Source organism: Streptomyces sp. NPDC003456 (assembly GCF_042878735.1).
In the GTDB taxonomy this organism is placed as follows: Bacteria; Actinomycetota; Actinomycetes; order Streptomycetales; family Streptomycetaceae; genus Streptomyces.
Genome location: NZ_JBIAOK010000004.1, coordinates 280880 through 337671, shown reverse-complemented (window position 1 = coordinate 337671; position 56792 = coordinate 280880). Strand labels below are relative to the sequence as shown.

49 protein-coding genes and 1 pseudogene (2 of these 50 running past the window's edge) are annotated in these 56792 nt (G+C 72.1%); 27 read left to right on the top strand and 23 right to left on the bottom strand.

Going from position 1 to position 56792, the window contains the following annotated elements:
* The 4 genes from ACFYWG_RS17705 to ACFYWG_RS17690 all read right to left on the bottom strand — a co-directional run.
* Positions 1-310: the 5' end (the start) of a glycosyltransferase gene (locus ACFYWG_RS17705; RefSeq protein ID WP_376328935.1), read on the bottom strand. Its footprint begins 884 nt before the window's first position; 310 of the gene's 1194 nt are visible here — the first part of the coding sequence; the start codon lies at positions 308-310; its stop codon lies beyond the left edge, outside the window.
* Positions 307-1956: an ArnT family glycosyltransferase gene (locus ACFYWG_RS17700; RefSeq protein ID WP_389202095.1), complete on the bottom strand. Its 1650-nt coding sequence runs from the start codon at positions 1954-1956 to the stop codon at positions 307-309. Before ACFYWG_RS17700 ends, ACFYWG_RS17705 begins: the two co-directional genes overlap by 4 nt.
* Positions 1953-3236 carry a glycosyltransferase gene (locus tag ACFYWG_RS17695; RefSeq protein WP_376328930.1) on the bottom strand — a complete coding sequence of 428 codons (1284 nt, stop codon included), beginning with the start codon at positions 3234-3236 and terminating at the stop codon, positions 1953-1955. The genes ACFYWG_RS17700 and ACFYWG_RS17695 overlap by 4 nt, the downstream gene beginning before the upstream one ends.
* Before the next feature lie 146 nt (positions 3237-3382).
* Positions 3383-5413, bottom strand: coding sequence for a thioredoxin domain-containing protein (locus ACFYWG_RS17690; RefSeq protein WP_389202093.1), 2031 nt, complete (start codon positions 5411-5413; stop codon positions 3383-3385).
* Between the two features lie 228 nt (positions 5414-5641).
* On the opposite strand from ACFYWG_RS17690, the gene ACFYWG_RS17685 reads away from it, so the two are divergent.
* The 6 genes from ACFYWG_RS17685 to ACFYWG_RS17660 all read left to right on the top strand — a co-directional run bounded on the left by ACFYWG_RS17685 (position 5642) and on the right by ACFYWG_RS17660 (position 14899).
* Entirely contained in the window at positions 5642-6208 is a 567-nt protein-coding gene (locus ACFYWG_RS17685) for a Uma2 family endonuclease (RefSeq protein WP_389202091.1), read from the top strand.
* Positions 6209-6667: 459 nt separating this feature from the next.
* Positions 6668-7390: an NUDIX domain-containing protein gene (locus ACFYWG_RS17680; RefSeq protein ID WP_389202089.1), complete on the top strand. Its 723-nt coding sequence runs from the start codon at positions 6668-6670 to the stop codon at positions 7388-7390.
* Positions 7391-8566 (top strand): purine phosphorylase, encoded by a 1176-nt coding sequence (locus tag ACFYWG_RS17675; RefSeq protein WP_389202087.1) that lies wholly within the window; start codon positions 7391-7393, stop codon positions 8564-8566.
* Positions 8563-10605 carry a hypothetical protein gene (locus ACFYWG_RS17670; RefSeq protein WP_389202085.1) on the top strand — a complete coding sequence of 681 codons (2043 nt, stop codon included), beginning with the start codon at positions 8563-8565 and terminating at the stop codon, positions 10603-10605. Before ACFYWG_RS17675 ends, ACFYWG_RS17670 begins: the two co-directional genes overlap by 4 nt.
* Positions 10606-10631: 26 nt before the next feature.
* Positions 10632-11165: a hypothetical protein gene (locus ACFYWG_RS17665; protein ID WP_389202083.1), complete on the top strand. Its 534-nt coding sequence runs from the start codon at positions 10632-10634 to the stop codon at positions 11163-11165.
* Between the two features lie 536 nt (positions 11166-11701).
* Positions 11702-14899, top strand: coding sequence for a tetratricopeptide repeat protein (locus ACFYWG_RS17660; RefSeq protein WP_389202081.1), 3198 nt, complete (start codon positions 11702-11704; stop codon positions 14897-14899).
* Between the two features lie 202 nt (positions 14900-15101).
* Here ACFYWG_RS17660 and ACFYWG_RS17655 read toward each other — a convergent pair whose 3' ends face one another.
* Positions 15102-15392 carry a hypothetical protein gene (locus tag ACFYWG_RS17655; protein WP_376328913.1) on the bottom strand — a complete coding sequence of 97 codons (291 nt, stop codon included), beginning with the start codon at positions 15390-15392 and terminating at the stop codon, positions 15102-15104.
* Positions 15385-16266 (bottom strand): mycothiol conjugate amidase Mca, encoded by an 882-nt coding sequence (gene mca, locus ACFYWG_RS17650; protein WP_376328910.1) that lies wholly within the window; start codon positions 16264-16266, stop codon positions 15385-15387. The genes ACFYWG_RS17655 and mca overlap by 8 nt, the downstream gene beginning before the upstream one ends.
* A 148-nt stretch (positions 16267-16414) precedes the next feature.
* Between mca and ACFYWG_RS17645 the strand changes: the two genes are divergently transcribed.
* Positions 16415-16813: a DUF4307 domain-containing protein gene (locus ACFYWG_RS17645; RefSeq protein WP_376328908.1), complete on the top strand. Its 399-nt coding sequence runs from the start codon at positions 16415-16417 to the stop codon at positions 16811-16813.
* A gap of 178 nt (positions 16814-16991) precedes the next feature.
* Positions 16992-17489: a transcription elongation factor GreA gene (gene greA, locus ACFYWG_RS17640; RefSeq protein ID WP_383506063.1), complete on the top strand. Its 498-nt coding sequence runs from the start codon at positions 16992-16994 to the stop codon at positions 17487-17489.
* A 58-nt stretch (positions 17490-17547) separates the two neighbouring features.
* On the opposite strand, the gene ACFYWG_RS17635 is transcribed toward greA, so the two are convergent.
* The 3 genes from ACFYWG_RS17635 to ilvA all read right to left on the bottom strand — a co-directional run bounded on the left by ACFYWG_RS17635 (position 17548) and on the right by ilvA (position 20780).
* The gene (locus ACFYWG_RS17635; protein WP_376328903.1) at positions 17548-18405 is read right to left on the bottom strand and encodes an ABC transporter permease; all 858 of its coding nucleotides are present in this window, start codon (positions 18403-18405) and stop codon (positions 17548-17550) included.
* The gene (locus ACFYWG_RS17630) at positions 18402-19385 is read right to left on the bottom strand and encodes an ATP-binding cassette domain-containing protein (RefSeq protein ID WP_376328901.1); all 984 of its coding nucleotides are present in this window, start codon (positions 19383-19385) and stop codon (positions 18402-18404) included. The genes ACFYWG_RS17635 and ACFYWG_RS17630 overlap by 4 nt, the downstream gene beginning before the upstream one ends.
* A 165-nt stretch (positions 19386-19550) precedes the next feature.
* Positions 19551-20780: a threonine ammonia-lyase gene (ilvA, locus tag ACFYWG_RS17625; RefSeq protein WP_389202076.1), complete on the bottom strand. Its 1230-nt coding sequence runs from the start codon at positions 20778-20780 to the stop codon at positions 19551-19553.
* Positions 20781-20944: 164 nt separating this feature from the next.
* Here ilvA and ACFYWG_RS17620 point away from each other — a divergent pair, with 164 nt between their 5' ends.
* From ACFYWG_RS17620 to ACFYWG_RS17610, 3 genes are all read left to right on the top strand, one after another.
* Positions 20945-21451: a MarR family winged helix-turn-helix transcriptional regulator gene (locus tag ACFYWG_RS17620; protein ID WP_376328896.1), complete on the top strand. Its 507-nt coding sequence runs from the start codon at positions 20945-20947 to the stop codon at positions 21449-21451.
* Positions 21452-21652: 201 nt separating this feature from the next.
* Positions 21653-22153, top strand: a complete 501-nt coding sequence (locus tag ACFYWG_RS17615) for a sigma factor-like helix-turn-helix DNA-binding protein (protein WP_383506057.1) — start codon at positions 21653-21655, stop codon at positions 22151-22153.
* Positions 22154-22190: 37 nt separating this feature from the next.
* Positions 22191-22439: a hypothetical protein gene (locus ACFYWG_RS17610; protein ID WP_383506054.1), complete on the top strand. Its 249-nt coding sequence runs from the start codon at positions 22191-22193 to the stop codon at positions 22437-22439.
* Between the two features lie 95 nt (positions 22440-22534).
* On the opposite strand, the gene ACFYWG_RS17605 is transcribed toward ACFYWG_RS17610, so the two are convergent.
* On the bottom strand, positions 22535-23689 hold the full coding sequence (locus ACFYWG_RS17605) for a cystathionine gamma-synthase (RefSeq protein WP_376328889.1): 1155 nt from the start codon (positions 23687-23689) through the stop codon (positions 22535-22537).
* 173 nt (positions 23690-23862) lie between these two features.
* Here ACFYWG_RS17605 and ACFYWG_RS17600 point away from each other — a divergent pair, with 173 nt between their 5' ends.
* The 5 genes from ACFYWG_RS17600 (at position 23863) to ACFYWG_RS17580 (ending at position 29149) form a co-directional block, all read left to right on the top strand.
* Entirely contained in the window at positions 23863-24981 is a 1119-nt protein-coding gene (locus ACFYWG_RS17600) for a hypothetical protein (RefSeq protein WP_389202072.1), read from the top strand.
* 122 nt (positions 24982-25103) lie between these two features.
* Entirely contained in the window at positions 25104-25772 is a 669-nt protein-coding gene (msrA, locus tag ACFYWG_RS17595; protein WP_389202070.1) for a peptide-methionine (S)-S-oxide reductase MsrA, read from the top strand.
* A 129-nt stretch (positions 25773-25901) separates the two neighbouring features.
* Positions 25902-27020, top strand: a complete 1119-nt coding sequence (locus ACFYWG_RS17590) for an AI-2E family transporter (protein WP_383506076.1) — start codon at positions 25902-25904, stop codon at positions 27018-27020.
* A 60-nt stretch (positions 27021-27080) separates the two neighbouring features.
* Positions 27081-28271, top strand: a complete 1191-nt coding sequence (locus tag ACFYWG_RS17585) for an MFS transporter (protein ID WP_389202068.1) — start codon at positions 27081-27083, stop codon at positions 28269-28271.
* 188 nt (positions 28272-28459) lie between these two features.
* Positions 28460-29149: a DUF4389 domain-containing protein gene (locus tag ACFYWG_RS17580; RefSeq protein WP_383506041.1), complete on the top strand. Its 690-nt coding sequence runs from the start codon at positions 28460-28462 to the stop codon at positions 29147-29149.
* Positions 29150-29204: 55 nt separating this feature from the next.
* Here the strand turns inward: ACFYWG_RS17580 and ACFYWG_RS17575 are convergent, their stop codons facing one another.
* Positions 29205-29588 (bottom strand): VOC family protein, encoded by a 384-nt coding sequence (locus ACFYWG_RS17575; RefSeq protein ID WP_376328876.1) that lies wholly within the window; start codon positions 29586-29588, stop codon positions 29205-29207.
* Between the two features lie 212 nt (positions 29589-29800).
* A complete protein-coding gene (locus ACFYWG_RS17570; RefSeq protein WP_389202065.1) occupies positions 29801-30841 on the bottom strand; it encodes an NAD(P)-dependent alcohol dehydrogenase in 1041 nt (346 codons plus the stop codon).
* Positions 30842-31021: 180 nt separating this feature from the next.
* On the opposite strand from ACFYWG_RS17570, the gene ACFYWG_RS17565 reads away from it, so the two are divergent.
* On the top strand, positions 31022-31936 hold the full coding sequence (locus ACFYWG_RS17565; protein WP_376328871.1) for a helix-turn-helix domain-containing protein: 915 nt from the start codon (positions 31022-31024) through the stop codon (positions 31934-31936).
* A 77-nt stretch (positions 31937-32013) separates the two neighbouring features.
* Here the strand turns inward: ACFYWG_RS17565 and ACFYWG_RS17560 are convergent, their stop codons facing one another.
* The 3 genes from ACFYWG_RS17560 to ACFYWG_RS17550 form a co-directional block, all read right to left on the bottom strand.
* Positions 32014-35268 (bottom strand): S8 family serine peptidase, encoded by a 3255-nt coding sequence (locus tag ACFYWG_RS17560; protein WP_389202755.1) that lies wholly within the window; start codon positions 35266-35268, stop codon positions 32014-32016.
* Between the two features lie 408 nt (positions 35269-35676).
* Positions 35677-36927: an Ig-like domain-containing protein gene (locus ACFYWG_RS17555; protein ID WP_383506033.1), complete on the bottom strand. Its 1251-nt coding sequence runs from the start codon at positions 36925-36927 to the stop codon at positions 35677-35679.
* 275 nt (positions 36928-37202) lie between these two features.
* On the bottom strand, positions 37203-37535 hold the full coding sequence (locus ACFYWG_RS17550) for a hypothetical protein (protein ID WP_389202062.1): 333 nt from the start codon (positions 37533-37535) through the stop codon (positions 37203-37205).
* 109 nt (positions 37536-37644) lie between these two features.
* On the opposite strand from ACFYWG_RS17550, the gene ACFYWG_RS17545 reads away from it, so the two are divergent.
* Positions 37645-37959: an LPXTG cell wall anchor domain-containing protein gene (locus ACFYWG_RS17545; RefSeq protein WP_389202060.1), complete on the top strand. Its 315-nt coding sequence runs from the start codon at positions 37645-37647 to the stop codon at positions 37957-37959.
* A 105-nt stretch (positions 37960-38064) separates the two neighbouring features.
* On the opposite strand, the gene hutH is transcribed toward ACFYWG_RS17545, so the two are convergent.
* The 3 genes from hutH to ACFYWG_RS17530 form a co-directional block, all read right to left on the bottom strand.
* Complete coding sequence (gene hutH / locus ACFYWG_RS17540) at positions 38065-39603, bottom strand: histidine ammonia-lyase (protein ID WP_389202753.1); 1539 nt, start codon at positions 39601-39603, stop codon at positions 38065-38067.
* A gap of 103 nt (positions 39604-39706) precedes the next feature.
* Positions 39707-40858, bottom strand: coding sequence for a diguanylate cyclase domain-containing protein (locus tag ACFYWG_RS17535; protein WP_383506024.1), 1152 nt, complete (start codon positions 40856-40858; stop codon positions 39707-39709).
* A 410-nt stretch (positions 40859-41268) separates the two neighbouring features.
* A complete protein-coding gene (locus ACFYWG_RS17530; protein ID WP_376328858.1) occupies positions 41269-42069 on the bottom strand; it encodes an enoyl-CoA hydratase/isomerase family protein in 801 nt (266 codons plus the stop codon).
* 404 nt (positions 42070-42473) lie between these two features.
* On the opposite strand from ACFYWG_RS17530, the gene ACFYWG_RS17525 reads away from it, so the two are divergent.
* Positions 42474-43181, top strand: a complete 708-nt coding sequence (locus ACFYWG_RS17525; RefSeq protein ID WP_389202057.1) for a hypothetical protein — start codon at positions 42474-42476, stop codon at positions 43179-43181.
* Positions 43182-43193: 12 nt separating this feature from the next.
* Here ACFYWG_RS17525 and ACFYWG_RS17520 read toward each other — a convergent pair whose 3' ends face one another.
* Positions 43194-44300: an adenylate/guanylate cyclase domain-containing protein gene (locus tag ACFYWG_RS17520; RefSeq protein ID WP_376328855.1), complete on the bottom strand. Its 1107-nt coding sequence runs from the start codon at positions 44298-44300 to the stop codon at positions 43194-43196.
* Positions 44301-44528: 228 nt separating this feature from the next.
* Entirely contained in the window at positions 44529-45395 is an 867-nt protein-coding gene (locus ACFYWG_RS17515; RefSeq protein WP_383506018.1) for a biotin--[acetyl-CoA-carboxylase] ligase, read from the bottom strand.
* A 110-nt stretch (positions 45396-45505) separates the two neighbouring features.
* Here ACFYWG_RS17515 and ACFYWG_RS17510 point away from each other — a divergent pair, with 110 nt between their 5' ends.
* The 4 genes from ACFYWG_RS17510 (at position 45506) to ACFYWG_RS17495 (ending at position 48233) form a co-directional block, all read left to right on the top strand.
* Positions 45506-47107 carry an acyl-CoA carboxylase subunit beta gene (locus ACFYWG_RS17510; protein WP_376328850.1) on the top strand — a complete coding sequence of 534 codons (1602 nt, stop codon included), beginning with the start codon at positions 45506-45508 and terminating at the stop codon, positions 47105-47107.
* 17 nt (positions 47108-47124) lie between these two features.
* A complete protein-coding gene (locus ACFYWG_RS17505; protein WP_376328848.1) occupies positions 47125-47334 on the top strand; it encodes an acyl-CoA carboxylase epsilon subunit in 210 nt (69 codons plus the stop codon).
* A gap of 118 nt (positions 47335-47452) precedes the next feature.
* A complete protein-coding gene (mmpB, locus tag ACFYWG_RS17500) occupies positions 47453-47581 on the top strand; it encodes a morphogenic membrane protein MmpB (protein WP_376328845.1) in 129 nt (42 codons plus the stop codon).
* Positions 47582-47612: 31 nt separating this feature from the next.
* On the top strand, positions 47613-48233 hold the full coding sequence (locus ACFYWG_RS17495; protein WP_383506015.1) for a Maf family protein: 621 nt from the start codon (positions 47613-47615) through the stop codon (positions 48231-48233).
* On the opposite strand, the gene ACFYWG_RS17490 is transcribed toward ACFYWG_RS17495, so the two are convergent.
* Positions 48202-48678: a hypothetical protein gene (locus ACFYWG_RS17490; protein ID WP_384323126.1), complete on the bottom strand. Its 477-nt coding sequence runs from the start codon at positions 48676-48678 to the stop codon at positions 48202-48204. The genes ACFYWG_RS17495 and ACFYWG_RS17490 overlap by 32 nt on opposite strands.
* 336 nt (positions 48679-49014) lie before the next feature.
* Between ACFYWG_RS17490 and ACFYWG_RS17485 the strand changes: the two genes are divergently transcribed.
* Complete coding sequence (locus tag ACFYWG_RS17485; protein ID WP_389202053.1) at positions 49015-50787, top strand: acetyl/propionyl/methylcrotonyl-CoA carboxylase subunit alpha; 1773 nt, start codon at positions 49015-49017, stop codon at positions 50785-50787.
* 694 nt (positions 50788-51481) lie between these two features.
* Here ACFYWG_RS17485 and ACFYWG_RS17480 read toward each other — a convergent pair.
* Positions 51482-52459, bottom strand: a complete 978-nt coding sequence (locus ACFYWG_RS17480; protein WP_376328835.1) for a DeoR/GlpR family DNA-binding transcription regulator — start codon at positions 52457-52459, stop codon at positions 51482-51484.
* 167 nt (positions 52460-52626) lie between these two features.
* Positions 52627-54078 (bottom strand): annotated as a pseudogene (locus tag ACFYWG_RS17475) (NAD(P)H-quinone dehydrogenase); the annotation flags it as partial.
* Between the two features lie 92 nt (positions 54079-54170).
* On the opposite strand from ACFYWG_RS17475, the gene ACFYWG_RS17470 reads away from it, so the two are divergent.
* The 3 genes from ACFYWG_RS17470 to ACFYWG_RS17460 form a co-directional block, all read left to right on the top strand.
* Positions 54171-54608: a gamma-glutamylcyclotransferase gene (locus ACFYWG_RS17470; RefSeq protein WP_333932521.1), complete on the top strand. Its 438-nt coding sequence runs from the start codon at positions 54171-54173 to the stop codon at positions 54606-54608.
* 105 nt (positions 54609-54713) lie between these two features.
* Positions 54714-55538, top strand: a complete 825-nt coding sequence (locus ACFYWG_RS17465; RefSeq protein WP_383506810.1) for a purine-nucleoside phosphorylase — start codon at positions 54714-54716, stop codon at positions 55536-55538.
* Between the two features lie 318 nt (positions 55539-55856).
* Positions 55857-56792: the 5' portion of a phospho-sugar mutase gene (locus ACFYWG_RS17460; protein ID WP_389202050.1), read on the top strand. Its footprint extends 696 nt past the window's final position; the window shows 936 of its 1632 coding nt (coding positions 1-936); the start codon lies at positions 55857-55859; its stop codon lies off the right edge, out of view.

Sequence of the window (56792 nt, the reverse complement as noted above, 5' to 3'; positions counted from 1 at the left end):
TGGCCGCCTTCAGCCCTTCGACGACCGCGCCCCCGAGCCCGCCGGCCGGCTCCTCGCGGTGCAGCACCGTCACCGGGAACGGGCAGTCCTGCGCCGCCTGTTCGATGACCGCGGGCGTGTCGTCGGTGGAGTCGTCGACGAACACCACCTCGCAGGGCAGCCGGGCCGGCACCGACTCGGTGATCAGGCGCAGCAACTGCCGGACGTTCGCCGACTCGTTGAAGGTCGGTACGACGATGGTGACCGCGCCCGGTTCCGGGACCTCGGCCGTCTCGACGACCTCGCGCGGGGCGGTGTACTCCTGGCTCATCGGGCGCCTCCGGCGGACGTGTGGATGCGGCGGATCTCGATGCGGTCCTCGCCGGTGCCGAAGGTGGCGACCGGTTCCGAGTGCTCCATGGCGGCCTTGACGTTGGGCAGGTCGGCCGCGTCCCGCCGCACGGTCGGCGAGGCGACGACGTAGTCCAGGTCCTTCCAGCCGCGCGGCATCGTCTTCGTCACCGCGGGGTCGAGGTCGGCCTTGTAGAACCAGATGACGCCGAGCCCGGGCCGGTAGCCCTGGTGCACCAGGTCCAGCCAGAGGGCGTCGTCGACCAGGACGCGGGTGCGTTCCGGGTTCTCGACCTCCGTGGCGAGCCACGCGGAGGCGGCCTTGTAGGGGGCGTTGGCGTCGGTGGTGACGGCCGTGTGCGCGCCGTCGTACCAGCGGGGCACGACGTAGGCACCGGCGGCCAGGGCGAGGACGGCGGCGAGCGCGTACCGGCCCACGCTGACGGAGCGTTTCTCCGCCTCGGAGCGGCGGCGCCTGAGCACCGCGTGGGCGACGGAGGCGGTGCCGCCGGCCAGCACCAGGGCGAGGAACGGCAGGGCCTGGATGACGTACATCGCGGGCAGGTAGCCGTTGGGGCGCAGGGCGAGCGCGGCGAAGATCGCGACGGCCAGGGCCGGTCCGGCCAGGGCGCGGGCGGTGACCGACCAGCGCCAGGTGACCAGGAGCAGCAGGGCGCCCGCGAGACCGCCGAGGGGCAGGATCTTGTCGTAGTACAGCCACGACTGGAGCACGCCCCAGGAGCCGGAGCCCTGGTCGAGGATGAACCCCGAACCGGGTCTGGTCATCTGGTACTTGACGCCGTCCCAGAGGGAGACGTGCCCGGCGCCCGGCAGCAGCTCGCCCTTGAGCAGGGCGAACAGCGGGTAGGAGAAGCCGATCAGGGCGCAGGCCGTCACCGCGCCGGTGAGCGCGAACTTCCGGGTGTCGCGGTGGCTGTGCCGCCACATGGTGAGGAACAGGGCCGGCAGGACGACGAGCATCGTCTCCTTGGTGAGGACGGCCGTGGCCGCCGCGATGCCCGCGCCGAAGTGGTGCCACAGGTGGCGGCTCGGGGAGGCGGCCAGGGTGAACGCCAGCAGCGTCCACATCACCGCCAGGTTGTCCAGGAAGATCTCCCGCTGGAGCACCACCGACAGCGGTGACAGGCCGAACAGCGCCATCCCCAGCCCGGCCGCCCAGCGGGGCAGGGCCAGCCGGCGGCCCAGCACGTAGACCAGGACCGCGCTGATGCCGCTGATCACCAGCATCACGGCGCGCATGGTGCCCACCGTCATCGACTCGGGGCTGATCAGCGCGGGGATCCAGGTCAGCACGGCGATCTGGATCCAGCCCAGCGGCGGGTGGTCGTACCAGTAGGTGTAGTGGGCCAGGCCGTTGCCCTGCTGCACCGACCAGGCCTGGGCGAGGTAGGTGCCCTCGTCGTCGCTGAGGGCGGGGTAGTCGGCGATGTTCCAGCCCTGCACGACGAGGATCGCCAGGAGCAGGACACCGCACAGGAGCAGGTCGGGCCGTGAGGAGCGCAGCCGGCTCGGCGGTTGGGGACGGCGGTGCATGGTGGTGCCGGGCACGGGCCGGCGCTGCGCGGGGACCTTCGCAGTGGCCGCCGCGGGAAGGGTGGAGGTCACGCGGGAACGTCCTCTCGGGTGGCGTCCTGCCGGGTCACGGCCGTCTCGTCGAGGTGCGCCCCGACATGGCTGGTCAGCTCCCAGTCGTTGCGGCCGCGCTGCTCGCGCCAGACCGCGCGCAGGGCCGCACCGGCGAGGAGGACCTGGTAGAAGGGGCCGCCCAGGACCAGCTTCAGGTAGTGCACGAACCGCACGCGCAGCCCGTACTGCTTGCCGAAGTCGTGCAGGCCGACGATCTCGAAGACGAAGGTCACCAGGGCGGTGACGGCCGGCAGGAAGGTGATGAAGGCGATGCCGACGGGCACGTCGAGGAAGAGCGCGATCGCCACGTTGAGCGGGATGATCAGGCCCGTGAAGGCCTGCATGAACGGCGTCATCAGGGTGTAGCGGGCCAGCAGGCGCTGCCCGAGGGTGGGCAGCTGCTTCCAGTCCTTCTTCCGGTAGACCTGGAGGAAGCCCTGGTTCCAGCGGGTGCGCTGCTTCAGCAGCGACATCAGCGAGCCCGGGGTCTCCTCGCGGGTCACCATGTCGGAGTCGTAGGCGACGACGACCTTCTTGCCGACGCTGGACAGGCGCACCCCCAGGTCGCAGTCCTCGGCGAGGCAGTCCGGGTCCCAGCCGTCCGCCTGCCGCAGCACGTCGGTGCGGACGAAGACGGTGTTGCCGCCAAGCGGAATGAAACCTTTCTGCGCGTGCAGATGAAGCCGCGAGCGGAACCAGAAGAAGTACTCCAGGCAGTTGCGCAGGCTGTACCAGCTGGAGTGGAAGTTGATCAGCTGCACCCCGCCCTGCACCACGTCGGCGCCCGTGGTGCGGAAGGCGTGGTCGACGTGCGCGAGGAGCTCGGGATGGACCTGGTCCTCCGCGTCGAAGACGCCGACGACGTCACCGCGGCAGTGCGGCAGCGCCGTGTTCATGGCCTTCGGCTTGTTCTTCTTCTCGTGGGTGTCGACGACGACTCGGACCCGTGGGTCACGCGCCGCGGCCCGCTCGGCCACCGCGGTGGTCTCCGGGTCGTCGTGCCCGACGATCACGATGATCTCGAAGTCGGTGTGGCTCGACTCCAGCAGCCGCTGGATCGTGTGGTCCAGCACGGCCTGTTCGTGCCGCGCGGGCAGCAGCAGCGAGAACGAGACGTGCTCGTCCCCGTCCGGACTGCTGAACCGCGTCGAGGCGAGCACTTCCGGCGTACGCCAGGCGTGCATCTGCCACCACAGGGTGAAGGCCGCCATCCAGAACAGAGCCAGAGACACGGCAGCGATGAAGACAGACGTCAGCAAGCAGATCCCCCCAGATCCCAGAGCCCCCGTCGTGACGGTGTGCCGATGCGGCCCTCTCCCGTCACGTCACCGTGCAGAGATTAGGGGGGAACTGTGAAGCCCGGGGGCTGTTCCGATAAAGAGCGTGTTTCCGTTGATTCCCGACTTCAGTCGCTCAGCACCGCACGCAACCGTTCAACGTCCGTTGTCGGTGCGTCACATGTGAAGTTACGGCAGACATAGGCGGATGGTTCACCCCCGACCAGCGGACGGTCTCTGAGCAGCGGGAACTCCTCACTGCCCGGGACGCCCACGGCCACGACCGCCCCCGGCGCCGTCCCCAGGAGCGCCGTGCGGTGCAGGGCCCTGGTGCCCGCGTCGGCCGGTGACGGCCCCACGACCGCCACCTCGCGCGGGCCGTCCAGCACGGCCTCCGCCACGGCCAGCCCCCAGCCGGTGAACCGGGGCACCCGCGGACCCAGCGCCTTGACCACACCCAGCGCCTTCTCCGCGGCCGTGCGGTGCGGCACGGAACCCGTGTGCGCGGCATAGCTCAGCAGCGCACCCGCCGCCGCGCTCCAGCCGGACGGCGTGGCGTTGTCCGTCGGGTCCTGCGGCCGGCGGATCAGCCGCTCGGCGTCGGCGGCGGTGTCGAACAGCGCACCCGACTCGGGGTCCGCGAAACGGGCCAGCACATGGTCGAGCAGGAACCCGGCGAACTCCAGCCACACCCCCTCCCCGGTGACCGACGCCAGCGCCAGGAACCCCTCGGCCACGTCCGCGTAGTCCTCCAGGACACCGGCGTTGGCCCCCGCGTGACCGTCCTTGCTGGTACGCGTCAGACGCGCCTGCTCGTCCAGGTGCAGCCGCACCAGGAGATCGGCGGCGGCCAGCGCGGCCTCGACGAGGTCCGGCCGGTCGAAGTAGGCGCCCGTCTCGGCCAGCGCGGCGATCGCGAGGCCGTTCCACGCGGCGACGACCTTGTCGTCCCGGCCGGGCGCCGGACGCTCCGCCCGCGCCGCCAGCAGCCGCTCCCGGATCGAGGTGATCCGCTCCGCGTCGAACAGGCCGTCGTCCAACGGCAGTTGCAGCACGGACTGACCGTGCTCGAAGGTGCCCTCCTCGGTCACGCCGAAGTACCGGACGGCGACCTCGGCGTCCTGCTCCCCTAGCACCTCGCGCAACTGCCCCGGCGTCCACACGTAGTACGCGCCCTCGACGTGCCGGCCGGTGCCGTCGTCGCTGTCGGCGTCCAGCGCGGACGCGAACCCGCCCTCGTTCGTCCGCAGTTCGCGCACCATGAAGTCGGCCGTCTCCAGCGCGACCCGCCGGGCCAGCTCCGAGCCGGTGGCCCGCCACAGGTGCGCGTAGACCCGGCACAGCAGGGCGTTGTCGTACAGCATCTTCTCGAAGTGCGGCACGACCCAGTCGCGGTCGACCGAGTACCGGGCGAAACCGCCGCCGAGCTGGTCGTAGATGCCGCCGCGGGCCATGCGCTCGCAGGTGTCGGCCGCCATCTGCAGGGCGCCCTCGGCCCCGGTGCGGGCGTGGTGGCGCAGCAGGAACTCCAGCACCATCGACGGCGGGAACTTCGGCGCCCCGCCGAACCCGCCGCGCTGCGGGTCGTACTCCCGGGTCAGCGCGAGCAGCGCCTGCGCCAGCTCCTGCTCCCCCGGCGTCTGCGCGTCCCCGTAGGAGATCTCCCGCCCGGCCAGGTCCCGCACGATCTTCCCGGCCACCTCGGTGACCTCCTCGCGCCGCTCCTGCCACGCCTGGCTCACCCCTTGCAGCACCTGCCGGAACGAGGGCATGCCCTGCCGGGGCTCGGGCGGGAAGTACGTACCGAAGTAGAAGGGCTCGGCCTCGGGCGTCAGGAACACGGTCATGGGCCACCCACCGTGCCCGGTGGCGGCCTGCACGGCCTCCATGTAGACGGCATCCACATCGGGCCGCTCTTCGCGGTCGACCTTCACGCTCACGTAGTGGGCGTTGAGGTACTCGGCGGTCTGCCCGTCCTCGAACGACTCGCGCGCCATTACATGGCACCAGTGGCACGCGGAGTATCCGACTGACAACAGCACGGGCACATCGCGCCGTCTCGCTTCCTCGAACGCCTCCGGCCCCCAAGGCCACCAGTCGACCGGATTATCGGCATGCTGAAGCAGATAAGGCGAGGTCACACCAGCCAACCGGTTCATACGACCCAGCCTCTCACGCCGACACGGTCCTGCCAGTTCGACCCGGAAGCCTTCGCCCTACTTGGCCGATTTGCACTCATGCGCCATCACGTGGTGACTGCGGAGCGCCCCTTTTGCACCCCAGGCCGCCGGACGCTGGAGGTTCTGCGCCGACCCGAAGCCGGTGCCCGACTGGAAGCGGTTAGTACGCTGAGTCGAGCAGCACCGCATCCTCGAAGGAGGTACTTCATGACCGCCGAGATGGTGGCGCCCGCGTGGATGCACACGCAGATCAGTGCGGAACAGTACGACTCCTGGTCCGAGGAGCAGTGCGCCGGCATCGAGATCGTGGACGGGATGATTGTCATGGCCCCGAGCGCCTCCAAACGGCACAACCGGCTGGCTCGACTCTTGGCCAATGCCCTGGACGCCGCCGCGGGCCCGGACTGGAACGCCGACACGGACTTCGACGTCCGCCTGCAGGACGTTCCACTCACCAACCGCCGACCGGACGTCACCGTCTACCGGGCGGAGACCATCGACCTCACGCCCACCCGCCCCGAGCACGTACTCCTGGTCGTCGAAGTCGTGTCGCCCGGTTCGGAGACCACCGACCGGATCGTGAAGGTGGACCAGTACGCCAAAGCCGGCATCCCCTTCTACTGGCGCATCGAGCAGTCCGCCACCGGCGTTCCGATCGTCTACACCTACGTCCTCGACCCAGCCACCAGGGCCTACCGGGACGGCGAGGTGTTCACCGGCACCGTGAAGGCCACCGCGCCCTTCCCTGTCACGGTCGACCTCGGGACCCTGTGAGCAACGAGGAATCGCCCGCGCCCGCGGCGCCTCCGACGTCCTGCGGGCTGAGACATGTCCGCAACTGGGGAGCTCTGGGCATCGACCCCAACCGGCCCGGACCCGTCGTAGACGGTCCGGTGGGAAACTGACAGCTTCAACCAGGTGCCGACCTGTGCGTTCTCGCCGGGGCCCTCGTTGAGCTTGCAGTCGACCAGGTTGTCGATCACGGCCTTCGCCTGGCTGTAGTACTCGCCGTTGGTCCCGTTCCCCCGGGACGTCGCGGAGTATGACTGACGCGAGCACCGAAACCCGCCCGAGCCCGCCACGCTCGGCCGGGCCGGGGTCCCACTGCCCCGGAACCGCCGGCTGGACCGCCGGCCATTCAGCCACGCCGGGACCCTTGGGGGCGAGTGGTGCGTCGATCGCACCGCCCCGACTTCTTGTGTAAGTGACAGTATCTGAAGTACCTTGCAAAGCATGCCAGATGACGCATGGTCACCACCTCCCGTCCTGCTGACAGTCGATCTCGTGATCCTGACGCTGCGGGAGAGTCGTCTGCACGTGCTCTTGGTGGAACGGGGCGAGGAACCCTTCCAGGGCGCCCTCGCGCTGCCGGGAGGATTTCTGAACCACGATGCCGAGGAGATCCTCGACGCCGCCCACCGCGAGCTGAGCGAGGAAACGGCACTGACCTCCGGCTGGGTGCACCTTGAGCAACTGGCCGTGTACGGAAGTCCGGGCCGCGACCCGCGGGGACGAGTCGTCTCCGTAGCTCACCTGGCGATCGCACCGGGGCTGCCCGATCCCGTCGCGGGGACGGATGCCACCGAGGCCGCGTGGATTCCCGCGGACGCCGTCCTGTCCGGTGAGACCGCTCTCGCGTTCGACCACCGTCGCATCGTCGCAGACGGGATCGAACGCGCGCGCGCCAAGATCGAGTTCTCGGCGCTGGCCACCGCTTTCTGCGGGGAGAGCTTCACCATCGCGGAGCTGCAGCAGGTGTACGAGGCCGTCTGGGGCACTCCGCTCGACACCCGCAACTTCTACCGGAAGGTCCAGGCCGCGAAGGGATTCATCGTTCCCACCGGCGCAGACCGCAAGGCCACAGGGGGGAGGCCCGCGCGGCTGTACCGGGCCGGGCCGAACACCGTGCTGTTCCCACCGCTGATCCGACCCCACACGACAGGGGAAGAGGAGTAGATGTCGAAAGACCTGGTGGTGATTCTCACCGCCCTCAATCTTGAGTATCAGTCCGTGCGCGAGAGGCTGGTGGATCTCCGATTACATCTCCACAAGAGTGGTACCCGGTTCGAAGTGGGCGTCGTGAAGGGCACGTCGTGCCGTGTCGCGCTCGGGCTGACGAGCAAGGGAAACCAGTCCTCCGCGGTGATCGCGGAACGCGCGATCCAGGAGTTCTCGCCCGGGGCCATGCTGTTCGTCGGGGTCGCCGGCGCTCTGTGGGATGCCACAAGGCTGGGTGACGTGGTGGTGGCGTCGCATGTGTACGCCTACCACGGCGGCACCAGCGAGGACGATGGGCTCAAAGCTCGCCCTCGGGTGTGGGAAGCGCCGCACGGTATCAGCCAGCTCGCCTCGCACGTGGCCCGTCTGGACGATTGGGCGGATCCCCCGCCTGGTCACGAGGACCGACCGCAGGTGCGTTTCGGGGCTGTCGCCGCCGGCGAGATCGTCCAGAACTCGAGGATCTCGGCCGAGGCGAAGTGGATCCGGCAGCACTACAACGATGCGCTCGCCATCGAGATGGAGGCCGCCGGTGTGGCCCAGGCCGGCCATCTCAGCGGAGCTCCCGTGGCCATCGTCCGGGGAATAAGCGACCGTGCGGACGGCACGAAGAACAGTTCGGACGACCGCAGCTGGCAGCCTCGGGCCGCGGCGAACGCGGCGGCTTTCGCCCTCCGCCTGGCAGTCGAACTGGTGGACGAGCAGGGGGAGTCCGCCATGCAGTCCGCGATGGCCCGGGACGACAGGGACCGTTCGGTCGAGCGATTGGAGCGGGGGGTCGTCAACACCGCTCACAACAGCACCGTCGGCATCATGGCCAGTACGGTCACGGGCAGCAATGTCCACATGGGCACGGCCCCGAAGGCATCCGGTCCGACGGACCTGGTCACGGAACTGAACGGGTTCCGCGACCAGCTGAGGTGGCACCGCGCCGAGGGCGTGCTCGACGAGGACAGTTACCAGGCGGCTCTGACCGATCTGGAATCCTCCCTCCGGTCGGCCGGAGAGCGTGCCCCTGAGTCGTCGAAGCAAACCGTCCTTGCGCTCAAGAGGCTGCGTGGACTGGTCGCGGAATGCCCCGCGCTGGTAGCTGCGTTGGCACCCCTGGTCGCTGCGGCCGGTGGCCTGGCATGAGCCGCGACGACAGTGCCACGTACAGCTCGGATTCGTACAACTCGGCTGCGTACTCCACCGTCGGGATTCAGGCCGAGACCGTCCACGACTCCCACGTCTACATCGTCCACCCGGACGCCTCGCCGCAGGAGAAGTACCGGGTCGGCGTGCGACTCCTGGAGGACGGCGTCCCCAGTCGCGCCCGGGAAATGATCACTGATGCGATCGCCCACGGCCACGACGGCACGGAGGTGCGCTTCCATTGGGTGCTGGCCATGCTCAGCGCACGTACCCACCACGACCTGAGCGACGAAGAGGTTCAGCGGTTGCGTTACACCGCCGGGCGCGTGCGGGACTACGCCGAGGACGAGTGGACGGAAGCCCTACGCGTCACCTTCGACCTGTTGGCGGCGCTCAGCACCGCCGGCAGCGAGACCGGACGCGTGCTGAAGCAGTTGCAGGACCTGCCGCACCGCCAGCACGACGCAATCCTCCGCCACCTCGACCTCATGCTCACCGGAGGCGTTAAGGACTACGTGTGGGCGGAAACCCTTGAACGGGCTAAGGCAGAACGCTTCGCCAACGACCGGGGCCAGCGGGTCTGGGCCTATTTCGCACCCACCCCCATCGGGGCACGGGCCGTTCCACCCCGCCCGAGCACCGCTGCCGCCGCCAAGGCGGCCCTCCCCCTCCGCGCGATCCTGTTCGTCGTCAGCAGTGCGCTCCTCTGGGTCCTGGCACTGCTCACGGATCCTGCCCAGGCGATCGTCGAGTTGACGGTGGCACTCGGCGCGGGCCTGACCGCGGCCCGCTTCGGCGTCCGGTGGTGGGGCCGGTGGCCCGGGCCGGGCCTCGCGGCCGGGGCGCGCGCCCCCCACCCACGCGAACCTGCCTCCGGCTCAGCCCCCGGCCCGGGCTCCGGACCCGACTCCGACCCGGACTCCGCCGAGGGTAGGTTCACCAAGCGCGTCCGCCATTCGTTCGATCACTACTTCAGCAGGCGCAGGCCCCACGGGTTCACCTCGGACGCCTGGCTCGCCCACACGGATCAGATCCGCAGCGACCTCGCCGCCGAGATCGCGGATCTCTACCGGGAGAGCCGGATCGGTGTGGAGCGGGTCGAATGGCTGATCCGGTACCTCGCCGAGGATGCCCGAAATCGCTACAACAGCGGCACCCTGTTCGATCAGCACCACCAGGAACGGACTCCGGGCAGGACGAAGGCCCTGACCGTTGCAGCCCTCGCCGTTCTCGGCACGGCGGCTCTGGCCGCGTTCGCCACGGCGGTCACCGATGCCGCCCAGCAGCAGGTTCTGTGGGCGTTCCTGGCCGTGCTCGGTGCGGCCTGGTCCGGGCACGCAGCCGCTTCCCGTTGGCTGGAGGTCCGGCGTGAGGAGTACCGACTGGACCGGGAGAATCGGGAGTACCGGGAACAACTGGCCGCACGGCAGAGCGCCTACCAGCGCTGGCAGTCCTTCCTGGACGACAAGCGGCCCAGCGAACAGGAGATGGAGACTTGGCTCGCCTGCGACAAGACGTCGTTCGTCGACGAGGCGCTTCAACACCACCGGCTCACCTGGCGTGACCTGATCACCCACACCATCCTGGTGGCCCCGGCTCCCTCCTACAAACGGGGCCGGGTCCGCGGCGGCCCATGGCGGTACTCGCACTACGTCTTCCGACTGTTCCTGTTCACCCAGGACGGCATCCGCGAGGTCAGCTCCGAGTTCGACTTCTCCGACGCGACGCGCAGGAACGAGCAGCGGAACAACTACCGGTTCGACGCCCTGACCTCCGTGCAGGTGACGGAGAACGCCGACGTCGGCTACGACCTGGAGCTTCTCCTCTCCAACGGACCAGCCAGGAAGATCCGCGTCAAGGACGCCGAAGCCCGTCAGCTGGCGCCGACGGAGAATCCCCAGGAAATCTCCGAGATCAGCCTCAGCGCGGCCGGCTCTACCCACACCTTCCGCCTCCTGGAGGGGATAGCGGCGGACGGGAAGAGCTGGATCGAACGGCACGGCCCCGACAACCTGGCACCCTTTCAGGTCGCCGGCTGATCCTGAACTCGAGCCGAGGAGCACCTGTGACCCGCACGGACGACGTCACCGAGAGCAAGGTTCTGCTTGCCGAGTACGACCGTCTCAAGGAGGAACAGAAGACCCGCATAGGGTTTCGCGACAACCTGCTCTACTTCACGCTCGCCGCAGCCACCGCGGTCGTGGCGATCACCGCCCAGAGCGGACAGTCCCGGCTGCTGCTATTCGTTCCAGCGATCTGTCTGATCCTGGGCTGGACCTACCTGGCCAACGACGAGAAGATCTCGGCGATCGGCGACTATGTCCGCGACCGGCTGGGACCCCGCCTGGGGGAGCTCGCCTCGGCCGACGGCGCGGTGTTCGGCTGGGAGGTCTACCACCGCGACGTCGCGGGCCACACCGTGCGCAAGCGACTTCAGAGCGCAGTGGACCTGTTCACGTACCTGGTCCTGCCCATGGTCTGCACGACCGCGTTCTGGTGCTCTCCCGTCGTTCAACCCCTGCTCCTGGTCGCGTCTCTCGGACAGACGCTCGCCCTGGCCGTGCTGGGCTTGCAGTTCCTGCGCCGTACGGAGCGGTAGCACCACAGGCCTCGACAGGCGTACGGCACCCCCGGCCGCGGGGCGCGAGTCGAACTCCGCCGTAGAGTCAGCAGGCGTACGACTCGGGCTCGCGGACCAGCCGAGCAGTAAGTCCTGGCAAGCGACAACAGCGTCGGGATAGGAAACGAAGCGTTCCCGGGGGATGCCGAGGCTGCCTCGGATCGACCAAGAGGACGTCTGTGGGAAACGGGGCACCCGTCTCCATCTAGCCGCTCACCGGATGTGTCCATACCGGCCACTCCTTGGAAACGCCCCAGGTCAAAACCACCTGGTTGTTCACCTGCACTGGCACCAGTGGCAGCTGCTGCACCCGACGCTGAGCAGGTAGGGGGACGTCTCGTGCGCCAGTCGGTTCGGCATGGTGTCCATCCTGCCGCAGTACCCCGCGTGCCACCCGGCAGGCGTCCCGGGCGCGGCCGGTGTGCGGGGGCCCGGATCACCGTGCCCTCTCCCCAGGGCGGGCGGGGCACAGCACACTTGGCGGGAACGCCGTTGCCACCGGAGGGGGACGTGACATGCGGGACGGTCATCGGGGGGAGGCCGAGCGGTTGTTGGCGCGGGCCGTGGAGGAGGAAGTGCGGCGGTCCGGCGGGCGTACCGACGGCGGCGTGCTGCTCGCCCGGGCGCGCGCGGCGCTCGACGAGATGGCGCGCAGCGCGTCCGAGGAGTACGAGGCGTACACGCGCGCCCTGGACGAGGCCGCGGCCGGTCAGCTGACCTTCGGGCAGCGCTATGCCCGGGAGGGCGCGGGGACGCCGCTGCTGGTGGCGGGGGTGGCGGCGGTCGCGGCGGTCGTCGCGGACCTGGCGCTGGGCACCGGCCCGGGCACGGCCCTGGGCGCGGGCGCGACGGTGGCGGTGGTGGGCGCGGCGGCGACCGTCGCGAAGGTGGCCGGCTCGCACGTGCCGGCCGCGCACCACCGGGCCGGAGCGCTCGGCCAGCCCGGTGGCCCGGAGCAGCTGCGGCTGCAGTGGCTGACGGCGCTGGAGGTGCGGGGCATCCGGCCGTTCCTGGACCAGCAGCGGATGCTCGCCGCGTCGACCGGGCCGAAGAAGGCGGGGCCGCGGCTGCGGGGGGCGGACAAGAGCGCGGCGGCCCGGGGGCGCAACGTGCTGGCGCAGTCGTTCGCGCAGCTGCCGCGCGTGGTGGAGCCGTTCGCGGGGCGGCGGCGGGAGCTGGCGCAGATCCGGCAGTGGGTGCAGGCGGCCCGGGCGAGCACGGAGACCCGGGCGAGCGTGGTCGTGCTGCACGGTGCGCCCGGCAGCGGCCGGACGGCCCTCGCGGTGGCCGCCGCGCACGAGCTGAAGGACCATTTCCGCGGCGCCTGCGTCGTCGACCTGCGTGCGCAGGGCCCGGGCGGGGCGCCGCTGTCCACGCGTGACGCGCTGCTGCACCTGCTGAACCGGCTGGGGGCGCCGCGCGAGCAGTTGCTGTTCCGGGAGCGTTCCTCCCCCGACCAGCAGGTCAGGCGGCTGGCCGAGCTGTACCACCAGCATCTGACGGGCGTGCCGGTGACGATCGTCCTGGACGACGCCTCGGACGCCGGGCAGATCCGCGCCCTGGTCCCGGAGCGGTCCGACAGCCTGGTGCTGGTGACCGCGCGGGAGCCGCTGGAGGCAGCGGACCTGCCGGCGCGGGTGCACCGGCTGGCGGTGGAGCCGCTGGACGCCGCCGGTGCGCAGGAACTGCTGGGCGCGGCGGCGGAGGACCGGTCCGGGCCGTACGACGCGGAGTCGGCGGACCGGGTGCGGGAGTTGTGCGGCGGGCTCCCGCTGGCGCTGCGGATCGCGGGCTCGGGGCTCGGTCCGCGTTCCCCGCGGGCGCTGGCCGCGGACCTGGAGGCGTACGGGCCGGTGGAGCCGGTGGAGCGGGCCCTGTGGCTGCGCTACACCGACCAGCCGGAGACGGTGCGCCGGCTGCTGCGCCGGCTGGCCCTGGCGGGCCGGGCGTCGCTGGGTGCCGCGGCGGCGGCCGCGCTGCTGGCCACGGACGAGGCGGAGGCGACCCGTCATCTGCGGGCCCTGTCCCGCGCGGGTCTGATCGACCCGGTGCGCGGGGACCGCTACCGGCTGCACGACCTGGTCCGTTCCTTCGCCCGGGCGCGGCTGATGGACGAGGAGGATCCGGCCGAGCGCGCGGCGGCGCAGGAGCGGCTGATCGTGAACTACGCGGAGCTGGCCGACTCGGTGCTGCGCATGGTCGACGGCAACGTGTCGACGCGTACCAACCGTTTCAGCCCGTACGGTTTCACCTCCCTCGACGAGGCGCTGCGCTGGCTGGACGACGAGTCGAGCTTCATCACGGCGGCGCTGCGGCACACCGAGGGCGTGGACCGGGGGGCGGTGCTGAACCTGCTGGGGGCGCTGTGCGACTACTGCCTGCTGCGGGGCGACCTGTACCGGCTGGGCGAGATCAGCGAGCTGGCGCAGGCGGTGGACGAGGGGCTGCTGGTCCGCTCGGTGCAGTGGCGCACGGGCATCGCGGCCCGGCAGCTGGGCGAGCTGGACAAGGCCCGTACGACGCTCGCCTCGGTGGTCGACCTGTACCGGGAGGCGCAGCACGACGCGGGGGCGGCCCGGGCGCTGTGTTCCCTGGGTATCACGCTGCACCACCAGGGGAATCTGACGGAGGCGTCGCAGAAGCTGCGTGAGGCGCTGGCCCTGCAGTCCTCGGCCGAGCTGGCGACGGACCGGGCGTGGACGATGCACGCGCTCGCGGCGGTGGAGCGGGACCGGGCGCGGCTGGGTGAGGCGCTGGAGCTGCTGACGGAGTCGCTGGTGCTGCACCGCAGGGGCGAGTCGGTGCACGGCCAGGCGTGGGCGCACTTCCAGCTGGGTCAGCTGGGTCTGCGCATGGGGGACGTGGCGCGGGCGGAGGCGGAGCTGCGGGCGGCGCTGGAGCTGTACGGCCGGACCCGTGACGCGCGGGGTGAGGCGTGGGCGCTGACGCAGCTGGCCCGGGTGCTGCTGGTCTCGGGTGAGGCGGCGCGGGCGGTGGAGGAGCTGCGGGGCGCGGCGGCGCGGCACCGGGACAACGAGGACGCGCGCGGTGAGGCGTGGACCTTGTACTACCTGGGTCAGGCGCTGGAGGAGACGGGCGATCTGGACCGGGCGGTGCGGGAGCTGGAGCGCTCGCGGACGATGTTCTCCCGGATGCGGGACGTGTACGGGCTGGCCTGTGCCCGGCACCACTCGGCGCGGGTCACGCGCGACCAGCGGGCGGCGCAGACGGGTTCGCTGCGCAATTCCGGCTTCGCCCGGCAGCTGCTGGTGGACGCCCGCGCGGACTTCCAGCGCATCGGGGTGGCGCACGGGGAGGCGTGGACGTGTCTGGAGCTGGCGGTGGTGGACGCGGGCAACGGGCGTACGCAGCAGGCGCTGGCGCTGTGCGACGAGGCGGTGGGGCTGTTCGCGTCGTACGGGGACCGGCGGGGTGAGGACTGGGCGCGCTTCCTGCGCTGCACGCTGCTGCCGTACGGGGCGCCGGGCGGTGTGGAGGTCGGCACGGCGGTGGCCCAGGAGGAGCTGTCGCGGCTGTCGCGCGCGGACCACCCGCTGCGCGACGACAAGCTCGACGACTGCGCCGGGGCGTGGGCCCTGCTGCTGGAGCGCGGCGTGAGCCTGGAGGCGGGCTGGCAGGCGTGGGGCCTCGGGATGACGCCGGGCAGGCACGCGCGCGAGGTGATGGGGGTGGCGGTGGAGTCCCGGGCGTGAGACCCGCGCGGGGGGCGTGCCGGAGGCTGCGTCGGCCTTCGGGCGGCTGCTCGCGCGGACGGGCAGGGCCGCGGCCGGCCCGGGCCGCGAGGCGCGGGCCGGGGCGGACGCGCGCGGTTCCGGGATGCCTGCCGCACCCGTCGGCGGTGGTGAGGCCGCCGGCGGGTGCGGTGGCCGGCCGGGTCCGCCCGGCCGGCCACGGTCAGGCCTGCTTCTCGCCCCGGCCCGAGGGCCCCGCGTCGGCGGTGCCGGCGGACCGGGCCGCCGGGGACGGGTCCGCGTCGGCGGGCTCCCTGGGGTCCGGGACCTCGGTGAACTCGACCTTGTTCATGTGCCGGCTCATGGACTTCATCAGGGCCCACACGGCCAGGGCCATCGCCGCGAAGACGATGAAGCCGAGGACGCCGGGGGTGACCTTGTCCTCGTCGATCTCCTTGGCGATGGTGACGAGGTGCGTCATTGCCAGGCTTGCGCTTGCGCTCATGTCAGGCATTGTCGCGGATGCCCGCAAAGAGGTCGTCCTCGGGGAGGGAGGTATCGACGAGGGACTTCGCCAGCTCGTACTCCTCGGTCGGCCAGACGTCCTTCTGGATCTCCATCGGGACCTTGAACCAGCCGCCGTCGGGGTCGATCTGCGTGGCGTGCGCGATCAGGGCCTTGTCGCGGATCTCGAAGAACTCGGCGCACGGGATGTGGGTGGTCAGCGTGCGCTGCTTCATCCCGAACTCCTCCCAGCGCTTGAGCCAGTCCCCGTAGGGCGACTCCAGGCCGCGGTCGAGCATGGCCTGATGCAGGGCCTCGGTGCGGGGGCGGTTGAAGCCCTGGTTGTAGTAGAGCTTCTGCGGCTGGTAGGCGGGGCCGTACTCGGCCTCCGGGTACTTCTCGGTGTCCGCGGCGCTCTCGAAGGCCACCATCGAGATCTTGTGGGTCATGATGTGGTCGGGGTGCGGGTAGCCGCCGTTCTCGTCGTAGGTGGTGATCACCTGGGGACGGAAGGCGCGGATCTTGCGCACGAGCTCGCCGGCCGCGTGGTCGACGTCCTCCAGGGCGAAGCAGCCCTCCGGCAGCGGCGGCAGCGGGTCGCCCTCGGGCAGGCCCGAGTCGACGAAGCCGAGCCACTCCTGCTGGACGCCGAGGATCTCGCGGGCCTCGTCCATCTCCTTCTTGCGTACCTCGTGGATGTGCTCCTCGATGTACGCGTCACCCTGGAGCTTGGGGTTGAGGATGGAGCCGCGCTCCCCGCCCGTGCAGGTCACGACCAGCACGTCCACCCCCTCGGACACGTACTTCGCCATGGTCGCCGCGCCCTTGCTCGACTCGTCGTCGGGGTGGGCGTGGACGGCCATCAGTCGCAACTGGTCAGTCAAGACTCAATCCTCAGTCATGTCGGCGCCCGGTGTGCGTCGGCGCAATCGGCGGCTTCTATAGTGACCGAATCGGGGGGCGAATAATTCCGGGGCCGGGTCCCGGGGCCCCTTTCGGGACACGCGTCCCGGCCCTGTCTGGAGGACGATCATGACCACGGCGAGCACACGGCCGCCCGAGGGCCGTTACGGCCGCACCTCGGACGAGCGCGCCGACCGCACGCTCAAGGTCGTCGGCGCCGTGCTCGCGGTGGCGCTGCTGGGCCTCGTCGGCTGGTTCGGCTACCACTACGTCGGCAAGAACGAGATCAGCGCCGAGGTCATCAGCTTCGAGCAGGGCGAGGATTCCGTCCGGGTGCACCTGGAGGTCCACAAGGACGCGGGCACCGACGGCTACTGCACGGTCCGCTCGCAGGCCGAGAACGGGGCCGAGGTGGGCCGGGCCGACTTCCGCTTCTCGGGAGACGCGACCCGCATCGACAAGGTCGTCACGCTCCGTACGACCTCGCCGGGGACGACGGCCGAGCTGCTGGGCTGCCATACCGGCTGACAGCGGCCCGGGGCGCCCGCAATCCGTCGGGGCTGACCTGCGCCGACGTGATTCTCGTCGCTTATGTCCTCCCCCTGAAGCCCCTGAATTGTTAGGCTCGTGGTTTCGCCCTTCCGTGAAGGAACATGCTTCTGGGTAGGGCGATGCTTTGTATTCCCAGTACCTACGAGGAGCACCTGTGACCCAGACCAGCGAGAACGTCACCTGGCTGACCCAGGAGGCGTACAACAAGCTCAAGGCTGAGCTTGAGTACCTTACTGGTCCCGCGCGGGCGGAGATCTCCGCGAAGATCGCCGCGGCGCGCGAGGAGGGCGACCTGCGGGAGAACGGCGGGTACCACGCGGCCAAGGAGGAGCAGGGCAAGCAGGAGCTCCGTGTGCGCCAGCTCACCCAGCTCCTCGAGAGTGCGAAGGTCGGTGAGGCTCCCGCCGCCGACGGCGTGGTGGCCCCCGGCATGGTCGTCACGATCGCCTTCGACGGTGACGAGGACGACACGCTGACGTTCCTGCTCGCCTCGCGCGAGTACGCCAGCTCCGACATCGAGACCTACTCGCCGCAGTCCCCGCTGGGCACCGGCGTGATCGGCCACAAGGTCGGCGAGGACGCGGAGTACGAGCTGCCGAACGGCAAGAAGGCCTCGGTGAAGATCCTCAAGGCCGAGCCGTACGAGGGCTGACCCTCCCCCTTCCGGTTCATCGTCCTGCCCCCGGCACCCCGCGGCGCCGGGGGCTTCGTCATGCGGTCGCCGAGCGGTACTTGCGCACCGCCAGGGTGCGGAACACCGCGATGATGACGACCGAGTAGATCAGCGAGGCCCACACGGGGTGCTGCATGGGCCAGGCGTCCGAGGTGGACTGGCCCGGGTTGGCGAACAGCACACGGCAGGCCTGCACCGTGGCGCTGAACGGGTTCCACTCGGCGATGTGGCGCAGCCACGGGGTCATGTTGCTGGTGTCGACGAACGCGTTGGAGATGAAGGTGACCGGGAAGAGCCAGATCAGGCCGCTGGAGGTGGCCGCCTCCGGGGTCCGCACCGACATGCCGATCAGCGCGCCGATCCAGGTGAACGCGTAGCCCAGCAGGAGCAGCAGGCCGAAGGCCGCGAGGACCTTGGCCGCGTTGGTGCTGCCGTCGGATCCGACGCGCCAGCCGACCAGCAGGGCGACCGCGGCGAGGACGACGAGGGTCAGGGCCGTCTGCACCGAGTCGGCGAGGGTGCGTCCGGTGAGGACCGCGCCGCGTGCCATGGGCAGGGAGCGGAAGCGGTCGATGAGGCCCTTGTGCATGTCGTCGGCGATGCCGGCGCCGGAGCTGGCGGTGGCGAACGTGACGGTCTGGGCGAAGATGCCGGCCATCAGGAAGTTCTTGTAGTCGGTGGCGCTGGTGCTGTTGCCGATCTGCATGGAGCCGCCGAAGACGTAGGTGAAGAGCACCACGAACATGATCGGCTGGATCAGGCCGTAGATGATCATCTCGGGGATGCGGCTCATGCGGATCAGGTTCCGCTGGGCGACGACCATCGAGTCGCGGATCGACTGGCTGATCGGGTTCGCGGCCGGCGCGACCCGCACGGTGTCGGTGACGGCGCTCACTTGGCGGCCTCCTTGTCGCTGTCCTCGTCCTCGTCCTTCGCCTCGGCGACGTGTCCCGTCAGGGACAGGAAGACGTCGTCGAGGGTGGGCCTGCGCAGGCCGATGTCGTCGATCTCGATGCCGCGGGTGTCCAGCTCGCGGATGACCTCGGCCAGGAGCTTGGCGCCGCCGGTGACCGGCGTGGTGAGCTTGCGCATGTGCTCCTCGACCGTGGTGTCGCCCTTGCCGAAGCCGGCGAGGACCTCGGCCGCAGTGCCGATGTGCTCGCGCTCGTGCACCACGAGTTCGACGCGCTCCCCGCCGGTACGGGCCTTGAGCTGGTCGGAGGTGCCCTGGGCGATGACCTTGCCGTGGTCGACGACCGCGATGTCGTGCGCCAGGTGGTCGGCCTCCTCCAGGTATTGCGTGGTCAGCAGCAGGGTGGTGCCCCCGGAGACCAGTTGCTTGATGACCTCCCACAGCTGCTGGCGGTTGCGCGGGTCGAGGCCGGTCGTCGGCTCGTCCATGAACATCACGGGCGGTGAGACGACGAGGGCGGCGGCGAGGTCGAGGCGGCGGCGCATGCCGCCCGAGTAGGTCTTGGTGGGGCGGTCGGCGGCGTCGGTGAGGTGGAACTGCTCCAGCAGCTCGGCCGCGCGCTGCTTCGCCGCTGCGGCCTTCATCTGGTAGAGCCGGCCGACCATCTGAAGGTTCTCCCGGCCGGTCAGGTACTCGTCGACCGCCGCGAACTGGCCGGACAGGCCGATGGAGCGGCGCACGGCGTCGGGCTGCTTCAGCACGTCGATACCGGCGACGACCGCTCGTCCGCTGTCGGGCCGCAGCAGGGTCGTCAGGCAGCGGACGGTGGTCGTCTTGCCCGCGCCGTTCGGCCCGAGCAGGCCGAGGACGGTGCCCTCGGGCACATCGAGGTCGACGCCGTCCAAGGCCCTTACGTCACCGAAGGTCTTGACCAGACCTTCGGCATAGATGGCGCCTGGCATATGAGTCTCCACGTCTTCGGGGAATCCCGGACGGACGTCCGGTGAGGTTGCTCACGGACACACCATAACGCGATGTATCGCGTCTTACAATGAGTTCGCGCGCGTCGCACTCCGTGATCACGGGTCGACCCCCGCCCACCGGAACACCGGCAGGCCCGTGGTGCCTCAGACCATGACCGTGTAGCCCGCCTCGCGCAGCGACCGGCCCACCTCGGCGCAGTGCGCCGGCCCCTTCGTCTCCAGGTGCAGCTCCACCTCCGCCTCCGTGAGCCCGAGCCGCGGATCGGTCCGGACGTGGCTCACGTCGAGGACGTTAGCGTCGACCACCGACAACACGCCCAGCAATTGCGCGAGGGCGCCGGGCCGGTCCGTCAGCCGCAGCCGTACCGCCAGGTAGCGGCCCTGCGCGGCCATGCCGTGCCGCAGCACCCGCTCCATCAGCACCGGGTCGACGTTGCCGCCCGACAGCACCGCCACGACCGGGCCCGTGAAGGAGGCCGGGGCGCTCAGCAGGGCGGCGACCGGGCTCGCCCCGGCCGGCTCCACCACCAGCTTCGCCCGCTCCAGGCACAGCAGCAGCGCGGCGGACAGCTCGTCCTCGCTGACCGTGCGGACCTCGTCGACCAGCTCGCCGATGATGCCGAACGGCACGTCACCGGGCCGTCCCACCTTGATGCCGTCGGCCATCGTGGCCGGGTTCTCCACCGTCACCGGCCGTCCCGCCGCCAGCGACGGCGGATAGGCGGCAGCGCCCTCCGCCTGCACCCCCACGATCCGCACGTCCGGCCGCAGGGCCTTCGCCGCCACCGCGATCCCCGCGGCCAGCCCGCCGCCGCCGATCCCGACCACGATCGTCGCGGCCTCGGGGCACTGCTCCAGGATCTCCAGCCCCACCGTGCCCTGCCCCGCGATGACGTCCGGGTGGTCGAAGGGGTGGATGAACACCGCGCCCGTCCGCGCCGCGTACTCCTGCGCGGCGGCCAGCGTCTCGTCGACCACCTGCCCGTGCAGCCGCACCTCGGCCCCGTACTCCCGCGTCGCGCTGACCTTCGGCAGCGGGGCGCCCTGCGGCATGAACACAGTCGCGTGCACGCCGAGCAGCGACGACGCGAGCGCCACCCCCTGCGCGTGGTTGCCGGCGCTCGCCGCCACCACACCGGCGGCGCGCTCCTCGGGCAGCAGGCCGGCGATCCTGACATAGGCACCGCGCAGCTTGAACGACCCCGTCCGCTGGAGGTTCTCGCACTTCAGGTGGACCGGCGCGCCCACCATCCGGGACAGGTGCCTGCTGCCCTCCAGCGCGGTCGCCCGTGCCACGCCCGCGAGCATCTTCTGGGCGCCGCGCACGTCGTCGAGGGTGACGGTGCGCAAGGAGTCAGCCGTGGTGTAGCTCATGACACCCAGCATCGCAGTTCACGGGCGGGAACGACCGTTGTGACCAACCTCCGAGACCCGCTTTGCGCAGCGCCGGTACGGCCCGCCCCCCGGCCGCGTACCCTGTCCCCCAATCTGCCAGCCCTCCACGAAGTGAGCCCCCGGCCATGCCCACAACACCTGGAATGTCGATGGACATGACGACCGTCGGTGACAGCGGTCTCCTCGACACGCTGCAGCACGAGGTGGCGCTGTTCGCCCGCCGCGCCGAACAGACCCGGCTCGGCGGGGTGGGGCAGGTGCGCAACTCCATGGACCGCGCCGCGTACCTGCTGCTCAACCGTCTGGACAAGGAAGGTCCCATGGGCGTCAAGGCGCTCGCCGCGAGCATGGGGATCGATTCGTCGACGGTCACCCGCCAGGTGGCTCCGCTCGTCGACACCGGCCTCGTCAAGCGCACCTCCCACCCCGAGGACGGGCGCGCGGTGGTGCTGCAGCTCTCCCCGCGCGGGCAGGCCCGCCTGGAGGAAGTGCGCTCCTCCCGGCGCCAGTTGATGGCGGAGCTGACCCAGGACTGGCAGCCGGAGGAGCGCGAGGCGTTCTGCTCCCTCCTGACCCGCTTCAACAGCGCCCTGTCCTCCCGGATGGCGGCCCAGGGGATGCCCGGCCCGGAGGCCCAGCCGGAGTCCTGACCACCGCACGGACGGACCGCACACGCGCGGGGCACTCGGAGGCGGACGCCGACACCGTCGTCCGGGCGGCGCGCGTGAGGGTCGTTTCCGGTGCTGCGCGGCTCTTGACCGCGCAGGCGTCGCCGGTCTCATATGAGACCGGGTCCCTGCCCGCTGCGGCCGGGACCGCATCCCCGGGGTCGCCGTCGGGCGGGAGGCGCGGTGCGAGAGCGGCACGCTGTCCAGGCAGCCCGCCGGGCCCGTGAGTTCGAGGCGTTCGTCGCGGGCGCGGCCGGGCGGCTGCTGCACGCCGCCACCCTGCTCACCGCGGAGCCCCCGGACGACAACCCCCGGGCGCGGCGGCTGCTGACACGGGCGCTGGCGCACACGTACGCGTGCTGGGACCGGCTGCGCGGCGACGACCCGTACGACCGCACCCGCCAGTACCTGGCCACGCGCTTCGCCCGCGGCGCGTGGCACCACCACGCCGTTCCGGGGCTGCGGGCACGGGCCTGCGGGCCGCTGGCGTCCCTCGGTCCGCAGGAGCGGCTGGTGCTGGTGCTCCGGCTGCACGAGGGCGTCGCCGAGGAGCAGGTGGCGGCCCTGCTCGGCCTGTCCACGGAGCGCGTACGGGCGATCTGCCACCGTGCGAAGTCGGCCCTGCTGCACGGGCCGCGGAATCAGGCCCCGGCCGTCACGGCGGCGAAGGCGGTGCCGTCATGACCGGCACGGCCCGTGCGGTGCGCCCCCGGAGCCCGGCATGAGGGGCAACGACCGCGAGGCCGCCCTGCGGCGGCTGCTGGAGCAGGGGCAGCGCACGGTGCCGCCCGGGATCCACGAGGAGGCGGTGCGCCGGGGCGGCCGGATGCTGCGGCGCAGGGCGCTGGCCCGCCGTCTGCTGTGGCTGCTGCTCGTCGCGGCCGCGACGGCCTTCGCGGTGTGGGCGCTGACCGTCCAGCCGTGGGTGGAGCCGCCCTCGGAGACGACCCCGCCCCTCACCGGCTGGTGACCCGGCGGGAACCGCCCTCGGAGTCGGCCCCGCCCCTCAACGGCTGGTGACCCGGCCGGAGCGGCTCCGGACCGAGCCGCCCGGCCTTGACGGCCCTAGCCGAGCGCCTGCTGAAGGTCCTCCAGCAGGTCGTCGGCGTTCTCGATGCCGACCGACAGCCGCACCAGGTCACCGGGGACCTCCAGCAGCGAGCCGGCCACGGACGCGTGAGTCATCCGGCCCGGGTGCTCGATCAGCGACTCCACGCCGCCCAGGGACTCGCCCAGCGTGAAGACCTTGGCGCGGTTGCAGACCTCGACGGCCGCCTCCTCGCCGCCCTCGACGCGGAAGGAGATCATGCCGCCGAAGGACTTCATCTGCTTCGCGGCGACCTCGTGGCCGGGGTGCTCCGGCAGGCCCGGGTACAGCACGCTCGTCACACGCGCGTGCCGCGAGAGCATGTCGGCGACCTTGGCGGCGTTCTCGCTGTGCCGGTCCATGCGCACGGCGAGCGTCTTGGTGCCGCGCAGCACCAGCCAGGAGTCGAAGGGGCCGGCGACCGCGCCCATGGCGTTCTGGTGGAAGGCCAGCTCCTCGCCGAGGCCGGCGTCGGCGGTGACCAGCGCGCCGCCGACGACGTCGGAGTGGCCGCCCATGTACTTGGTCAGGGAGTGCACGACGACGTCCGCGCCCAGCGACAGCGGCTGCTGGAGGTAGGGCGTGGCGAAGGTGTTGTCGACGACGAGGCGGGCGCCCCCGTCCCGGGCGACCTGGGCGACGGCGGCGATGTCGGTGATCCCGAGGAGCGGGTTGGAGGGCGTCTCCACCCACACGACCTTGGTCTTCGGGGTGAGGGCGGCGCGCACGGCGGCCGGGTCGCTGGTGTCGGCCACCGACCACTCGACGCCCCACCGGGCGACGACCTTGGCGAACAGCCGGAACGTGCCGCCGTAGGCGTCGTTGGGGATGACCACGTGGTCGCCGGGGGCGAGCAGCGTGCGCAGCAGGCAGTCCTCGGCCGCCAGCCCCGACGCGAACGCCAGACCGCGCCGGCCGCCCTCCAGGGCGGCGAGGTTCTCCTCCAGCGCGGTCCTGGTCGGATTGGCGCTGCGGCTGTACTCGTAGCCGCCGCGCAGGCCGCCGACACCGTCCTGCTTGTAGGTGGAGACCTGGTAGATCGGCGGGACGACCGCGCCCGTCAGGGGGTCGGCGGTGTTGCCCGCGTGGATCGCGAGCGTCTCGAAGTGCTGACTGATGTGCCTGTCGCTCATGGGCCCGAGGGTAGTGCGCCGGGACGCGGAGTGCCGTGGGACGGGGCGGCGCGGGCGCCGCGGCGGCGTTTTCGAGGGTTTTCCCCCGGGGCCGCGTGAGGCCGGACCGGGGTTTTCCACAGGTTCGGGGAGCAGGTTGGCCAATTGTCGGCACGGTCTGGTTCGCTTGTTGCATGGAGATTCTCTGGGTCCTGATCGCGCTGGTCATGCTGGGCTTCGTGCTGCTTCCCTTCCTCCGGCGCAGGCGCGGTGCGGTCGGGCTGGTCTCGCCCGACCACCCGGACGCCGCGGACCCGGCGAACTACGGCTTCGTCCGCGAGGAGGAGCTCGACATCCGCATGCCCGGCCCCGACCAGGACCTGCTGGACGTCCTGGACGTGGTGCAGCGCACGCAGGACCACCGCGCGGCCCGGCAGCTCCTGGCGGGCACGGAGACCGAGGGCGAGCGCCGCTGGCAGCGCGTGCAGGCCTTCGCCGGCGCGGCCTCGCTGGAGCTCGCCCGCCGGCCCGGCGGGGTGGGCGACTCGCCGGGCGGCCAGTGGCTGCGGGTGTGGCGGGCCGAGGCGCCCAAGGACGCGGGGGGCGCCGCGGTGCACGCCGAGTTCCTGGTCCAGCAGGCGTGGCGGACGGCGACGCCCGGGACGGACGAGTTCCGGATCATCATGGAGGAGGCCCGAGCGGCGTGCGGCGAGGCCGCGCTGCTGGCCCCCGGCGACCCCGTCCCCTACATCGTCGAGCTGTCGGTGGCCCGTGGACTGGGCTATTCGCAGAAGGACTTCGAGCAGGTGTGGCTGAAGATCCTGGACCGCGCCCCGGTCCACATGGGGGCGCATCTGGCCGCGCTGCACTACTGGTGCGAGAAGTGGCACGGCTCCCGGCAGGAGGCGTACGCGTTCGCGGAGGCCGCCGCGGCCCGCGCCCCGCGGGGCTCGCTGCTCGCGGCCATGCCGCTGTTCGCGGTCTTCGAGCACCTTCCCGAGGTGACCCTGGTCAGCAGCTTCTGGCAGAGCGAGGTGGTCACCAAGGCGATGCACGGCGCGCTGCACGCGGTCCACTCGGCCCGCCCGGACGACCCGATGCTGGCGCACGTGCGGCACATGCTGGTGTTCTTCCTGGTCCGCAGCGAGCGCTGGTCGGAGGCGATGAGCCAGCTGGTGCAGGTGGACGGCCATGTGGGCGCCCTGCCGTGGACGCTGTCCGCCGACCCGGCGGCGGAGTTCGCGGTCTACCGGGCGCTCGCGGTGGCGGGCTACGAGGCGAACGGGGGCAGCCCGGCGAGCCTGCCGCACTGAGCCCGACCGCTCGCCGGCGGGCCGGCCCGTTCCCGCCGCCCGGACTCCGACCGGCCGCCCCACCCCGGAATGCCGTACGGCCGGGGCGGGTTGAAGGGGGCGTCCACCCAAGAGGAGCCCGCATGTTCCTGTACAGCCGCACGCCCCGGCTGCCGACGCCCGAGCAGGCGCTGAAGGGCCGACCGGAGCCGGTGTTCACGGTGCCCGGCCGCCACACCGTCCTCGGCAACCCGCTGCTCGGCCCCTACCCCGAGGGCCTGAAGACCGCCGACTTCGCACTGGGCTGCTTCTGGGGTGCCGAGCGCGTGTTCTGGCGGCTGCCCGCCGGAATCTGGACGACTCTGGTCGGCTACCAGGGCGGCTTCACCGAGAACCCCATCTACGAGGAGGTCTGCTCGGGCCTGACCGGCCACACGGAGGTCGTCCGGGTGGTGTACGACCCCCGGCACATCTCCTACGAGCGCCTGCTGAAGACGTTCTGGGAGTCGCACGACCCCACGCAGGGCTTCCGCCAGGGCAACGACGTGGGTACGCAGTACCGTTCGGCCGTCTACACCCACTCCCCCGAGCAGCAGGCCGCGGCCAGGTCCTCCCGCGAGGCCTACCAGAAGGTCCTCACGGCGTCGGGCCACGGCGCGATCACCACCGAGATCCTCCCGGCGGCCGACCGCCCCTTCCACCCGGCCGAGCCGTACCACCAGCAGTACCTGGACAAGAACCCGGCGGGGTACTGCGGCATCGGCGGGACGGGGGTCTCCTGCCCCGTCGGTGTGGCGCGGGCCGAGGGCTGAGGGCGGGCCCTTCGCCCGAGGGCCGTCGGCAGGAGCCCGGCGGCTGGGACCGGCCCGCGGGAAACCGGAGGTGACACGGGGGTCCGGTCCCCGGCGGGCACCCAATAGGGTGCCTGCGTGACTGCGCCCCTGAGTTCCGACAAGTCCCGTGCCGCGCTGCGGATAAGCGCGCGGGTGTCCGCCGAGTTCCTGCTGGTGTTCGCCGCGACGGCGGTGGCCCTGTGGCTGCTGGGCCGCATGTGGTCGATCGTCTGGCCGCTCGTGGTCGGGCTGCTGATGACCACGCTGACCTGGCCCGCCGCCCGGTACCTGCGCCGGCGCGGCTGGGCGCCCGCGCTGGCCGCGTCCGTGGTGACCGTGCTGTTCCTGCTGCTGGCCGCGGGCGTCGTGGCGCTGATCGCCGTACCGGTGGCCTCGCAGTCCGGGGAGCTGACCGACGGGGTCGTGGAGGGCATCCAGCGGTTGCGGGAGTGGGCGGCCGGGCCGCCGCTGAACATCGGTGACGCGCAGATCAACAAGGCGTTCGACAGTGCCGTCGCACGGGCCCAGGAGGGCCTGGGCAGCATGGTCGGCGCGGTCGTCACGGGTGTGAGCACCGTGGTCAACGGCGTCGTCACGGCCGTCCTCGCGCTGTTCCTGATGTTCTTCTTCCTCAAGGACGGACCGCGGTTCCTGCCCTGGCTCGGCCGTCAGCTGCCCGGGCGGCTCGCCACCGACGTGCCCACCGTCTTCGACCGCGGCTGGGCGACCCTCGGCGCGTTCGTGCGCTCCCAGGCCGCCGTCGGCCTGATCGACGCCGTGCTGATCGGTCTGGGCCTGTGGATCCTGGACGTGCCGCTGGTGCTGCCCCTGGCGGTGCTGACCTTCGTGTCGGCGTTCGTGCCGATCATCGGTGCCTTCTTCGCGGGGTTCGTCGCGGTCCTCATCGCGCTCGTGTCCAACGGCCTCATGGACGCGCTGATCGTGCTGGCCATCATCGTCGTGGTGCAGCAGCTGGAGGGCAACGTCTTCCAGCCCATGATCCAGAGCCGGGGCCTCGGCCTGCACGCGGCCGTGGTGCTGCTGGCGGTCACCCTGGGCGGCAGCCTCGCCGGCATCGTCGGCAGTCTGCTCGCCGTGCCCGTCGTGGCGCTGATCGCGGTGGTGTGGAACTACGTCCGCGAGCAGCTGGCCGACCCCGCGGCCGGGCCCGACACGGGCGGCACCGGCACGGACGGCATCGACCCGGCCGACCCCGTCACCCCCTGACGGCCACCGGCCGCCCCGCCGTGCCCGGGTGACGGGGCCGCGCGGGGATACCGTCGGCCCATGAACGGTGATCGTCCGGGATGGCTGCGGTGTCTGCTCGCCGGCGCGGTGTTCGCCGTGTGCATGGCCGGGACCACGCTGCCCACCCCGCTCTACCCCCTCTACCAGGCGAAGCTCGACTTCTCCGAGCTCACCGTCACGGTGGTCTACGCGGTGTACGCCTTCGCCGTCATCGGTGTGCTGCTGCTCGCCGGCAACGCCTCCGACGCCGTGGGCCGCCGGCTGGTGCTGCTGGGCGGCCTGGGGTTCTCGGCGGCGAGCGCCGTGTGCTTCCTGTGCGCGACGGGGCTGGGCTGGCTGTACGCGGGGCGGCTGCTGTCGGGGCTGTCGGCGGGCCTGTTCACGGGCGCCGCCACCGCGTACGTGATGGAGCTGGCGCCCCGCGGCGGGGCCTCCCGGGCCACCTTCGTGGCGACGGCCGCCAACATGGGCGGACTCGGCTGCGGTCCGCTGCTGGCCGGACTGCTCGCCCAGTACGCCCCCTGGCCGCTCTATCTGCCGTTCGTCGTGCACCTCGCCCTGGTCGCGGCGTCGGCCGCCGTCCTGCTGCGGCTGCCGGAGACCGTACGGGAGCTGCGGCCGCTGCGGACCGTCCGGCCGCAGCGGCCCGCGCTGCCCGCCCAGGTGCGGGCGGTGTTCGGCCCGGCGGCGACCGCGTCGTTCGTGGGGTTCGCGCTGTTCGGGGTGTTCACGGCCGTCAGCCCGGCGTTCCTCGCCCAGTCCCTGGACCTGCACGACCACGCGGTGAGCGGGCTGGTCGTTGCCCTGGCCTTCTTCTCCTCCACCGCCGGGCAGCTGGCGGTCGGGCGCATCGGGGTCGGCCGGTCGCTGCCGCTGGGCTGCGCCCTGCTGCTCGCTGGACTGCTGCTGCTCGCGGGCGCCCTGCACGGGAACCTGCTGGTCCTGGTGGTACTGAGCGCGCTCGTCGGCGGTGCCGGGCAGGGGCTGGCGTTCCGCGGGGCGCTGTCCTCGGTGGCCGCGGCGTCACCGGCGGACCGGCGGGCGGCGGTGATCTCGACCCTGTTCGTGGTCGCGTACGCGGGGATCTCGGTGCCCGTGATCGGCGTCGGGCTGCTGACGGAACCGCTCGGCCTGGAGGGCGCCGGGCTGGTGTTCATCGCGTGCATGGGCGTGCTGGTCACCACGGCCGCCCTCTACCTGCTGCGCCGCCCGGTCCGCACCGCGGCGTGACCACGGGCCGACCAGGCCCGACGGTGACCGGTGCCGCCCGCGCGGCACGCACCGGCGACGGCCGCCCGCCCGCATGGACCCACCGCCGCCCGGTGCCCGCCCACACGGACGGACGCGGCGAAGTCGCGGGCAGGTGTCCGCGGTGTGAGCCTGGACGCGCCTCGGGGGTCCGCGAAAGGAGTCGCCCCATGGTGCCCGTCCCCCCGTCGCCCGTGCGGGTCGAGGCCGACGTCGACCCCCGGCTCTCCCGCTGGCTGTGGCTGGTCAAGTGGCTCCTGGCCGTGCCGCACTACATCGTGCTGTTCTTCCTCTCCCTGGCCTTCTTCGTCGTGACCGTGATCGCGTTCTTCGCCATCCTGTTCACGGCGCGGTACCCCAGGCCCCTGTTCGACTTCAACGTCGGCGTGATGCGCTGGAGCTGGCGGGTCGGCTACTACGCCCACACCGCGCTCGGCACCGACCGCTACCCGCCGTTCACCCTCGCCGACGTGCCCGACTACCCGGCCCGTCTCGACGTGGCCTACCCGGAGCGGCTGTCGCGCGGGCTGGTCCTGGTGAAGTGGTGGCTGCTGGCGATCCCGCAGTACGTGGTGGTCGGGATCTTCGTCGGGGGCGGCTGGGGGTGGGACGGCGGCGAGGGCTGGCGCGGCGCCGGGCTGATCCCCTTCCTCTCGCTGGTCGCCGTGGTCGTCCTGCTGTTCACCGCCCGCTACCCCCGGCCGCTCTTCGACTTCCTGCTCGGGCTGGCCCGCTGGGTGGCGCGGGTGACGGCGTACGCCGCGCTGATGACCGACCGGTACCCGCCGTTCCGGCTGGACCAGGGCGGACGGGAGCCCGCTGCGGCGGGCCCGGCCGCGGACCCGCTCGGCAGGTACTGACACGCGGCAGCCGGGCGTGCCGCCCGGGGCACGTCCGGGCGGGAGGGGTGCCGGATCAGCCGCCGCTGCCGTAGGGCCGGGTGATGATCTCCAGGCGGTGGCCGTCGGGGTCGTCGAAGTAGGTGCCGCGGCCGCCGTCGTGGTGGTTGATCTCGCCGGGGCGGCTGTGGAACGGATCCGCCCAGTACGTCACCCCGGCCTCCCGGATGCGGCCGAAGATCTCGTCGAACTCGTCCTCCGAGACGAGGAAGGCGTAGTGCTGCGGCGTGATGGCCCCGGGGCTGTCCATGAAGTCGAGGGTGACGCCGTTGGGGATCTCGACCGGGAGGAACGGGCCGTAGGGCGGGCTGACCTCCAGCCCGAGGATGCCGGCGAGGAACCGGGCCGATGCGCGCTTGTCGTGCGAGGCGACGATGGTGTGGTTCAGCTGCACGGTCATGGCGGGCCTCCCCTGGCGGAGCGGTGAACCCGAGGTGCACTCCCCCCTGTGTACCCGGCTGCGGGTGCGCGCGCATCAGGAGACGCCCGAGGGCCCCGGCTCGTGGCCGGGGCCCTCGTCGCAGGGGGCCGGGCTCGTGGCCGGGGCCCTCGGGGGGGGGGCAGGGGCCGGGGCGTGGCCCGGCCCCCGGGTCGTACGGCGACCGCGCGGTCTCAGATGGTGGCCGTGTCGATCACGAAGCGGTACCGCACGTCACTGGCCAGCACCCGCTCGTAGGCCTCGTTGATCTGGTCGCCGCGGATCAGCTCGATCTCGGCGCCCAGGCCGTGCTCGGCGCAGAAGTCGAGCATCTCCTGGGTCTCCGCGATGCCGCCGATCATGGAGCCGGCGAGGGACTTGCCGCCGCCGATCACCGAGAACAGGTTGAGGGAGATGGGCTCCTCGGGGGCGCCCACGTTGGCCAGGGTGCCCTCGGTCTTCAGCAGCGACAGGTACGCGCCGAAGTCCAGCGGGGCCGAGACGGTGGAGACGATCAGGTCGAAGGTGCCGGCCAGCTCCTCGAAGGTCTTCGGGTCGCTGGTGGCGTGGTAGTGGTCCGCGCCCAGCTTCAGGCCGTCCTCGCGCTTGCGCAGCGACTGCGACAGCACGGTCACCTCGGCGCCGAGCGCGTGCGCGATCTTCACGCCCATGTGGCCGAGACCGCCGAGTCCCACGACGGCGACCTTCTTGCCGGGGCCGGCGCCGAAGCGCTTGAGCGGCGAGTAGAGGGTGATGCCGGCGCACAGCAGCGGCGCGGCGACGTCCAGGGACAGGCCGTCGGGGATGCGGACGATGAAGTCCTGGTCGACGACGACCTTCTGCGAGTAGCCGCCGTAGGTGGGCTCGCCGTCCTTGCCGATGCCGTTGTAGGTGGGGATGTTGCCCTTGACGCAGTACTGCTCGCGGCCGGCCTTGCAGTTCTCGCACTCGCGGCAGGAGTCGACCATGCAGCCGACGCCCACGCGGTCGCCGACGGCGAACTTCGTCACGCCGGGGCCGACCTCGGAGACGACACCCGCGATCTCGTGGCCGGGGACCATCGGGAAGATGCCCTCGCCCCAGCCCTCGTTGGCCTGGTGGATGTCGGAGTGGCAGATGCCGGCGAACTTGATGTCGATCAGGACGTCGTGCTCGCCGACCTGGCGGCGTTCGATGGTGGTGCGCTCCAGCGGGGCCTTGGGGGCGGGAGCGGCGTACGCAGCGACGGTGGTCATGCCGGGGGTTCTCCTAGCGACGGGGTGTGCCCGGCTGCCTTCTGGATCTTCTTCCCGGGCACGACCACCAGCCTGCGCGATCGGCGAGCCGCTACCCAGACCACGCTTTTGCGTACGTACGCCGTGCGTACCACTGGCGGGGTCAGGCTCGTGTGCGTACGACCAGGAATACTGGACGGCATGGACGTACAGCCCGAAACCACCCCGAGCAGCGGCGGCGGTCTGGACCGGCGGGCCGAGCTGAGCGAGTTCCTGCGCACGCGGCGGGCTCGGCTGAAGCCCGAGGACGTGGGACTGCCCGACTTCGGGCGGCGCCGGGTGCCCGGGCTGCGCCGGGAGGAGCTGGCGCAGCTGGCCGGGGTGTCCGTGGCCTACTACACGCGGCTGGAGCAGGGCAACGGGCACAACGTGTCGGCGGAGGTGCTGGACGCCATCGCGCGGGCCCTGCGGCTGAGCACCGCCGAGCACGCGCACCTGACGCATCTGGCGAAGCCGAAGCAGCACAAGAAGAAGCCGGCGGCCCGCAGCCAGCAGGTGCGGCCGGCGCTGCGGCACCTGCTGGACGCGATCGACAGCGTGCCGGCGTACGTGGTGGGGCGCCGCTCGCACGTGCTGGCCTGGAACCGGATGGCCGCGGCCCTCTTCGGGGACTGGGCGGAGCTGCCGGCGCAGGAGCGGAACTGGGCGCGGATGGTGTTCCTGCGGCCGGAGTACCGCGAGCTGTTCGTGGAGTGGGAGCAGAAGGCGGCCGACATCGTCGGCTACCTGCGCATGGACGCGGGCTGCCACCCGGACGACCCGCAGCTGTCGGCGCTGGTCGGTGAGCTGTCGGTGAAGAGCGAGGAGTTCCGCCGGCTCTGGGCCGCCCACGACGTCAAGGAGAAGAGCCACGGAGTCAAGCGCATGCGCCACCCCCTGGTCGGAGACCTGACGCTCTCCTTCGAGACGTTCCGCCTGGTCGACGACGCGGAGCAGTCCCTGATCACCTACCACGCGGACCCGGACACGCCCTCGGCCGAGGCCCTGCGCCTCCTGGCCAGCTGGGGCACGGACGCCACCCGCGCGGGCACGAGCGCATCGGCTCCCACGGACTGAACCGCGCGGGCCGAACGCGGCGGCCCGCCGGAGGGTGAAGCCTCCGGCGGGCCGTTTCGTGCGGTGGTGCCTGCGGGCTACTTGCCGTAGTACGCGTTGTAGATCGAGATCGTCGACTTGTTGCCCTTCTTGTCGGCGATCTTGGCGTGGAAGGAGACGGCCTTGCCCTTCGCCGGGTTCTTGACGCTGACCTTGCCGTCCTTGACGGTCAGCTTCTTCCAGGTCTGGCCGTAGTCGTAGGAGACGTACACCGACAGCGACTTGAGGTTGGCGCCCTTGGCCGCACCCTCGACGGTGACCGGGACCTTGACGGTCCGGTCGGCCGCGACCTTGTTGTCCAAGCCGGTGGCGGCGTGGAAGACGGCCGTGGAGGCGGGCAGTTGCTTCAGGCCGGTGGTCTTCTTGGAACGGAACGTCCAGCTCGCGTCGATGCGGGTGGAGGCCGCGGCGACCTTGACGCTGCGGATGACCGACGTCGACAGCTTGTACTCGGCGTCGGCGGACGGGACCTTGAACGGCTTGTCACCGAACAGCGGGTCGTCGTTGCTGCCGATCTTGGCGCCGTTGCGGTACAGGGTGGTGGCGGACGACGTGAAGCGGGAGTAGCCCACGTTGCCCTTGCCGTCGGCGAACAGCGGCAGGGAGCCGAAGATCTTGTTGCCCTCGCGGAAGACGCCGAAGTCGGTGCTCAGGCGCGGTCCGAAGACGGCCGTGTTGACGGTCGTGGAGTAGCTCCTGCCGGCCGTGTACTTCCGCTCGCCCATCGAGTAGGCGGCCTCGGTGATCGGGAAGCCGTCCTCGTCCACCCCGCCGTACTGGGCGAACTCGAGCTGCCAGCGCACCCCGCCCTGCGCGGACAGGTGCAGCGTCCGGGTGCCCTGCAGGGTCTGCGACAGGCCGACGGAGGTGGCGGTGGTGCTCCACGGCATCCAGCCGATGGCCTCGACCGCACCCTTCGTGGCGTTCGTGGGGCCGCCGAGCCCGACCTTCAGCGTGGCCAGCTCGCTCGCCTTGTAGTGCTTGGTGAAGCCGGTGGCGAGCTGCTTGACCGGGCCGCCGGCGATGGTGTTGTACTCCTCCTTGCCGCCCTTGCTCCAGTGGCCGTCCCACTGCTGGGTCAGGGAGCCGTCGGTGATCTGCGGGCCGACGTGGGCGGTGCGGATGTCGGAGAAGGAGTCCAGCCACCAGCCGAAGCCGTAGTCGCTGCTGCCCTGGGTGACCGTGAAGTCGGCCGAGGCGAACTCCGGCTTGGTGCCCGTGGCCGGGACGGTGATGTCCACCGGCCGGGCCTTGCGGGCGTCCAGGGTGACGGCGGTGTTCTTGGCGACCTTCAGCTTGGGCTGGGCGAGCCAGTCGGCGCCCTTGAAGGTCTCCGGGTCGTCACCGACGTAGACGCTGCTGTTGAGGACGTAGGTGCCCTTGGGAAGGCGCGCGGTGACCGTGCCGTCCGCCTCGTACGGCGAGGCCCCCTTGCCCTTGGCCAGGCCCGCGATGCCGTACAGGTCGGCGCTGTAGTTCTTCGCCGGCTTGCCGTCGCGGTCCAGGACCTTCAGCGTGACGTCGTACGACTCCACCTCCCGCTGCACGGCCGCGGCCGTGCGCACGGTCTGGCCGCCGCCCGTGGCCGTCACGTACGCGGAGTAGGCGCCGTCGAGCGTGCCGCCCAGCTTGGTGTCGACGGTGAAGGGCACCGACGCCTTGCCGCCCGCGGGGACCGTCACCGAGGTGGCACCGAGCTTGAAGAAGCCGGACGGGGCGGCCTGGCCCTTGGGGCCGGTGCCGGTCGACGCCAGCTTCAGCGTGACGTCCTCGGTGCCGAGGTTGCGGTACGTCAGCTCCTTGGTGACCGGCTTGTCGTCGGTGTGCGGCCACTGCTGGACGCCGAAGCTCACGGACACCGGCTCGGCGACCACGGACTGCTTGATGGCCTTGTCGACCTGGATGCGGCCCGAACCCTGCTGGAACGGCGTGTACGTGCCGCCCTTGGTGGAAGCGGTGAGCGCGCCCTTGAGCTCGGCGTACTTCCACTGCGGGTGCTGCTGCTTGAGGATCGCCGCCGCGCCCGCGACGTGCGGGGTCGCCATCGACGTGCCGGAGATGCTCATGTAGCCGGCCGGCTTCTCGCCGACCTCGCCGGCTATCTGGTTGCCCTTCGCGGAGGCGGCCGTGATGTCCACGCCGGGCGCGGTCACGTCCGGCTTGAGGGCGCCGTCCATGCCCGGACCGCGGCTGGAGAAGTCGGCGAGCTTGTCCTTGTCGTCGACCGCGCCGACGGTCAGGGCCGCGGCGGCGCTGCCCGGGGACCCGATGGTCTGCTCGCCGAAGTCGCCCTCGTTGCCCGCGGCGATGGCGAACAGGACGCCCTTGTCCTCGGAGAGCTTGTTGACCGCCGCTTCCAGCGGGTCGATCTCCGGCGTGTCGCCGCCGCCCAGGCTCAGGTTGACGACGTCGGCGCCCTCGGCGACGGCCCACTCCATGCCGGCGAGGATCTCGGAGTCGTTGCCGAAGCCGTCGTCGCCGAGGACCTTGCCGTTGAGGATCTTGGCGCCGGGCGCGACGCCCTTGTACGCGCCGCCGGACTTCTTGCCGGTGCCGGCCGCGATGGAGGCGACGTGCGTGCCGTGGCCGACCTTGTCGGAGGCGTCGGGCGAGGCGCTGAAGTTCTTGGCGCCGGCCACCTGGCCCTGGAGGTCCTCGTGGGTGGCGTCGACCCCGGTGTCCAGGACGGCGATCTTGACGCCCTTGCCGTCGTACCCGGCGGACCAGGCCTTGGGGGCGCCGATCTGGGCGACGGACTTGTCGAGGCTGGCCTTGCGCACGCCGTCGAGCCAGACGTGCGCGATGCCGGAGGCGGTGCGGTCGCCGTCGGTGACGGCCTCCCAGAGGTCGGGTGCGTCCTGCTGCGGCGTCTGCACGGCGTCGGCGTTCAGGCTCTTCAGCGTGTGGCGCAGGGCGCCCGCGTCGCGGACGTCGGCCTTGGCCGCTGCGGCGCCGCCCCGGTAGCCGACGATGACCTTCAGGCCCTTCTTCTGGGCCTTGCGGGTGGCGGACTTGTTGAGTTCGGTGACGTCGAAGAGCCGCTGGTCGAGCCTGCCGGTGGCGACCAACCGGGCCGCGTCGGCCGGGATCACCAGGGTGTGCCCGTCGATCTTGCGGACCTGGACCGGTATGCCCTCACGGCCCTCGGCCCGCTCGAAGCCGACGACGCGGCCCTTGGCGTCCAGCGCGACCCGGTCGCCGGTGATGAGAGTGATGCGGTGCTCGGCGGTCCGGGCGGCCGGCGCGGCGGCCGCGGCCGCCTGCTCGCCGCTGGCCGACGCCGGGCCGGTCATGCCCGCCGCCAGAGCCACGGCTGCCGCTGTGGCGACCGTGGCCGCGCACGCCCTGTTCACTTGTCTGCGCAAGTTTCCCCCTTGCAGAAGGACCGGGTGAATCCCCGTTCACCCGGCCGGGGGTGGTCTCGCACGCATACGCGTACGCCCCCCGGAGGACGCAGTATGCCGACGGGGTGATCAGCTGCTCAAGGGGTGGGCGGAGGGGGAGGGATCCGTCGGCCGGTTGTTACACGACCGCGGGAACTCCGTTACAGCACTGGAGAGTCGAGGCCGCGTGCGCCCCCTTGACGGCGGCGGTGCGGCCCCGGGTGGCGGCGGCTGTGCGGCGGGGAGCGGCAGAAGGCCGCCGCCCGACCCTCGGCGGGTGGGCGGCGGCCTGGGTGCTCGCGTGGACCGGGCGGTCCGTCAGACGGCCGAACCGGCCTTCCAGTCGGCCCAGTTCATGTTCCAGCCGTTGAGGCCGTTGTCCGGCGCGATGGTCTTGTCGCCGGTGTTCTCGACGACGACCACGTCACCGAGGATCGAGTTGTCGAAGAACCAGGCGCCCGGCGTGTCCGGGTCGTCCGCGCCCTTGGCGTCCTGGAGTCCGACGCAGCCGTGGCTGGTGTTGGCGCTGCCGAAGATGGACTTGGCGCCCCAGTAGTTGCCGTGGATGAAGGTGCCGGAGCTGGAGAGGCGGATGGCGTGCGGCACGTCCTTGATGTCGTACTCGCCCTTGCCGTCGTCGTCCGTGAAGCCCACGGTCGCGCCGTTCATGCGCGTCTCCTTGAACTTCTCGGACATCACCATGACGCCCTCGTAGGTCTTGTTCTCCGGCGAACCGGCCGAGATCGGGATGGTCCGCACGACCTTGCCGTCCTGCGTGACCTTCATCTGCTTGGTCTTCGCGTCGACGTAGGAGACCTGGTTGCGGCCGATCTTGAAGGTGACCGTCTTCTGCTGGACGCCGAAGACGCCCTTGGCTCCCTCGACGCCGTCGAGCGCGAGCTTCAGCGTGACGGTGGAGCCTTCCTTCCAGTAGTCCTCGGGGCGGCAGTCCATGCGGTTGGCGTTGAACCAGTGGCAGGCGACCTCCTGGCCGCTGGTGGTGCTGACCGTGATGCCCTTCTGGACCGCGGCCTTGTCGGTGATCGCCTTGTCGAAGTTGATCGACACCGGCATGCCGACACCGACGGTGGTGCCGTCGTCCGGGGTGAAGTTGCCGATGAAGCTGTTGGATGGGGAGACCGTGGTGAACGAGGCGTTCTCGTGGGCGACGCGCCCGTCGGCGTCCTTCGCCTCGGCCGCCAGCTTGTAGGTGGTCGACCGCTCCAGCTGCGCGCTGGGCTTCCAGCTCTTCCGGTCGGCGGATATCTGGCCGCTGACCTCGGTGCCGTCGGCCGTGGTCATCTTGACCTCCGTGAGCGTGCCCTTGCTCACGGTGACGGCCGCGGAGTTGTTGATCGAGGCGTTGTTCGAGCCGTCCTTGGGTGTGATCTTGATCTGGGCCTCGGAGGTCTTCTTGGCCGCGGCCTCGTCGACCTTCGACTGGGAGCTGTCGCCGCCGTCCCCGCCGGAGGCGCTGTCGTCGCCGCCGGAACAGGCCGAGAGCACCAGCACTCCGCCGAGCAGTGCGGACGCGACCGTCAGGCCCCTGCGCCGCTTACTGACCGTCATCACACGCTTCTCCATCGTTGCCGATTTCCCCAGAACGCCGAGTCCCCCGCCACCGACCAAGTGCCCACGCGGCGCCGCGTGAGTCCCGGCCGGGAGTCCCCGTCGATAACTTTCAACGCTACGGCCGGTCGGTCCGGTTCCCCAGTGGCACAGGTGTGGGGATCGACACGTCCGCGGCGCACGGTGCCGGGCGAGGCGGGTGCGGCCGGCGCGTCGAGGGAAAAGCGAGGACCCCGGGCGAACGGTCGCCGCCCGGGGCCGGTTCTCCCGTGCGGTCAGCCGTCGTTGCTGTCGTCCCCATCATCCTCGTCGAGGTCCCAGTCCTGTGCATCGGGGTCGTGGTCGACCCGCTCGGCACTCCAGGAGGCCTGCTGCAGCTCCACGCCCGGCACCTCGCTGACCAGGTCGAACGGATCGACCAGGTAGGCGAGCGCCTCCGCGGTGTCTTCCGTCACAGCACCTTCGGCGTGGGCCCGCTCGGCCGCCGGCATGCCGTCGTCCTCCCCGATCCGGCGCAGCGCGGCCTTGGTGACCGCGTCGGCGTCCTCGACTTCGAGGACGAGGTCCACCCGAAGCCGTACAAAGCGTGATGTCTCAGGAGTGCTCATGGCGCGAGCGTACGTCGAGGCCCACTCGTGACTTTCCCGTGACCCGCGACTTTCACTAACATCGCCCCACACGGCCAATTCGCCGACGCCACAAGGGGATCGATATTCCGTGTCATCCGCTCGCCGTCCGTTGCTGACCGCCACTGCCGCGGCGACCCTGCTGGGCGCCATGTGGTTCGTCCCGTCCGCCAACGCGACGTCGGAGACCCCGGTGAGAGAGGCGGTCCCGGCCGGTCCGTCGCCGCAGGTCACGGAGCAGGCCAGGATCGCCGCGACGACCGCCGACAGCTCCGTGCCGGGGACCCGGCTCGCCGACACCGGCAGCTTCGACAGCACGCCGTACGTCATCGGCGGCACCTTCTGCCTGGCGCTGGGCGCCGGGTTCGTCGTGTACTCGGTCCGCCGGGAGCGGCTCGGTCTCTGACGGCCTTCGGGGTCCCGGCCGCTGCGCGAGCCGGTTCCTGACCGCGCGTGAGGGGGCCCTGCCGTACGGCAGGGCCCCCTTGCTCGCCCGTGGCTCCCGCCGGAGCTAGCGGAGCGGTCCGGTGACCGCCTCCACCGCGGCCAGCAGCCGCCCGTCGCGCACGAACGCGTCCGCCGCGGCCAGGTCGGGCGCCAGGAACCGGTCCGGCCCCGGACCCTGAACTCCCGCTTCCCGTAGGGCGTCGATGACGGCCCGCGTCGCGGGCGCCGGGGCGAGCCCTTCGCGCAGTTCGACGGCGCGGGTCGCCGCGTACAGCTCGACGGCCAGCACGCGGGTGAGGTTGTCCACGGACGTGCGCAGCTTGCGCGCCGCCGACCAGCCCATCGAGACGTGGTCCTCCTGCATGGCGGAGGACGGGATCGAGTCGGCCGAGGCCGGCACGGCGAGCCGCTTCAGCTCGCTCACCAGGGCGGCCTGCGTGTACTGAGCGATCATCAGGCCCGAGTCCACACCGGCGTCGTCGGCGAGGAACGGCGGCAGTCCGTGACTGCGGTTCTTGTCGAGCAGCCGGTCGGTGCGGCGCTCGGCGATGGAGCCGAGGTCGGCGGCGGCGACGGCGAGGAAGTCCAGCACGTAGGCGACGGGCGCCCCGTGGAAGTTGCCGTTGGACTCCACCCGGCCGTCGGGCAGGACGACGGGGTTGTCCACGGCGGCGGCCAGTTCGCGGTCGGCCACCAGCCGGGCGTGGGCCATGGTGTCGCGTCCGGCCCCGGCGACCTGCGGGGCGCAGCGCACCGAGTAGGCGTCCTGGACCCGCGGGGCGTCGTCCTGGTGATGGCCGGTCAGGCCCGAGCCCTTCAGCACGGCCAGCATGTTGGCGGCGCTGGCGGCCTGGCCGGGGTGGGGCCGGATGGCGTGCAGCTCGGGGGCGAGGACCTTGTCCGTGCCCAGCAGGGCCTCCAGCGACAGGGCCGCCGTGACGTCGGCGGACCGGTAGAGGGTCTCCAGGTCGGCCAGGGCCATGATCAGCATGCCGAGCATGCCGTCGGTGCCGTTGAGGAGGGCGAGGCCCTCCTTCTCGCGCAGTTCGACGGGCTGGATGCCGTGCGCGGCGAGCAGTTCCGCGGCGGGGCGCACCACGCCGTCGGGGCCCTCGGCGTCGCCCTCGCCCATGAGCGCGAGCGCGCAGTGGGACAGCGGCGCGAGGTCGCCGGAGCAGCCGAGGGAGCCGTACTCGTGCACGACCGGGGTGATCCCGGCGTTGAGCAGGTCGGCCATGGTCTGCGCGACCTCGGGCCGTACGCCGGTGCGCCCGGAGCAGACGGTCTTCAGCCGCAGGAACATCAGGGCCCGGACGACTTCCCGCTCCACCCGCGGGCCCATGCCGGCGGCGTGCGAGCGGACGATGTTGCGCTGCAGCTGTGCGCGCAGCTCGGGGCTGATGTGCCGGGTCGCCAGGGCGCCGAAGCCGGTGCTCACGCCGTAGACGGGGTCGGGCTTGGCCGCCAGGGCGTCCACGATCTCGCGGGCCGCGGCGAGGGCGGCCAGGGCCTCCTCGGAGAGCTCGACGCGGGCTCCGGCACGCGCCACGGCGAGCACGTCGGACGCCGTCGTCCCGGACGTCCCCACCACCACAGTGTGCATATCCATATTCAGGAGCGTACGCAGTGAATTCGTTGATGTCACCACTGGGGACCGGGGTCACCCCTTACCGATACGTCACAGCGTCCGGGGGCCGCCGCCCGGCTCAGGGCGCGTGCCGGCCGCGGAAGCTGCGGCGCTCCCCGTCGGCCGCCTCCTTGGACGGCTCGTCGGCGAGCCGCAGGACGGGGTCGTCGGGGCCGGCCCGGCCGGCGACGACGGGCGTGGCGGCCCGTTCCGCCTTGGCCTTGTACTGGGCCGCGTCGGCGAGCCGGAAGAGCCGGCGGGCCGAGCGCACCGTCCCGATCGGGTCCTCGGTGCAGGCGACCCCGCAGGCCACGCCGTCGCCGAGCTCCAACTCGGCCGCCCGGCGGCACAGTTCACCGGCCGCCTTCACCACCTGGTCGGCGGGCGGCCCGACCGCGAGCAGGCAGAACTCGTCCCCGCCGAGCCGGGCCGCGAGCGCCCCCGGCAGCATCGCCCCGCACAGCGACAGCACCGAGCCGAACCGTTCCAGCAACCGGTCGCCGGCCGCGTGCCCGTGCGTGTCGTTGACCCGCTTGAGCCCGTTCAGGTCGCACACGACCAGGCTGACCACGGCGCCCTCCCGCCGGTGCCGCTCGATCGCCTGCTCCAGCCGTACGTCGACGGCCCGGCGGTTGGCGAGTCCGGTGAGGGAGTCGGTGAAGGCCAGCCGCCGGGCCTCCTCCAGCCGCTCGGTCTGGGCGATGCCGGCGGCCACGACGGAGGCCAGGACGGTGGCGAAGTCGGCGTCGGCCCGCCCGAAGACGGGCTCACCCACCGGCCGGGCCACGTACAGCTCTCCCCAGGCCCTGCCGTGCAGCACGATGGGCGCGACCACGCAGCAGCCGCGGCCCCGGCGGCGCAGGGCGGCGACGCGCTGGTGGCAGTAGCCGGGCTGTCCGCCCGCGGGCCCCTCGGCCGTCTCCACCCAGGCGTCCGGCTCCCCGCCGCCGGCCCACTGCTCGTGCAGGAACTCGGTGATCTCGGCGAACTGGTGCACCGGGTAGGACTCGTCCTCGGGGAACTCCTCCTCCCCCTCGGCGAGCTCCCCGACGTTCACGAGGACCTTCAGCCGCCCCAGCTCCCGCTCCCACACCGACAGCGCGGCGAAACTCCCGCCCAGCGCCCGGCACGCCCCGGTGGCCGCGGCACGCCACGCCTCACGCGACCCGTGCGCGGCCGCCATCCCCTGAGCCAACGCGACGACGGCCACCAGCCGTCTGTCCTCACCCATCACTCCAGGCTAGGGAGTTTTCAGCCAAACCGACCTGTTCATGGCGCGAACGGGGAGGGAATGTCGCCGCTTTGAAGGGAGCGGGTGAGGGCCGGGGATACGTGTGCGACGCCTAGGCCGAATGGGGCAGGCGGGGCCGGCAAGCAGGTGGGCAGGCGCGGGGCAGGTCGGGCCGGCGGGAGGGCCCATGCGGCCCGGCGACGCGGGTGCGGGCAGCCCGGCGACGGCGTCCCGGGCGGATCCGGCGCCCGGGTGCGCCGCCGGGCCCCAAGCGGCGGCCCGAATGCAGCGGCCCAATGCAGCGGCCCGGCGCGGCAACGGCGTCCCGGGAAGCGCCGCCGGGCAGGAGGCATCGGGCCGCTGGCGGCAGCGCGGTGGATTGTCGGGCCGCCGCCCCGCGGTTCGGCCGTTCACTCCCCGGGCCACTCCGGTTTGCGGCGCTCGTTGAAGGCTGCCACGCCCTCCGCGCGGTCTCCCGAGAAGGCCGTGGTCCGCCACGCCGCGTCCTCGACCTCCAGCCCGGCCCGCAGGTCCAGTCCCTGGCCCAGCCGCAGCGCCCGCTTCGCCGCGCGCAGCCCCACCGGGGAGTTCCCGGCGATCCGCGCGGCCAGCGCCAGCGCCTCGTCGCGGTCCCGGCCGGCCTCGACGACCTGGTCGACCAGCCCCAACTCGCCCGCCTCCACGGCCTCCACCCGGCGCGCGGAGAAGATCAGCTCGGCCGCCCGGGCCGCCCCGACCCGGCGCGGCAGCAGCTGCGTACCGCCGCCGCCGGGGATCACGCCCACGGACACCTCCGGCAGCCCCACCACGGCCGTACGGTCGGCCACGATCACGTCGCACGCGAGGGCCAGCTCGAACCCGCCGCCCAGCGCGAACCCGTGCACCGCCGCCACCGTCGGCACCGGCAGCTCCAGCACCCCGGTGTACGCCCCGCGCGTCACCGGCCGCTGGCGCAGCAGGTCGGCGTCGCTGAACGAGTTCCGCTCCTTCAGGTCGGCCCCGACGCAGAACGCCCGCTCGTGCGTGGAGGTCAGGACGACCACCCGTACGTCCCGGTCCTGCCCCAGCGCCGTGCAGGCACCGGTGAGGGACCGCGCCATCTCGGTCGACACGGCGTTCATGGCCTTGGGCCGGTCGAGGACGAGCTCCGCGACGTGCCCCTGCTCATGCCGCCGCACCAGCACGAACTCCCCGAACCGTTCCTCACTCATGACACCCTCCGGTTAACGCGGGTTAACAAGACACCGCTCAGATCATCGCAGCCGCGCCCCACCGGCGGAAGGGCCGACCCGTCCGGTTCCCACCCATGGCCCGCCCACCCGTTCGAGTGAAGTCCTCCCCACTCCGGCCCGATCACCCAAGGCAGCGCATAACGTGCGTCAGCCATGGCGCATCGGGGGCGCGCGGGCATCGGGGAGGGATCCACAGCATGACGACGAAGAGACCGGCGACACCACAGCCACGACGGAACACGGCCTCGACGACGGCCCAGCGCCGTCAGCGCCCGGCCACTGCTCGGGAGCCGGCCACTCCGCGCAAGCCGGCCACTCCCCGGGGCGAGCCGGTCACCCCGCCGGCCGCACCCGCCCCCGTCCCTTCCGCTGCCCCTGCCTCTGTGAAAGCCGTCCGGCCCAGCGCCGAACGGCCGACCCCGGTCCCGGCTGCGGGGACGGACACGACCGCCCGGGCCGGGAGCGGCAAGCTCCTGGCCCGCGTACGTGGACGGCACCGCAAGCCCCGTCCCCGCAAGGTGCTGCTCGCCGCCGGAGGGCTCGCCCTGGCCGCCGGGGCGTTGAGTCTGCTGCGCCTGTCCCCGGGACCGGCCCCCGACGGCACCGGCACCCACGAGGCGGGCCCTGCCCCGAGCCCCGTCACCACCGGCACGGACGGGGCCGACTACGCCACCGCGCCTTCTCCCGACGCGCCCGACGCGGGCCCCTCGTCGCCCACCGCCCTCGGCGGCCTGACCCCGTCCCCCTTCACGAAGGGGGCGACACCCGCCACGACCTCCGCGGCCGGCGCCGACGGCCCGCGAGGCACCACGGGCGCGCCCGGCGCGGCCCCCACGGCGCCCGGGTCCGGGGCCGGGTCGACGAGCATCCCCGAGAAGCCGAACGCGCCGGACACACCCCGGGCCCCGGCCCCGACGGCCTCGCCGGGCGCCCCGGAACCCGCTCCGGCCCGGCCCGCACCACCACCGAGCCGGACCACGCCCGCACCGCCGCCGCCCTCTCGGGGAGAGCCGGACGAGCCGCGCGATCCGGGACTGTGCGTGCCGGTCGTCGGCGTGTGCGTCGACACCCCGCTCGATGCCCGCCGCTGAGGGGAGGCGCCGCTACGGCGTCCCGTCCCGGCGCGTGAGCAGCCACGGCTCCACGACACCCAGGCCACGCACCGGCCGCTGCCACATCGGCTGGAGCGCGAACCGGTACGTCGGGGGCTCCTCGCCCTCCTTCTCCGCCGCCGCGGCCTCCTCGGCGGCCTCCGCCTCCGAGGACGGCGCGTCCTGGGTGCGGATGAGTTCCTCCGCGAATGCGGTGTCCACCAGGACGGCGTCCTTGGGCGCTATCGACGTGAGCCGGGAGGCGAGATTCACGGTCGTACCGAACACATCGCCCATCCGGGTGGTGACCGTGCCGAACGCCATGCCGACGCGCAGCTCCGGCATGGTCTCGTCGTGCGCCATCGTCTCGATCAGCCGCAGGGCGATCTCGGCGGCCGTGCCGGCGTCGTCGGCCGCGTAGAGCACCTCGTCGCCGAGGGTCTTGATCAGCCGCCCGCCGTTGGCGGCCACCAGGTCGGCGGCCGTGGTCTCGAAGGCCTCGACCAGCTCGCCGAGCTCCTCCTCCTCCATCCGCCGGGTCAGCCGGGTGAAGCCGACCAGGTCGGCGAAGCCGACGGCGAGCCGCCGGTCGACCATCTCCTCGTCGTCGGCGGCCTGCACGACCCGTCCGGCCGAGGCCGCGAGCTGCCGGCGCCAGACGTAGACCAGGAACTCCTCCAGCTCGGGCAGGAGCAGCTCGACGATCGGGTACGTGACCTCCGTGCGGGTCATGCCCGGCTCCGGTGGCTCGGTCAGGCCCTCCAGGAAGGAGTCGATCTGCCACTCGGCGAGCCGCGCGGTGGTCTGCCCCGTGGAGCGGGCCACCTGCACGGCCATCGCCTCGCTCAGCAGGCCCGCCTCGACCAGACCGGCCAGGCGGCGCAGCGCGAGGACGTCCGCCTCGGTCAGGGCCTTGGCCTGCCCGATGTCGGCGAAGCCCATCGCCCGCCAGAAGCGGGAGGCCAGTTCCATGGAGACACCGGCGCTGCGGGCCGCCTGGAACGGGGTGTAGCGGCGCTCGGCGCCCAGGATGAGCCCTTCGAGGCGCAGGGCGAGCGGGTCCTCGCCGGAGTCGGCGCCCTGCGCGTCCGTGCCGGAGCCCGAGTCGTCGACGGTCACGCGTGCTGCCCTTCCGATCTGTCACGGTCAGGTATCGACCGGCCTCAACTCTACGGCAGGTGTGCGCCAGCTCACTCCGTTCGGTCCGGCCGGTGGGTGAGGTGCCGGGCGCCGTCCGGCCGTCCGGTGTTTCCCCACCGCCCCCGGACGCTCCGCTCCCCCGGAACCCAGGTCGGCCGGGACGGCCTCGTCCCGAAGCGCCGGACGGGCCGGCTGCCGGTCCGGGGCTCAGGCCGGCCTCAGGTGCACGATGTCGCCGGCCCCGACCGGCTCCTGCACCCCCCGCGCCGTCGCCAGCACCAGCCGTCCGTCGCCGTCCACGGCGACGGCCTCCCCCACGACCGCCCGGTCCCCGGGCAGCTCCGCGCGCACTTCCCGCCCGAGCGTCGCGCAGCCGGCCGCGTAGGCCTCCTGCAGCCTGCTCGCGCCGGGGTCGCCGCCCGCGGCACGCCACCTGCCGTACCACTCCTCCAGGGAGCGCAGCACGCCCCGCAGCAGCGGGTCCCGGTCCGTGCTCACGGCCCCGGCCAGCGCCAGCGACCCCGCCGTCGGCACGGGCAGCTCGTTCTCCTTGAGCGAGACGTTGACGCCGACGCCGATGACGACCCCGCCGTCACCGGCCCGCTCGGCCAGGATGCCGCCGGCCTTGCGCTCCTCGCCGCCCACCGTGACCAGCACGTCGTTGGGCCACTTCAGGGCCGTGTCGACGCCGGCGGCCCGGGACAGGCCGGCGGCCACCGCGACACCCGTGAGCAGCGGCAGCCACCCCCACCGGGGCACCGGCACCTCGCGCGGGGTGAGCAGCACCGAGAAGAACAGGCCCGAGCGCGGCGGTGCCGACCACTGCCGGTCCAGGCGTCCGCGCCCGGCCGTCTGCTCCTCGGCGATCAGCACCGCGCCCTCCACGGCCTCGCCCCCGGCCGCCCGGGCGACCAGGTCGGTGTTGGTCGAGCCGGTGCGCTGGACGACGTCGATCCGCGTCCACAGCCCTCCTTCCCGCACCAGGCCCCGGCGCAGGGCGGTGGTGTTGAGGGGCGGCCGGTCCAGATCGGACCAGCGGCTCCGGTTCGGCTCTGATGCATCTCGCGGCGTCATGCAAGCCACCCTAGGTGTGGTAAATGCCGCACTGCCGATGTGGAGGCACCCCACTACTCTACGGATGAGTAACCGTCCCCCCTTTTGAGCAGGCAGGGAGCCGCATCCCGATGTCCGAGCCGGAAGAGCAGCAGCCCGATATCCACACGACCGCGGGCAAGCTCGCGGACCTGAAGCGCCGCATCGAGGAAGCGACACACGCCGGCTCCGCCCGCGCGGTCGAGAAGCAGCACGCCAAGGGCAAGCTGACGGCCCGTGAGCGGATCGAACTCCTGCTGGACGAGGGCTCGTTCGTGGAGCTCGACGAGTTCGCCCGGCACCGCTCGACCAACTTCGGCCTCGACCGGAACCGCCCGTACGGCGACGGCGTCGTCACCGGTTACGGCACCGTCGACGGCCGGCCGGTCGCCGTGTTCTCGCAGGACTTCACCGTCTTCGGCGGTGCGCTCGGCGAGGTCTACGGGCAGAAGATCGTCAAGGTCATGGACTTCGCGCTGAAGACCGGCTGCCCGGTCGTCGGCATCAACGACTCCGGCGGCGCCCGCATCCAGGAGGGCGTGGCCTCCCTCGGCGCCTACGGCGAGATCTTCCGCCGCAACACCCACGCCTCCGGTGTGATCCCGCAGATCAGCCTGGTCGTCGGGCCGTGCGCGGGCGGGGCGGTCTACTCCCCGGCCATCACCGACTTCACGGTGATGGTCGACCAGACCTCGCACATGTTCATCACCGGACCCGACGTCATCAAGACCGTCACCGGCGAGGACGTCGGCTTCGAGGAGCTGGGCGGCGCCCGCACCCACAACGCGACCTCCGGCGTGGCCCACCACATGGCGGGCGACGAGAAGGACGCGATCGAGTACATCAAGCAGCTGCTGTCCTACCTCCCGTCGAACAACCTGTCCGAGGCGCCGGCCTTCCCCGAGGAAGCCGACCTCGAGCTCACCGACGAGGACCGCGAGCTGGACACGATCGTCCCGGACAGCGCGAACCAGCCGTACGACATGCACGCGGTGATCGAGCACGTGCTGGACGACGCCGAGTTCTTCGAGACGCAGCCGCTGTACGCGCCGAACATCGTCACCGGCTTCGGGCGGGTCGAGGGCCGGCCGGTCGGTGTCGTCGCCAACCAGCCGATGCAGTTCGCCGGCTGCCTGGACATCAAGGCCAGCGAGAAGGCGGCCCGCTTCGTGCGGACCTGCGACGCCTTCAACGTCCCGGTGCTCACCTTCGTCGACGTCCCCGGCTTCCTGCCGGGCGTGGACCAGGAGCACGACGGCATCATCCGCCGCGGCGCGAAGCTGATCTACGCCTACGCCGAGGCGACCGTCCCGCTGATCACGGTCATCACCCGCAAGGCCTTCGGCGGTGCGTACGACGTCATGGGCTCCAAGCACCTGGGGGCCGACCTCAACCTGGCCTGGCCGACGGCCCAGATCGCCGTCATGGGCGCCCAGGGCGCGGTCAACATCCTGCACCGCCGCACCCTGGCCGAGGCGGAGGCGAACGGCGAGGACCTGGAGGCGGTGCGGGCCCGGCTGATCCAGGAGTACGAGGACACCCTCCTCAACCCCTACGTCGCGGCCGAGCGCGGGTACGTCGACGCGGTGATCCTGCCGTCCGAGACGCGCCGGCACGTCGTCCGGGGCCTGCGTCAACTGCGCACGAAGCGGGAATCCCTGCCTCCGAAGAAGCACGGCAACATCCCCCTCTAGGCCCGCTGGGAGCCGTCATGAACATCAAGGTCCTGCGAGGCAACCCGACCCCGGAGGAGCTGGCCGCCGCCCTGGCGGTGGTCAGGGCGCGCGCCGCGGCGGCCGCTGCGGTGCCGTCCGGCGCGCCCACGCAGCGCGACGCGTGGTCCGACCCGTCCCGCATCGCGGCCCACCGCCTGCCCCAGCCGGGGCCGACCGCGTGGGGCCGCACCTACTGGCCGGGGTGACCCGCCCTCCCGGCCGTACGGGGGACCCGCGGCGGGAAACGCGGTAGCGGAACGCGGGGCGCCGATTTGAGTACGCCTACTCAGGCGCCCCGCCCCGCCAGGGCCGCACGCTGGAGGCATGCTGTGGTCCGACCCCGAGAACGAACCGCCCGAAGAACTGCGTGACATGCAGGACATGCTGCGGCGGCTGAGCGTTCTCCTGGCGGTGGCCATGGTGCTGGTGATGATCGGGATCGGCGTGAGGTGAGGCACCCCGCCCGGGTGACTAATCTGACGGCATGACCGCTCAGCGCAGCAGGCGACTCGTCCTCGCCTCCCAGTCCCCCGCCCGGCTCGGTCTGCTCCGCCAGGCCGGTCTCGCCCCCGAGGTGATCGTCAGCGGCGTCGACGAGGACGCCGTCACCGCCCCCACCCCCGCCGAGCTGGCGCTCGCCCTCGCCGAGGCGAAGGCGAGCGTCGTGGCGGCCCGCCCGGACGTCAAGGGCGCGCTGGTGATCGGCTGCGACTCCGTGCTCGACCTGGACGGCAAGGCGCTGGGCAAGCCCGCGGACGCCGAGGAGGCCACCGCCCGCTGGAAGGCCATGCGCGGCCGGGCCGGCACCCTGCAGACGGGCCACTGCGTCTACGACACGCTCAGCGGCCGGTACGTCTCCGCCACCGCGTCGACGGTCGTCCATTTCGGTGAACCCACCGACGAGGAGATCGCCGCCTACGTGGCTTCCGGCGAACCGCTGCACGTCGCCGGGGCGTTCACGCTGGACGGCCGTTCGGCCCCGTTCATCGACGGCATCGACGGCGACCACGGCAACGTCATCGGCATCAGCCTGCCCCTGGTCCGGCGGCTGCTGAGCGAACTGGGCGTCGGCATCACGGAGTTGTGGGCGCCGGCGGAGGGGTGACCGGGGGCCCGCCGTCACCCTCGCCGCTCTCGGGCGGGGCGCCGGCGGGCTCGGCCGGGCGGTCCTCCGTCATCAGCAGCAGCACGATCAGGGCGAGCACCAGCACCATGAAGACGAACGCCGGCGGGCCCACCGGGCCCCAGGTGAACGCCCCGAGCAGTCCGTGCACGACCGCCGCGCTGATCAGCAGGACCCGCCCGAGGCCGGCCGGGCGGCGGTCGCGCACCGCCACGAGCAGGGCGACCAGGCCGCACAGCGCGAAGTAGAGGCCGAAGACGATCCCGCCGATCTTCGACGACACCGCCATCTTGTCCGGATCCAGTCCGGCCAGCGACATGTCCTGCCGGTCGACGACGACCCCGAGGAACCAGTTCAGCGCGGCGACGCCGAACGCCTCGGCGAACAGCACGACCGCCACGACCCATGCCACCGGCCTGCGCACCACCGCGCCCCCCCTCCTCCGTTCGGGACACCGCGAAGGCTACTCACGGGTAAACGAGGGAACAAGGGTCCGTCAGCAGGCAAAGAATCATTGGGCCATTCGTAGGGACTCGACAAAGAAACTGAGTGGCCCGCAGCACGTGATGACAGAGACCTTGACCACAGGAGACGGCTAGGGTTTCCCGGAGGAGTACTGCGTTCTGCGGTGCCACAAGGGATTTTGCAGGTCGAGCGAGCCTCGAATCACGCTCCGTGTGGGCAAGCTCACCATTGGGGACGGGTCGAAGTGCCGTGTCGGCAGTCCCTAAACTCGGCTTGTTTCAAGGAGGGAGCCTCAATCGTGCGCAAGGTGCTCATCGCCAACCGTGGCGAAATCGCTGTCCGCGTGGCCCGGGCCTGCCGGGACGCCGGGATCGCGAGCGTGGCCGTCTACGCCGACCCGGACCGGGACGCTCTGCATGTCCGCGCCGCGGATGAGGCGTTCGCCCTGGGCGGTGACACCCCGGGCACCAGCTACCTCGACATCGAGAAGGTGCTGAAGGCCGCCCGGGAGTCGGGCGCGGACGCGGTCCACCCCGGATACGGCTTCCTCTCCGAGAACGCCGAGTTCGCCCAGGCGGTGCTGGACGCGGGCCTGATCTGGATCGGCCCGCCGCCGCAGGCGATCCGCGACCTGGGTGACAAGGTGGCCGCCCGGCACATCGCCCAGCGCGCCGGCGCGCCGCTGGTGGCCGGCACGCCCGACCCGGTCTCCGGCGCGGAGGAGGTCGTCGCCTTCGCCGAGGAGCACGGCCTGCCCATCGCCATCAAGGCGGCGTTCGGCGGCGGCGGCCGCGGCCTGAAGGTCGCCCGCACCCTCGAAGAGGTCCGCGAGCTGTACGACTCCGCCGTCCGTGAGGCCGTCGCGGCCTTCGGCCGGGGCGAGTGCTTCGTCGAGCGCTACCTCGACAAACCGCGTCACGTGGAGACCCAGTGCCTGGCCGACCAGCACGGCAACGTGGTGGTCGTCTCCACCCGTGACTGCTCGCTGCAGCGCCGCCACCAGAAGCTGGTGGAGGAGGCGCCCGCGCCGTTCCTGTCCGACGCGCAGATGGAGGAGCTGTACGCGGCCTCCAAGGCGATCCTGAAGGAAGCCGGCTACGTCGGCGCCGGCACCGTCGAGTTCCTCGTCGGCATGGACGGCACGATCTCCTTCCTGGAGGTCAACACCCGCCTCCAGGTGGAGCACCCGGTCACCGAGGAGGTCGCCGGCATCGACCTGGTGCGCGAGATGTTCCGCATCGCCGACGGCGAGGAGCTCGGCTACGGCGACCCGGAGCTGCGCGGCCACTCCTTCGAGTTCCGCATCAACGGCGAGGACCCGGGCCGCAACTTCCTGCCCGCGCCCGGCACCGTCACCACCTTCGCCCCGCCGTCCGGCCCGGGTGTCCGGCTGGACGCGGGCGTGGAGTCCGGCTCGGTCATCGGCCCGGCGTGGGACTCCCTGCTGGCCAAGCTGATCGTCACCGGCCGTACGCGCAAGGAGGCCCTGGAGCGGGCCGCGCGTGCGCTGGAGGAGTTCCAGGTCGAGGGCATGGCCACGGCCATCCCGTTCCACCGCGCGGTCGTCAGGGACCCGGCGTTCGCGCCCGAGCTGACCGGCTCGTCGGACCCGTTCACGGTCCACACCCGCTGGATCGAGACCGAGTTCGTCAACGAGATCAAGCCCTTCACCGCGGCGGCCGACGCCGAGGCGGACGAGGAGCCGGGTCGCGAGACGGTGGTCGTCGAGGTCGGCGGCAAGCGCCTGGAGGTCTCCCTCCCGTCCTCGCTGGGCATGTCCCTGGCCCGCACGGGGCTCGCGGCCGGTGCCAAGCCGAAGCGCCGCGCGGCGAAGAAGTCGGGCCCCGTCGCCTCCGGTGACACCCTCGCCTCGCCGATGCAGGGCACGATCGTCAAGGTCGCGGTCGAGGAGGGCCAGGAGGTCAAGGAGGGCGACCTGGTCGTCGTCCTGGAGGCCATGAAGATGGAGCAGCCCCTCAACGCCCACCGCTCCGGCACGATCAAGGGCCTCTCGGCGGAGATCGGCGCGTCGGTGACCTCGGGCGCCCCGATCTGCGAGATCAAGGACTGACCCCCGAAAACCCCCGCCTGCGGCGCGCCCTCCCGACCCGGGGGCGCGCCGCAGGCGCTTTCGCCCCCCCACCGACCGACGCAAGCCTCAGCACCACGCGGGCCAGCCCCGGAGCCTGCCGCTCCCACGCCCCCCGGCCGCCGACCACGGCGATCGCCCGCAGACCCCACCCGCGGACCGGCCGCAGATGCTTCCGCCTCCTCAGGCCCGATCGGCTCGCCCACCACCGGCAGACGTAGACCTCAACACAAGGCAGGCCCACCCGCCGGCCCGCCGCGGGCGCTTCCGCCGGCTCAGGCCGACCGGCTCGCCCCCCACCGGCCGACGTGAGCGTCAGCGGGACGCAGGGCCACCCTGAGCGCCGCCGCCGGCGTTCCTGCCACCTCCGGCCGGTCGGCTGATCCCACCGGTCCACCGATCCACCGGTCCACCGATCCACCGGTCCACGGCTGACAGCCGCCCCCGGCGAAATGCTCCACCCGGCAACCGCAGGCGTCAGCGCCACCATGGACGTTGCCGCCCTCTCAAGCCGACCGGCGTCAGCGCAACGCAGGCCCCACCCTGAGCACTGCCGCCGGCGTCTCCGCCCTCTCGCGGCGGTCGGGGCGGCCACGCCGGGCCACCGGACACGGCGTCTGCCGACGCCCGGCGGCAGGCAGCCGGCCGCGACGCGGCGCCCGGCCCGCCGCAGGCGTCAGCGGCGGCGCAGGTCTGCCACCCGGGCCCGTTCGGCCCCCGGTCCCTGCTCGCCGAGCATCGAGTGGGACCGCAACCCGCCGTTCCCACCCCCCGGCACCTGGCGGCGGGGCCCCGGCAGCGGCACGTCCCGGCGCTGCTGGCGCGCCGGGACGGCATCAGCCCCGGAGCCTGCCGCTCCCGTGGCACCCCCCTGCCCGCCGGCCACGGCGATCTGCACGCCCTGGTCGGCAAGGGCCTGGAGCTCCGTCCCGGCGCGGTCGTCGTGCGCGGGCGGCTCGTCCGTCACGAGGCGGGTGATGAGGTCCGTCGGCACGGTCTGGAACATGGTGTCCGTGCCCAGCTTGGTGTGGTCCGCGAGGACCACGACCTCCGCCGCGGCCTGCACCAGCGCCCGGTCCACGGACGCCGACAGCATGTTGGACGTGGACAGCCCGCGCTCGGCGGTGAGCCCGCTCCCGGACAGGAACGCCCGCGACACCCGCAGCCCGTGCAGCGACTGCTCCGCCCCGCTGCCGACAAGGGCGTAGTTCGAACCGCGGAGCGTCCCGCCGGTCATCACGACCTCGACCCGGTTGGCGTGGGCCAGGGCCTGCGCCACCAGCAGCGAGTTGGTGACGACCGTCAGGCCGGGCACCCGGGCGAGCCGGCGGGCCAGCTCCTGGGTGGTCGTACCCGCCCCGACCACGATCGCCTCGCCCTCTTCCACGAAGTTCGCGGCGAGGTCGGCGATGGCGGTCTTCTCGGCGGTCGCGAGATGAGACTTCTGCGGAAAGCCGGACTCCCGCGTGAAACCGCCCGGCAGTACCGCACCGCCGTGCCGGCGGTCGAGGAGTCCTTCTGCCTCCAGCGCGCGCACGTCCCGCCGTACGGTCACTTCGGAGGTCTGGACGACGCGGGCGAGCTCACGGAGCGACACGGCCCCGTTCGCTCGCACCATTTCGAGGATCAATTGGCGACGTTCTGCAGCGAACACGAAACTGACAGTAACGCCAGCGACCGTCTGCTTTCAGCAGTTTGCGCTGAATAGCAGAAGATGTTCGCAGCATGCCCCGCGAAGTGGTATAGGGCCTAGTCCCAGCGCCTATGCCGTCCGCACGGTCGGACACTCCTCGTGACCGGCCAGGGGCCGGAACCGGCCTCTCAGCCCTCGGCCGACCCCTTGCGCGTGTGCAACTGCCGTGCCACCTCGGCGATCGAGCCCGACAGGGAGGGGTAGACGGTGAACGCCTTCGCGATCTGTTCGACCGTCAGATTGTTGTCGACCGCGATCGAGATGGGGTGGATCAGTTCCGAGGCGCGCGGGGCGACGACCACGCCGCCGACCACGATGCCCGTGCCCGGACGGCAGAAGATCTTGACGAAGCCGTCGCGGATGCCCTGCATCTTGGCGCGCGGGTTGCGCAGCAGCGGCAGCTTGACGACCCGGGCGTCGATCTTCCCGGCGTCGACGTCGGCCTGGGTGTAGCCGACGGTGGCGATCTCCGGGTCGGTGAAGACGTTCGAGGAGACGGTCTTCAGGTTCAGCGGCGCCACCGCGTCGCCCAGGAAGTGGTACATCGCGATGCGCCCCTGCATGGCGGCCACGGACGCGAGGGCGAACACGCCGGTCACGTCACCGGCCGCGTACACGCCGGGAGCGGTCGTGCGCGAGACCTTGTCGGTCCAGATGTGACCGGACTCGCGCAGCCGGACGCCGGCCTCCTCCAGCCCCATGCCCGCGCTGTTGGGCACGGCGCCGACGGCCATCAGGCAGTGCGAGCCGGTGATGACGCGCCCGTCGGCGAGGGCCACCTCCACCCGGTCGCCGACCCGCTTGGCGGACTGCGCCCGGGAGCGCCCCATGACGTTCATGCCGCGCCGGCGGAAGACGTCCTCCAGCACGGCCGCGGCGTCCGGGTCCTCGCCGGGCAGCACGCGGTCGCGCGACGACACGAGCGTCACCCGGGAGCCCAGTGCCTGGTAGGCGCCGGCGAACTCGGCGCCGGTCACACCCGACCCGACCACGATCAGTTCCTCGGGCAGCTCGTCGAGGTCGTAGACCTGGGTCCAGTTGAGGATCCGCTCGCCGTCGGGCTGGGCGTCGGGCAGCTCGCGGGGGTGCCCGCCGGTGGCGATGAGCACCGCGTCGGCCGTGAGGGTCTCCTCGCTGCCGTCGGCGGCGCGCACGACGACCTTGCGCGACCCGTCGAGCGCCTGCATGCCCTCCAGCCGCCCGCGCCCGCGCATGACACGCGCGCCGGCACGCGTCACGGAGGCCGTGATGTCGTGCGACTGGGCGAGCGCGAGCCGCTTCACACGCCGGTTGACCTTGCCCAGGTCCACGCCCACCACCCGGGCGGCCTGCTCGATGTGGGGGGTGTCGTCGGCGACGATGATCCCCAGCTCCTCGTAGGAGGAGTCGAACGTGGTCATCACCTCGGCCGTGGCGATGAGTGTCTTCGACGGGACGCAGTCGGTCAGCACCGACGCCCCGCCCAGACCGTCGCAGTCGACGACGGTCACCTCCGCGCCGAGTTGAGCGGCCACCAGCGCCGCTTCGTATCCGCCGGGTCCGCCACCGATGATCACGATCCGAGTCACGTACTCCATTGTCCCGCACCGGACAACGTGACACCGCCCGGGGGCCCGCCGGCGGGGCTGTCGTTACCCGAGTGACGCCGGACCACCTGCCGTACCCTTCCCCCATGTCGCTCTACGCCGCGTACGCCGGCAACCTCGACGCGCGGCTGATGTCCCGCCGCGCCCCGCACTCGCCGCTGCGCGCCACCGGCTGGCTGAACGGATGGCGGCTGACGTTCGGCGGCGAGCACATGGGCTGGGAGGGCGCGCTGCCGACGATCGTGGAGGACCCCCTCTGCCAGGTCTTCGTCGCGCTCTACGACATCGCCCCCATGGACGAGGAGTCGCTGGACCGCTGGGAGGGCGTGGGGCTCGACATCTACCGCCGGACGCGCGTACGGGTGCACACCCTGGACGGTGAGGAGTCCGCGTGGGCCTTCACCCTGAACGCGTACGAGGGCGGTCTGCCCTCCGCCCGCTACCTGGGCGAGATCGCCGACGCGGCGGAGTCGGCCGGCGCCCCGCACGACTACGTGATGGAACTGCGCAAACGCCCCTGCTGACGGCCGGCCCCGGGCGGCGCTCGTCGGAAACGACAAGACAACGATCGCCACCCCGTGAGCTTTGACATCTACGCGCGTAGGCAATGAGCGGCTACCCTCTTGCGCGTGAACGCATCTCTTCTTCCGGACGACATCCAGGGCGACCCGCACGCGGCCGCCGACGCCGCCGCGGCCCGCCTGCGCGAACTGACGGGCGCCGAGACCCACGACGTCGCCCTCGTGATGGGCTCCGGGTGGGCCCCGGCCGTGGACGCCCTGGGCGCCCCCGAGGCCGAGTTCCAGGTCACCGAGCTGCCCGGCTTCCCGCCGCCGGCCGTGGAGGGCCACGGAGGCAAGATCCGCTCGTACCGCATCGGCAACAAGCGGGCGCTGGTCTTCCTGGGCCGCACGCACTACTACGAGGGCCGCGGGGTGGCGGCGGTCGCGCACGGCGTGCGCACCGCGGTCGCCGCGGGCGTCAAGACGGTCGTGCTGACCAACGGCTGCGGCGGTCTGCGCGAGGGCATGCGCCCCGGCCAGCCGGTCCTGATCAGCGACCACATCAACCTCACGGCCACCTCCCCCATCGTCGGCGCGAACTTCGTGGACCTGACCGACCTGTACTCCCCGCGCCTGCGCGCGCTGTGCAAGGAGGTCGACCCCACGCTGGAGGAGGGCGTCTACGCCCAGTTCCCCGGCCCGCACTACGAGACCCCCGCGGAGATCCGCATGGCCCGGGTCATCGGCGCCGACCTGGTGGGCATGTCGACGGTCCTGGAGGCGATCGCCGCCCGTGAGGCCGGCGCGGAGATCCTCGGCATCTCCCTGGTGACCAACCTCGCCGCGGGCATGACGGGCGAGCCGCTGAACCACGAGGAGGTCCTCCAGGCGGGCCGCGACTCGGCGGCCCGTATGGGCTCCCTCCTGGCGCAGGTCCTGGGCCGCCTGTAGCCGGCCGCCGCCCGCACGGGGGGTCTCCGCCAGCGGGAGGGCCCCCGGCGGCATGATGGCGCGCAGCGCAGGCGGCGCCCGCGGTGCGCTCCTGCCCGCCGTACGGCGGAAGGGGACGTGCCGGGGGATGTCCGCCCGCAGCGGCCGGCGCGCCGGCGGACAGTGCGCCGGCGTCCGCGCCCCTCGCGCCGTTCCGGGGACGGACACCCCCGGCGCGGCCCCGACCCACCCCCGCGCGTCACGCGCGACGCGCACCCCCCGAAGCGGCACAGCCCGCCGCAGGCACACCACACACGACGGAGAGGCTGACACCGAACCGTGCACGAAGAACTCATCGCTCAGGCCCAGACCTGGCTCAGCGAGGACCCCGACCCGGACACCCGTGCCGAGCTCGCGGGCCTCCTCGACGCGGGGGACCACGCCGAGCTCGCCGCCCGCTTCGCCGGCACGCTCCAGTTCGGCACCGCCGGCCTGCGCGGCGAACTCGGCGCCGGCCCCCTGCGCATGAACCGCACGGTCGTCATCCGCGCCGCCGCGGGCCTCGCCGCCTACCTGAGGAAGCAGGGCCACGGCGACGGCCTGGTCGTCATCGGCTACGACGCCCGGTACAAGTCGGCCGATTTCGCCCGCGACACCGCCGCCGTCATGACCGGGGCGGGCCTGCGCGCGGCCCTGCTGCCGCGCCCGCTGCCCACGCCGGTGCTCGCGTTCGCGATAAGGCACCTCGGCGCGGTCGCCGGAGTGGAGGTCACCGCCAGCCACAACCCGCCGCGCGACAACGGCTACAAGGTCTACCTGGGCGACGGTTCCCAGATCGTTCCGCCCGCCGACGCGGAGATCGCCGCCGAGATCGACGCGATCGGCAGCCTGAACGACGTCCCCCGGCCCGACGGCGGCTGGGACACCCTCGACGACGGCGTCCTCGACGCCTACCTCGCCCGCACGGACGCGGTCCTGGCCGAGGGCTCCCCGCGCACCGCCCGCACGGTGTACACGGCCATGCACGGCGTCGGCAAGGACGTCGTCCTGGCCGCGTTCGCCCGCGCCGGCTTCCCGGAGCCGGTCCTCGTCGCGGAGCAGGCCGAGCCCGACCCGGACTTCCCGACCGTCGCGTTCCCCAATCCGGAGGAGCCCGGCGCGATGGACCTGGCGTTCGCCAAGGCGCGCGAGGTGGACCCGGACCTGATCGTCGCCAACGACCCCGACGCGGACCGCTGCGCCGTCGCCGTGCGGGACGGCGACGACTGGCGCATG

Excerpts from the sequence above, each read along its gene's own strand:
- ilvA (WP_389202076.1), bottom strand. The coding sequence starts at position 20,780 with ATGAGCTACACCACGGCTGACTCCTTGCGCACCGTCACCCTCGACGAC.
- ACFYWG_RS17645 (WP_376328908.1), top strand. The coding sequence starts at position 16,415 with ATGACCACGGCGAGCACACGGCCGCCCGAGGGCCGTTACGGCCGCACC.
- ACFYWG_RS17680 (WP_389202089.1), top strand. The coding sequence starts at position 6,668 with ATGCCAGATGACGCATGGTCACCACCTCCCGTCCTGCTGACAGTCGAT.
- hutH (WP_389202753.1), bottom strand. The coding sequence starts at position 39,603 with ATGCACACTGTGGTGGTGGGGACGTCCGGGACGACGGCGTCCGACGTG.
- ACFYWG_RS17670 (WP_389202085.1), top strand. The coding sequence starts at position 8,563 with ATGAGCCGCGACGACAGTGCCACGTACAGCTCGGATTCGTACAACTCG.
- ACFYWG_RS17630 (WP_376328901.1), bottom strand. The coding sequence starts at position 19,385 with ATGCCAGGCGCCATCTATGCCGAAGGTCTGGTCAAGACCTTCGGTGAC.
- ACFYWG_RS17535 (WP_383506024.1), bottom strand. The coding sequence starts at position 40,858 with ATGGGTGAGGACAGACGGCTGGTGGCCGTCGTCGCGTTGGCTCAGGGG.
- ACFYWG_RS17605 (WP_376328889.1), bottom strand. The coding sequence starts at position 23,689 with ATGAGCGACAGGCACATCAGTCAGCACTTCGAGACGCTCGCGATCCAC.
- ACFYWG_RS17560 (WP_389202755.1), bottom strand. The coding sequence starts at position 35,268 with ATGACCGGCCCGGCGTCGGCCAGCGGCGAGCAGGCGGCCGCGGCCGCC.
- ACFYWG_RS17660 (WP_389202081.1), top strand. The coding sequence starts at position 11,702 with ATGCGGGACGGTCATCGGGGGGAGGCCGAGCGGTTGTTGGCGCGGGCC.
- ACFYWG_RS17550 (WP_389202062.1), bottom strand. The coding sequence starts at position 37,535 with ATGAGCACTCCTGAGACATCACGCTTTGTACGGCTTCGGGTGGACCTC.
- ACFYWG_RS17515 (WP_383506018.1), bottom strand. The coding sequence starts at position 45,395 with ATGACGCCGCGAGATGCATCAGAGCCGAACCGGAGCCGCTGGTCCGAT.
- ACFYWG_RS17675 (WP_389202087.1), top strand. The coding sequence starts at position 7,391 with ATGTCGAAAGACCTGGTGGTGATTCTCACCGCCCTCAATCTTGAGTAT.
- ACFYWG_RS17575 (WP_376328876.1), bottom strand. The coding sequence starts at position 29,588 with ATGACCGTGCAGCTGAACCACACCATCGTCGCCTCGCACGACAAGCGC.
- ACFYWG_RS17655 (WP_376328913.1), bottom strand. The coding sequence starts at position 15,392 with ATGCCTGACATGAGCGCAAGCGCAAGCCTGGCAATGACGCACCTCGTC.
- ACFYWG_RS17580 (WP_383506041.1), top strand. The coding sequence starts at position 28,460 with ATGGTGCCCGTCCCCCCGTCGCCCGTGCGGGTCGAGGCCGACGTCGAC.
- ACFYWG_RS17570 (WP_389202065.1), bottom strand. The coding sequence starts at position 30,841 with ATGACCACCGTCGCTGCGTACGCCGCTCCCGCCCCCAAGGCCCCGCTG.
- ACFYWG_RS17505 (WP_376328848.1), top strand. The coding sequence starts at position 47,125 with ATGAACATCAAGGTCCTGCGAGGCAACCCGACCCCGGAGGAGCTGGCC.
- ACFYWG_RS17495 (WP_383506015.1), top strand. The coding sequence starts at position 47,613 with ATGACCGCTCAGCGCAGCAGGCGACTCGTCCTCGCCTCCCAGTCCCCC.
- ACFYWG_RS17565 (WP_376328871.1), top strand. The coding sequence starts at position 31,022 with ATGGACGTACAGCCCGAAACCACCCCGAGCAGCGGCGGCGGTCTGGAC.
- ACFYWG_RS17610 (WP_383506054.1), top strand. The coding sequence starts at position 22,191 with ATGAGGGGCAACGACCGCGAGGCCGCCCTGCGGCGGCTGCTGGAGCAG.
- ACFYWG_RS17470 (WP_333932521.1), top strand. The coding sequence starts at position 54,171 with ATGTCGCTCTACGCCGCGTACGCCGGCAACCTCGACGCGCGGCTGATG.
- ACFYWG_RS17510 (WP_376328850.1), top strand. The coding sequence starts at position 45,506 with ATGTCCGAGCCGGAAGAGCAGCAGCCCGATATCCACACGACCGCGGGC.
- ACFYWG_RS17585 (WP_389202068.1), top strand. The coding sequence starts at position 27,081 with ATGAACGGTGATCGTCCGGGATGGCTGCGGTGTCTGCTCGCCGGCGCG.
- msrA (WP_389202070.1), top strand. The coding sequence starts at position 25,104 with ATGTTCCTGTACAGCCGCACGCCCCGGCTGCCGACGCCCGAGCAGGCG.
- ACFYWG_RS17685 (WP_389202091.1), top strand. The coding sequence starts at position 5,642 with ATGACCGCCGAGATGGTGGCGCCCGCGTGGATGCACACGCAGATCAGT.
- ACFYWG_RS17530 (WP_376328858.1), bottom strand. The coding sequence starts at position 42,069 with ATGAGTGAGGAACGGTTCGGGGAGTTCGTGCTGGTGCGGCGGCATGAG.
- ACFYWG_RS17555 (WP_383506033.1), bottom strand. The coding sequence starts at position 36,927 with ATGACGGTCAGTAAGCGGCGCAGGGGCCTGACGGTCGCGTCCGCACTG.
- ACFYWG_RS17690 (WP_389202093.1), bottom strand. The coding sequence starts at position 5,413 with ATGAACCGGTTGGCTGGTGTGACCTCGCCTTATCTGCTTCAGCATGCC.
- ACFYWG_RS17600 (WP_389202072.1), top strand. The coding sequence starts at position 23,863 with ATGGAGATTCTCTGGGTCCTGATCGCGCTGGTCATGCTGGGCTTCGTG.
- ACFYWG_RS17620 (WP_376328896.1), top strand. The coding sequence starts at position 20,945 with ATGTCGATGGACATGACGACCGTCGGTGACAGCGGTCTCCTCGACACG.
- mmpB (WP_376328845.1), top strand. The coding sequence starts at position 47,453 with ATGCTGTGGTCCGACCCCGAGAACGAACCGCCCGAAGAACTGCGTGAC.